Source organism: Pseudomonas sp. So3.2b (genome assembly GCF_019464415.1).
GTDB lineage: Bacteria > Pseudomonadota > Gammaproteobacteria > Pseudomonadales > Pseudomonadaceae > Aquipseudomonas > Aquipseudomonas shahriarae.
Genome location: NZ_CP080494.1, coordinates 2,253,590 through 2,311,260, shown reverse-complemented (window position 1 = coordinate 2,311,260; position 57,671 = coordinate 2,253,590). Strand labels below are relative to the sequence as shown.

General features: G+C 58.0%; 55 protein-coding genes and 1 pseudogene (2 of these 56 running past the window's edge). 15 read left to right on the top strand and 41 right to left on the bottom strand.

Annotated elements, in window-relative coordinates; genetic code table 11:
* The 3 genes in view from K1X80_RS10565 to K1X80_RS10555 are tightly spaced (at most 9 nt apart) and all read right to left on the bottom strand, a layout consistent with a single transcriptional unit that may run on beyond the window.
* A protein-coding gene (locus K1X80_RS10565; RefSeq protein WP_038447487.1) for a 5'-nucleotidase crosses the window boundary here: on the bottom strand, positions 1-365 show its 5' end (the start). The gene continues 553 nt to the left of window position 1, outside the view; only the first 365 of its 918 coding nucleotides appear in the window; it begins with the start codon at positions 363-365; its stop codon lies off the left edge, out of view.
* A gap of 9 nt (positions 366-374) precedes the next feature.
* Positions 375-1,337 (bottom strand): putative 2-dehydropantoate 2-reductase, encoded by a 963-nt coding sequence (locus K1X80_RS10560; protein ID WP_120732385.1) that lies wholly within the window; start codon positions 1,335-1,337, stop codon positions 375-377.
* Positions 1,334-1,669 (bottom strand): co-chaperone YbbN, encoded by a 336-nt coding sequence (locus tag K1X80_RS10555; protein WP_115127847.1) that lies wholly within the window; start codon positions 1,667-1,669, stop codon positions 1,334-1,336. The genes K1X80_RS10560 and K1X80_RS10555 overlap by 4 nt, the downstream gene beginning before the upstream one ends.
* A gap of 187 nt (positions 1,670-1,856) precedes the next feature.
* Here K1X80_RS10555 and K1X80_RS10550 point away from each other — a divergent pair, with 187 nt between their 5' ends.
* On the top strand, positions 1,857-2,933 hold the full coding sequence (locus K1X80_RS10550; RefSeq protein ID WP_029297994.1) for a 3-deoxy-7-phosphoheptulonate synthase: 1,077 nt from the start codon (positions 1,857-1,859) through the stop codon (positions 2,931-2,933).
* 56 nt (positions 2,934-2,989) lie between these two features.
* Here the strand turns inward: K1X80_RS10550 and K1X80_RS10545 are convergent, their stop codons facing one another.
* Entirely contained in the window at positions 2,990-3,271 is a 282-nt protein-coding gene (locus tag K1X80_RS10545; protein WP_029297992.1) for a GNAT family N-acetyltransferase, read from the bottom strand.
* 613 nt (positions 3,272-3,884) lie between these two features.
* Between K1X80_RS10545 and oprI the strand changes: the two genes are divergently transcribed.
* Positions 3,885-4,136, top strand: coding sequence for an outer membrane lipoprotei OprI (gene oprI, locus K1X80_RS10540; RefSeq protein WP_003172710.1), 252 nt, complete (start codon positions 3,885-3,887; stop codon positions 4,134-4,136).
* A 133-nt stretch (positions 4,137-4,269) separates the two neighbouring features.
* On the opposite strand, the gene K1X80_RS10535 is transcribed toward oprI, so the two are convergent.
* From K1X80_RS10535 to K1X80_RS10525, 3 genes are read right to left on the bottom strand one after another with little or no spacing between them, the layout of a single operon-like run.
* A complete protein-coding gene (locus tag K1X80_RS10535; RefSeq protein WP_120732382.1) occupies positions 4,270-5,238 on the bottom strand; it encodes a L,D-transpeptidase family protein in 969 nt (322 codons plus the stop codon).
* A 58-nt stretch (positions 5,239-5,296) separates the two neighbouring features.
* The gene (locus K1X80_RS10530) at positions 5,297-5,593 is read right to left on the bottom strand and encodes a hypothetical protein (protein WP_029297976.1); all 297 of its coding nucleotides are present in this window, start codon (positions 5,591-5,593) and stop codon (positions 5,297-5,299) included.
* Between the two features lie 56 nt (positions 5,594-5,649).
* On the bottom strand, positions 5,650-6,255 hold the full coding sequence (locus K1X80_RS10525; RefSeq protein ID WP_115127846.1) for an arylesterase: 606 nt from the start codon (positions 6,253-6,255) through the stop codon (positions 5,650-5,652).
* A gap of 10 nt (positions 6,256-6,265) precedes the next feature.
* Here K1X80_RS10525 and K1X80_RS10520 point away from each other — a divergent pair, with 10 nt between their 5' ends.
* Positions 6,266-6,949, top strand: coding sequence for an ABC transporter ATP-binding protein (locus K1X80_RS10520; protein ID WP_057439231.1), 684 nt, complete (start codon positions 6,266-6,268; stop codon positions 6,947-6,949).
* Positions 6,949-9,459, top strand: coding sequence for an ABC transporter permease (locus K1X80_RS10515; RefSeq protein ID WP_057958927.1), 2,511 nt, complete (start codon positions 6,949-6,951; stop codon positions 9,457-9,459). Before K1X80_RS10520 ends, K1X80_RS10515 begins: the two co-directional genes overlap by 1 nt.
* A 45-nt stretch (positions 9,460-9,504) precedes the next feature.
* On the opposite strand, the gene greB is transcribed toward K1X80_RS10515, so the two are convergent.
* Together greB and K1X80_RS10505 are read right to left on the bottom strand one after the other, a co-directional pair.
* On the bottom strand, positions 9,505-9,978 hold the full coding sequence (gene greB, locus K1X80_RS10510) for a transcription elongation factor GreB (protein WP_057439191.1): 474 nt from the start codon (positions 9,976-9,978) through the stop codon (positions 9,505-9,507).
* A gap of 137 nt (positions 9,979-10,115) precedes the next feature.
* The gene (locus K1X80_RS10505) at positions 10,116-11,279 is read right to left on the bottom strand and encodes a hypothetical protein (protein WP_057958926.1); all 1,164 of its coding nucleotides are present in this window, start codon (positions 11,277-11,279) and stop codon (positions 10,116-10,118) included.
* 311 nt (positions 11,280-11,590) lie between these two features.
* On the opposite strand from K1X80_RS10505, the gene K1X80_RS10500 reads away from it, so the two are divergent.
* The 3 genes from K1X80_RS10500 to K1X80_RS10490 are packed head-to-tail and all read left to right on the top strand — an operon-like array spanning position 11,591 to position 15,047.
* On the top strand, positions 11,591-12,517 hold the full coding sequence (locus K1X80_RS10500) for an ABC transporter ATP-binding protein (protein WP_120734413.1): 927 nt from the start codon (positions 11,591-11,593) through the stop codon (positions 12,515-12,517).
* Complete coding sequence (locus K1X80_RS10495) at positions 12,514-13,239, top strand: ABC transporter permease (protein WP_057958924.1); 726 nt, start codon at positions 12,514-12,516, stop codon at positions 13,237-13,239. Before K1X80_RS10500 ends, K1X80_RS10495 begins: the two co-directional genes overlap by 4 nt.
* A gap of 14 nt (positions 13,240-13,253) precedes the next feature.
* Positions 13,254-15,047, top strand: coding sequence for a Gldg family protein (locus K1X80_RS10490; RefSeq protein WP_220172878.1), 1,794 nt, complete (start codon positions 13,254-13,256; stop codon positions 15,045-15,047).
* 21 nt (positions 15,048-15,068) lie between these two features.
* On the opposite strand, the gene K1X80_RS10485 is transcribed toward K1X80_RS10490, so the two are convergent.
* From K1X80_RS10485 to K1X80_RS10475, 3 genes are all read right to left on the bottom strand, one after another.
* Positions 15,069-15,377 carry a hypothetical protein gene (locus K1X80_RS10485; protein WP_057439194.1) on the bottom strand — a complete coding sequence of 103 codons (309 nt, stop codon included), beginning with the start codon at positions 15,375-15,377 and terminating at the stop codon, positions 15,069-15,071.
* A gap of 247 nt (positions 15,378-15,624) precedes the next feature.
* The gene (locus K1X80_RS10480; protein WP_169989345.1) at positions 15,625-16,059 is read right to left on the bottom strand and encodes a DoxX family protein; all 435 of its coding nucleotides are present in this window, start codon (positions 16,057-16,059) and stop codon (positions 15,625-15,627) included.
* 104 nt (positions 16,060-16,163) lie between these two features.
* Positions 16,164-17,585 carry a transglycosylase SLT domain-containing protein gene (locus tag K1X80_RS10475; protein WP_057958921.1) on the bottom strand — a complete coding sequence of 474 codons (1,422 nt, stop codon included), beginning with the start codon at positions 17,583-17,585 and terminating at the stop codon, positions 16,164-16,166.
* 235 nt (positions 17,586-17,820) lie between these two features.
* Between K1X80_RS10475 and K1X80_RS10470 the strand changes: the two genes are divergently transcribed.
* From K1X80_RS10470 to K1X80_RS10460, 3 genes are all read left to right on the top strand, one after another.
* Positions 17,821-18,627 carry a TatD family hydrolase gene (locus K1X80_RS10470; RefSeq protein ID WP_057958920.1) on the top strand — a complete coding sequence of 269 codons (807 nt, stop codon included), beginning with the start codon at positions 17,821-17,823 and terminating at the stop codon, positions 18,625-18,627.
* 96 nt (positions 18,628-18,723) lie between these two features.
* Positions 18,724-20,205, top strand: coding sequence for a methyl-accepting chemotaxis protein (locus K1X80_RS10465; RefSeq protein WP_057958919.1), 1,482 nt, complete (start codon positions 18,724-18,726; stop codon positions 20,203-20,205).
* A gap of 141 nt (positions 20,206-20,346) precedes the next feature.
* Positions 20,347-20,709 (top strand): Mpo1-like protein, encoded by a 363-nt coding sequence (locus K1X80_RS10460; protein ID WP_057439198.1) that lies wholly within the window; start codon positions 20,347-20,349, stop codon positions 20,707-20,709.
* Positions 20,710-20,716: 7 nt separating this feature from the next.
* On the opposite strand, the gene K1X80_RS10455 is transcribed toward K1X80_RS10460, so the two are convergent.
* The 3 genes from K1X80_RS10455 to K1X80_RS10445 all read right to left on the bottom strand — a co-directional run bounded on the left by K1X80_RS10455 (position 20,717) and on the right by K1X80_RS10445 (position 22,751).
* Entirely contained in the window at positions 20,717-21,514 is a 798-nt protein-coding gene (locus tag K1X80_RS10455) for an acyl-CoA thioesterase II (RefSeq protein WP_169989346.1), read from the bottom strand.
* Between the two features lie 101 nt (positions 21,515-21,615).
* Positions 21,616-22,377, bottom strand: coding sequence for a CHAD domain-containing protein (locus K1X80_RS10450; protein ID WP_057958917.1), 762 nt, complete (start codon positions 22,375-22,377; stop codon positions 21,616-21,618).
* A gap of 95 nt (positions 22,378-22,472) precedes the next feature.
* Positions 22,473-22,751, bottom strand: coding sequence for a hypothetical protein (locus tag K1X80_RS10445; protein WP_057958916.1), 279 nt, complete (start codon positions 22,749-22,751; stop codon positions 22,473-22,475).
* Between the two features lie 216 nt (positions 22,752-22,967).
* On the opposite strand from K1X80_RS10445, the gene K1X80_RS10440 reads away from it, so the two are divergent.
* Positions 22,968-24,005: a patatin-like phospholipase family protein gene (locus tag K1X80_RS10440; RefSeq protein WP_057439200.1), complete on the top strand. Its 1,038-nt coding sequence runs from the start codon at positions 22,968-22,970 to the stop codon at positions 24,003-24,005.
* Positions 24,006-24,856: 851 nt separating this feature from the next.
* Here K1X80_RS10440 and K1X80_RS10435 read toward each other — a convergent pair.
* The 6 genes and pseudogenes from K1X80_RS10435 to kdpF all read right to left on the bottom strand — a co-directional run bounded on the left by K1X80_RS10435 (position 24,857) and on the right by kdpF (position 32,844).
* On the bottom strand, positions 24,857-25,555 hold the full coding sequence (locus K1X80_RS10435) for a response regulator (protein ID WP_057439201.1): 699 nt from the start codon (positions 25,553-25,555) through the stop codon (positions 24,857-24,859).
* Between the two features lie 49 nt (positions 25,556-25,604).
* Positions 25,605-28,255 (bottom strand): annotated as a pseudogene (locus tag K1X80_RS10430) (DUF4118 domain-containing protein).
* A gap of 126 nt (positions 28,256-28,381) precedes the next feature.
* Positions 28,382-28,927, bottom strand: coding sequence for a potassium-transporting ATPase subunit KdpC (gene kdpC / locus K1X80_RS10425; RefSeq protein WP_057439203.1), 546 nt, complete (start codon positions 28,925-28,927; stop codon positions 28,382-28,384).
* A gap of 55 nt (positions 28,928-28,982) precedes the next feature.
* On the bottom strand, positions 28,983-31,046 hold the full coding sequence (kdpB, locus tag K1X80_RS10420) for a potassium-transporting ATPase subunit KdpB (protein ID WP_120732371.1): 2,064 nt from the start codon (positions 31,044-31,046) through the stop codon (positions 28,983-28,985).
* A gap of 5 nt (positions 31,047-31,051) precedes the next feature.
* The gene (kdpA, locus tag K1X80_RS10415; RefSeq protein ID WP_057958911.1) at positions 31,052-32,746 is read right to left on the bottom strand and encodes a potassium-transporting ATPase subunit KdpA; all 1,695 of its coding nucleotides are present in this window, start codon (positions 32,744-32,746) and stop codon (positions 31,052-31,054) included.
* Positions 32,747-32,754: 8 nt separating this feature from the next.
* Positions 32,755-32,844, bottom strand: coding sequence for a K(+)-transporting ATPase subunit F (gene kdpF, locus K1X80_RS10410; protein WP_032863112.1), 90 nt, complete (start codon positions 32,842-32,844; stop codon positions 32,755-32,757).
* Between the two features lie 400 nt (positions 32,845-33,244).
* Between kdpF and eat the strand changes: the two genes are divergently transcribed.
* The 3 genes from eat (at position 33,245) to K1X80_RS10395 (ending at position 35,613) form a co-directional block, all read left to right on the top strand.
* Positions 33,245-34,609, top strand: a complete 1,365-nt coding sequence (eat, locus tag K1X80_RS10405) for an ethanolamine permease (RefSeq protein ID WP_057439205.1) — start codon at positions 33,245-33,247, stop codon at positions 34,607-34,609.
* Between the two features lie 111 nt (positions 34,610-34,720).
* The gene (locus tag K1X80_RS10400; protein WP_081044204.1) at positions 34,721-34,888 is read left to right on the top strand and encodes a DUF2897 family protein; all 168 of its coding nucleotides are present in this window, start codon (positions 34,721-34,723) and stop codon (positions 34,886-34,888) included.
* Positions 34,889-35,022: 134 nt separating this feature from the next.
* A complete protein-coding gene (locus K1X80_RS10395; RefSeq protein WP_120732366.1) occupies positions 35,023-35,613 on the top strand; it encodes a TetR/AcrR family transcriptional regulator in 591 nt (196 codons plus the stop codon).
* 17 nt (positions 35,614-35,630) lie between these two features.
* On the opposite strand, the gene K1X80_RS10390 is transcribed toward K1X80_RS10395, so the two are convergent.
* Entirely contained in the window at positions 35,631-35,966 is a 336-nt protein-coding gene (locus K1X80_RS10390) for a helix-hairpin-helix domain-containing protein (protein WP_120732365.1), read from the bottom strand.
* A gap of 311 nt (positions 35,967-36,277) precedes the next feature.
* On the opposite strand from K1X80_RS10390, the gene K1X80_RS10385 reads away from it, so the two are divergent.
* On the top strand, positions 36,278-36,796 hold the full coding sequence (locus tag K1X80_RS10385; protein ID WP_120732364.1) for a GNAT family N-acetyltransferase: 519 nt from the start codon (positions 36,278-36,280) through the stop codon (positions 36,794-36,796).
* A 51-nt stretch (positions 36,797-36,847) separates the two neighbouring features.
* Here the strand turns inward: K1X80_RS10385 and K1X80_RS10380 are convergent, their stop codons facing one another.
* The 19 genes from K1X80_RS10380 to hisC all read right to left on the bottom strand — a co-directional run.
* Entirely contained in the window at positions 36,848-38,842 is a 1,995-nt protein-coding gene (locus K1X80_RS10380) for a nucleoside-diphosphate sugar epimerase/dehydratase (RefSeq protein ID WP_220172877.1), read from the bottom strand.
* A gap of 223 nt (positions 38,843-39,065) precedes the next feature.
* Positions 39,066-40,076 (bottom strand): glycosyltransferase family 4 protein, encoded by a 1,011-nt coding sequence (locus K1X80_RS10375; RefSeq protein ID WP_169989352.1) that lies wholly within the window; start codon positions 40,074-40,076, stop codon positions 39,066-39,068.
* The gene (locus K1X80_RS10370; RefSeq protein WP_169989353.1) at positions 40,073-41,041 is read right to left on the bottom strand and encodes an SDR family oxidoreductase; all 969 of its coding nucleotides are present in this window, start codon (positions 41,039-41,041) and stop codon (positions 40,073-40,075) included. Before K1X80_RS10370 ends, K1X80_RS10375 begins: the two co-directional genes overlap by 4 nt.
* On the bottom strand, positions 41,038-41,949 hold the full coding sequence (locus K1X80_RS10365; RefSeq protein WP_220172876.1) for a glycosyltransferase: 912 nt from the start codon (positions 41,947-41,949) through the stop codon (positions 41,038-41,040). The genes K1X80_RS10370 and K1X80_RS10365 overlap by 4 nt, the downstream gene beginning before the upstream one ends.
* A 65-nt stretch (positions 41,950-42,014) precedes the next feature.
* Positions 42,015-42,920 (bottom strand): glycosyltransferase family 2 protein, encoded by a 906-nt coding sequence (locus K1X80_RS10360; RefSeq protein ID WP_169989355.1) that lies wholly within the window; start codon positions 42,918-42,920, stop codon positions 42,015-42,017.
* A gap of 1 nt (position 42,921) precedes the next feature.
* A complete protein-coding gene (locus K1X80_RS10355; RefSeq protein ID WP_169989356.1) occupies positions 42,922-44,025 on the bottom strand; it encodes a hypothetical protein in 1,104 nt (367 codons plus the stop codon).
* A gap of 84 nt (positions 44,026-44,109) precedes the next feature.
* Entirely contained in the window at positions 44,110-45,537 is a 1,428-nt protein-coding gene (locus K1X80_RS10350; protein WP_169989357.1) for a group 1 glycosyl transferase, read from the bottom strand.
* A complete protein-coding gene (locus tag K1X80_RS10345; RefSeq protein ID WP_220172875.1) occupies positions 45,534-46,811 on the bottom strand; it encodes an O-antigen translocase in 1,278 nt (425 codons plus the stop codon). Before K1X80_RS10345 ends, K1X80_RS10350 begins: the two co-directional genes overlap by 4 nt.
* A complete protein-coding gene (locus K1X80_RS10340) occupies positions 46,808-47,935 on the bottom strand; it encodes a DegT/DnrJ/EryC1/StrS aminotransferase family protein (RefSeq protein WP_169989359.1) in 1,128 nt (375 codons plus the stop codon). The genes K1X80_RS10345 and K1X80_RS10340 overlap by 4 nt, the downstream gene beginning before the upstream one ends.
* A gap of 104 nt (positions 47,936-48,039) precedes the next feature.
* On the bottom strand, positions 48,040-48,444 hold the full coding sequence (locus K1X80_RS10335) for an FdtA/QdtA family cupin domain-containing protein (RefSeq protein ID WP_169989360.1): 405 nt from the start codon (positions 48,442-48,444) through the stop codon (positions 48,040-48,042).
* Positions 48,441-49,007 (bottom strand): dTDP-4-dehydrorhamnose 3,5-epimerase, encoded by a 567-nt coding sequence (gene rfbC, locus K1X80_RS10330; RefSeq protein ID WP_169989361.1) that lies wholly within the window; start codon positions 49,005-49,007, stop codon positions 48,441-48,443. The genes K1X80_RS10335 and rfbC overlap by 4 nt, the downstream gene beginning before the upstream one ends.
* Positions 49,004-49,897: a glucose-1-phosphate thymidylyltransferase RfbA gene (rfbA, locus tag K1X80_RS10325; RefSeq protein WP_120732343.1), complete on the bottom strand. Its 894-nt coding sequence runs from the start codon at positions 49,895-49,897 to the stop codon at positions 49,004-49,006. The genes rfbC and rfbA overlap by 4 nt, the downstream gene beginning before the upstream one ends.
* 507 nt (positions 49,898-50,404) lie before the next feature.
* A complete protein-coding gene (locus K1X80_RS28525; protein WP_198792383.1) occupies positions 50,405-50,575 on the bottom strand; it encodes a hypothetical protein in 171 nt (56 codons plus the stop codon).
* 680 nt (positions 50,576-51,255) lie between these two features.
* Entirely contained in the window at positions 51,256-51,489 is a 234-nt protein-coding gene (locus K1X80_RS10315) for a lipopolysaccharide assembly protein LapA domain-containing protein (RefSeq protein WP_120732339.1), read from the bottom strand.
* Between the two features lie 25 nt (positions 51,490-51,514).
* Positions 51,515-51,811, bottom strand: a complete 297-nt coding sequence (ihfB, locus tag K1X80_RS10310; RefSeq protein ID WP_032888918.1) for an integration host factor subunit beta — start codon at positions 51,809-51,811, stop codon at positions 51,515-51,517.
* Between the two features lie 329 nt (positions 51,812-52,140).
* Positions 52,141-53,835: a 30S ribosomal protein S1 gene (rpsA, locus tag K1X80_RS10305; protein WP_029298694.1), complete on the bottom strand. Its 1,695-nt coding sequence runs from the start codon at positions 53,833-53,835 to the stop codon at positions 52,141-52,143.
* Positions 53,836-53,956: 121 nt separating this feature from the next.
* Positions 53,957-54,646 (bottom strand): (d)CMP kinase, encoded by a 690-nt coding sequence (gene cmk / locus K1X80_RS10300; protein ID WP_057439220.1) that lies wholly within the window; start codon positions 54,644-54,646, stop codon positions 53,957-53,959.
* Entirely contained in the window at positions 54,643-56,853 is a 2,211-nt protein-coding gene (locus K1X80_RS10295; RefSeq protein WP_258571565.1) for a bifunctional prephenate dehydrogenase/3-phosphoshikimate 1-carboxyvinyltransferase, read from the bottom strand. The genes cmk and K1X80_RS10295 overlap by 4 nt, the downstream gene beginning before the upstream one ends.
* A 28-nt stretch (positions 56,854-56,881) precedes the next feature.
* Positions 56,882-57,671, bottom strand: partial view of a histidinol-phosphate transaminase gene (gene hisC / locus K1X80_RS10290; RefSeq protein WP_220172873.1) — the 3' portion only. The gene runs 323 nt beyond the window's last position; the window shows 790 of its 1,113 coding nt (coding positions 324-1,113); its start codon lies off the right edge, out of view — the gene reads right to left on this strand; its stop codon occupies positions 56,882-56,884.

The following is a 57,671-nucleotide window of genomic DNA, read 5'->3' as shown; positions in this document are numbered from 1 at the left end:
AACAGGTGGCTGCCAAACGCCGCCAGATAAGGGTGGGGGTTACGCCCACCGACAAAGGCGGCGCGGGAAATATCCAGGCCGTAGTGCTGGATCGAATTGAACACACGCAACCCGGTGTCGGCGCTGTTGCGCGACACCAGCACCACCTCGACCCGCGCACGGCCGAGGCTGGCATTCAGGGTCAGGAGTTTCTTGACCAAGGGGAAGGCATCCCCCGGCTCGAGGATTTCTTCCTCGTGGTCGATCTGATATTTGCGGTAGGCCTCGACGCCCTGGGCCAGATAAACCTTATGGCTTTCACCCAGGTCGAACAGGGCGCGCGAGGAAATCGCCAGCACCAGTTTGTCGCTCATCCCTTTGGCCATGTGTGTCCCTCAGTCGTTGCGTCGATCAATAAAACTCAAGGCCTGGTACAACGCCTGCATCCGCGGCAACTCACAGCCCGCGGCCCTGGCAGCAGCCAGCGGGCGAGCGTAGATCGCGGCCAGTTCCAGGGGGCGCCGGTGCAGATGATCGTGATACATGCTGGGCCAGTAATCCGTCAAACGCTCGGTCATGCTGAACATCTGCTCGGGGTAGCCGGGCGCGATCTCATGGCCGCACGCCTGGGCGCCCTGCACCACTTCGGCCATCAGGCCCTGGATCAATTCCCGGCTGGATTCGTCGGCCATCAACTGCGAGGTATTGGCACCGAGCAGCACCGACAGGCCGTTGTACGGCACATTCCACACCAACTTATGCCAGCGTGCCTGATCCAGGTCGGGCATGGCCTGGGCGTCGATCCCGGCGTGGCGGAACAGCCCGGCGCCCTCTTCGACAATCGCCTGGCGGCGTGCAGCATCAGCGATGGCAGTGCCGCTGTGATAGCCAAGACTGACCCGGCCCATGGCCTGGTGCTCGACGATCCCCGGCCCGGAACGGTGCACGCAGATATAACAAAGCCCGCCAAGCAGATGCAGGGACTCGGGCAGATGCTCGCGCAGGCCGTCCTCGACGGCGAGGCCGTTTTGCAGCAATACAACCTTGGCATCGGGCGCCGCGACCTCGGCAATGGTGGGCGCCAGCTCAACGTTACCGGTGGTCTTGGTGCCCACCAGCAGCCAGTCGCAAGGCGGCATGTCGGCCGCGCTGGCATAGGCCTGGACCGGGTGCAGGCGCAAGGCGCCATGCACCGCACTGTTGAGCTGCAAGCCACGCTCACTGACCGCCGCAAATTCACTGCGCAGCAGGAAATGCACATCGAAACCGGCGCGCGCCAGCATCAACCCGTAAAAACCACCAATGGCACCGGTACCGATAATCCCAATGCGTGGCCCTGGCTCAACTGCACTCGTCATGGCAACTCCTCTGGTTCTCGTTTGAGCGCTTCTTCTATAGCCTCACGTAGGTCGCCGGCATTCAGACCCGTCTGCAATGCGCCGTGGAACTGACCCTCGCACACCACAAACAGCGCCGGCAAATGAAAGATCCCGTAGCGCTGCACCGCGCCGCCATTGTGCCCGGCGTCGATCCAGCAGATGCGCGCAACCGGCAGTTCCCAGCCGGGCAACTGCTGGCGCGCCCAGCGGCAACTGGAACAGCCGACACTGGTAAATACCAGCAGCGAAGCACCCGGCAACGCCAGCAACTGCTGGTCGATATCCAAATCCGTCAATTCAAACGCTTTCACTCGATCTGCACCACACCCTTTAACCAGGCAACACACTATCAGGCCGCACGACACCGCGCGCAATTGCCCATTGTCGAGCCGGCTTGTACGCGCTAAGGTTCGGCTCCCCGCTGCATTTAAATCATGCTGTGCTCCGCCGCACGGGGTTCGCTGGCGGCCGGCACCCGTGACCCTGACGAGTAACACGATGGCTGATTTACCGATCAACGACCTAAACGTCGAATCCAACGAGACCCTGATCACGCCCGATCAGCTCAAGCGCGAAATCCCTCTGAGCGACGCTGCATTGCAGACCGTCACCAAGGGCCGCGAAGTCATTCGTGACATCCTCGACGGCACTGACCACCGCCTGTTCGTGGTGATCGGGCCCTGCTCGATCCACGACCTCAAGGCCGCCCACGAGTACGCCGAACGCCTCAAAGTGCTGGCTGCGGAAGTATCCGACACCCTGTACCTGGTGATGCGCGTGTACTTCGAGAAGCCGCGCACTACCGTGGGCTGGAAAGGTCTGATCAACGATCCGTACCTGGACGACTCGTTCAAGATCCAGGATGGTTTGCATATTGGCCGCAAGCTGCTGCTGGACCTGGCTGAAATGGGCCTGCCAACGGCCACCGAAGCCCTGGACCCGATTTCCCCGCAATACCTGCAGGACCTGATCAGTTGGTCGGCGATCGGCGCGCGCACTACCGAATCGCAAACCCACCGCGAAATGGCCTCTGGCCTGTCCTCGGCCGTGGGTTTCAAGAACGGCACCGATGGCGGCCTGACCGTGGCGATCAACGCCCTGCAGTCGGTTTCCAGCCCACACCGCTTCCTGGGGATCAACCAGGAAGGTGGCGTGTCCATCGTCACCACCAAGGGCAACGCCTATGGTCACGTGGTCCTGCGTGGCGGCAATGGCAAGCCCAACTATGATTCAGTCAGCGTGGCCCTGTGCGAACAGGCACTGACCAAGGCGAAGATCAAGCCGAACATCATGGTCGATTGCAGTCACGCCAACTCCAACAAGGATCCGGCCCTGCAACCGCTGGTGATGGAGAACGTGGCCAACCAGATCCTGGAAGGCAACCAGTCGATTATCGGCCTGATGGTCGAAAGCCACCTGAACTGGGGTTGCCAGGCGATTCCAAAGGATCTGGCCGACCTGCAATACGGTGTGTCGATCACTGACGCCTGCATCGACTGGTCCGCCACCGAGACCACCCTGCGCAGCATGCACGCCAAGCTCAAGGACGTATTGCCCAAGCGCAAACGTACCTGACGCACACAAAAACGCCGGGCTAAGCCCGGCGTTTTTTTATGCCTGCCTGTTTGCTTTCACAGCTTCGCGGCATGGCGCTGGTGGCGCTCCATGTAGCGCTCGACGTAGGAGCAGGACGGAATCACCGTGTAGCCCATGCTCTCGGCGTATTGCAGCGCTTCTTCGGTCAGCGCAGCGGCAATGCCGCGCCCACGCAGGGCATTGGGCACAAACGTGCGGTAAATATCCAGGGTCTGCTTCCCCAGGTCCATGTAGGTCAGATAGGCACGATGACCGTCCACATTGGTCTCGAACTGATGACCAGCCTGGTCATGGTGGATGGACAACGCCTCGCTCATCACTACTCCTCGCGGGTCTTGGTTTCTGACCCCTACCTTACCGATGTTTTTCCGGCGAAGGAACATCTACGCCACCCCGTGCCGGTTTCGACAACGAGAAAAGCCCTACAGCACTCACGCCCCGCACGCAGGAATAGTAGGCACCAATCCTGTCATTGCTCAAGGGACACTCGTCATCCATTTGGCTCGCGAACATAGAAAGGGCTGATCGAACATCCTGTGGTCGATAGCCTGAACATTGCCGGCAGTTGAAGCGTGAGACGAACCCGCGCTTTTAAAGTCACCTCTACATGCGCGAAAGATGCCCGGCAACCCCGGGACAATCTGAACAATAGTATGGGGCAGATATATAAATTGACATCGGCTTACAACGTTTAACACTTGCCAGGCGGCGCTTTCAGCCCGGGCCCAGTCTTTGACCAAGCGTCAAAAACTGGATGTTTTTTATACAGACCCTCTAAAGATTAGCCAAAACAGATTCAGCACAAGAATTTTTTTTGCTTCTTGCGCTACGTCAGTTTACTTACTACAAGTAATGGGTAGTATGTACGCCGGCTATTAGCTCACTCTGAGAAATTAGCCATTAATTAGAAAGTCCTTGAAGGGGAACACGATGAACAACGTTCTGAAATTCTCTGCTCTGGCTCTGGCCGCAGTTCTGGCTACCGGTTGCAGCAGCGTCTCCAAAGAAACCGAAGCCCGTCTGACTGCAACTGAAGACGCAGCAGCTCGCTCCCAGGCTCGTGCAGACGAAGCCTACCGTAAAGCTGATGAAGCTCTGGCTGCTGCTCAAAAAGCACAACAGACTGCTGACGAAGCTAACGAGCGCGCTCTGCGCATGCTTGAAAAAGCTAGCCGCAAGTAATAATCCTTCGGGGTTGTTATCTAGCCGATCCATTTTGGATCGGCTTTTTATTGCCTGGGATTCGGCTACGGATCCCAGGCAATAAAAAACCCGCCAGGGGCAATCCGTGGCGGGCTTCGATGGGAGACAGGCGTTACTGCTGCAGATCGACCGGCATGCTGCTGACCATCGGCGCCGCGCCCGGTTCGCCAATTTGCGCCGGCAAACCATCTTCGGCCGCCACCACATCACGCACTTGATCCCAATCGACCCGCAGGTTATTGGCCAGGTCTTCGCGCTTGAGCATCGCATTGATGACTGCCGTGTGCTTGTCGACCACCGACGGCGTGCCATCGTCGTTCAACGGCGCATGCGCCTCCAGATAGACCTTGCCGCCGCTGATGCCGAATTTGTAGGCTTCATTAATGATACGCACCGGCGTGCCCACCGGAACCATCTTGGCCATCTCCAGCACGTTGTTGTTGAACATGCGGAAGCAACCATGGCTGGTACGGGTACCGATACCAAACTTCTTGTTGGAGCCATGAATCAGGTAGCCCGGCGTGCCCAGGGTAAACTTGAATGGCCCCAGGGGGTTGTCCGGACCTGCCGGCACCACGTTGGGCAGCGGGTCACCGTCCGCTGCGTGTTCGGCCTTGATCGACGCAGGAGGAGTCCAGGTCGGGTTGGGTGTCTTGGCAATGATGCTGGTGTGGGCAATCGGCGAACCCCAACCCTCGCGACCGATCCCCAGCGGGAAGGTGTACACCACGTCCTGGCCCTTGGGGTAGTAGTACAGACGGTACTCGGCGAGGTTGATCACGATGCCTTCGCGAGGCCCCGGCGGCAGGATGAAACGGGTCGGCAGCACAATCTCCGCGCCGGTGCCCGGTAGCCAGGCATCCACGCCGGGGTTGGCCGCGACCATCTCCGAATAGCCCAGGTCGTAAGTCACGCCCAGGTCGGCAAAGGTGTCTTCGTACTTGGCCTTGATCACCTGGACCTCGCCGACAATGTCTTCACCCGGCGGTGGCAGGGGCAGTTGCAGAGCCGCAACAGGACCAGCTGCACATAAGGCAGCGAGAGACAGGCAACGGGTGACGACAGGCAGACGCGACAACATCCGGAAAATCCTTCGCAGATCGACGGGGGTAAATGGCGATTGTAGCGTGTAGCTGCCCTTAAAGCTCGAAGCGCAGTTCGGGCCAGATAGGCGGTGTGCCACGCTTTTGCGATTCGAGAATCGCCCGGCACAAGGGGCACAGGCGCTGGTCCTGGAAGATCGAGCGATCCACCGATGACCAGCGTGGCTGGGCCGGCAGCAATGTGCCGCAGAGCGTACGGTCGATCGTGCCGCCCAGCTCCAGCTGGCGCGTGACCAGGTGCACCTTCACTTCCTGGCAGGCGAACAGATCCAGCTGCTCGTCAGGCTCGATCAGTTGGTAGGCAAATAGGGACCAGGCAGGACGCGACGACATCGGGGGCTCCAAATCGGGGGCGCCACCTTAGCCGAAAGACCGCTGCTAGAAAAGCGTCATAACAGCGGTTTTAGCGTCGGCCAGACATTTTCCAGCAACTTCGCCTGGGCGCCGACTGCCGGGTGCAGTTGATCCGCCTGCATCATCTCCGGATGCCCCCCCACCCCTTCAAGAAAAAACGGTACCAGGGGAACGTTTTTTTCCTTGGCCAGCACGCCATAGACTTCGGCAAATGCCGTGGTGTAGCGCGGGCCATAATTGGGTGGCAACTGCATCCCCAGCAGCAACACCTTGGCGCCACCGGCCTTGGACTGGTCGATCATCGACGCAAGATTTTGTTGCAATTGTGCCGGGGGCTGTCCACGCAAGCCGTCGTTGCCGCCCAACTCGATCACCACCACGTCCGGCTTATGCTCTGCAAGCGCCGCCGGCAGCCGCGCCAAGCCTCCGGCACTGGTGTCGCCGCTGATGGAGGCGTTGACCACTTTATCGTCGAAACCCTCCTGCTTGAGCCGTTGCTCCAGCAGTGCCACCCACCCTTTGCTGGTATCCAGGCCGAAACCGGCACTGATACTATCGCCAACGATCAGGACAGTACCCGCCGCTGCGTTCTGGGCCATGCACATCAGGGCCAGGCCAGCACTCAAAAACCATATTCGCATCGGATTCTCCATGGGCGCATGCATTCTCACCGCGCAGAACCTTAGCAAAGTGGTTCCCAGCGCGGAAGGTGAACTGACCATCCTGCACGAACTGAGCCTGGAACTGAACAAGGGCGATAGCCTGGCTATCGTCGGCAGCTCCGGCTCGGGAAAATCCACGCTCCTTGGCCTGCTGGCCGGGCTCGACCTGCCCAGCAGCGGTGAAGTCACCCTCGCCGGCCAGGCCCTGAGTGTCCTGGACGAAGATCAACGGGCGCGCATCCGCGCCGAACACGTCGGCTTTGTGTTCCAGTCATTCCAATTGCTCGACAGCCTCAATGCCCTGGAAAACGTCATGCTGCCCCTGGAGCTGGACGGTCGCAAAGACGCCCGCGAACGCGCCCGGCACTTGCTCGAACGGGTCGGCCTGGGCCAGCGCCTGACTCACTCGCCCCGCCAGCTCTCCGGTGGCGAGCAACAACGAGTGGCCATTGCCCGTGCGTTCGCCGCCGAGCCGGACGTACTGTTTGCCGATGAACCCACCGGCAACCTCGACAGCCACACCGGCGAGCGCATCAGCGACCTGCTGTTCGAGCTCAACAAAGAGAACGGCACCACCCTGGTACTGGTGACCCACGACGAGCGGCTGGCCCATCGCTGCCGACGCCTGATCCGCCTTGAAGCCGGCCAGATGGTCGAGCCCCTGGAGCCTTGATGGCACGTTTGCCGCTGTTGCGCCTGTTCAGCCTTGCCCTGCGCCAATTGCTGCGCGATGCCCGCGCCGGTGAGTTGCGCGTCCTATTCTTCGCCCTGCTGGTGGCCGTAGCCGCCAGCACGGCCATCGGCTACTTCGGCGCACGACTCAACGGCGCGATGCTGTTGCGCGCCACCGAGTTCCTTGGCGCCGACCTGGTGCTGGAGGGCAGTTCCCCGGCCCGGCCCGAGCAGATAACCAGTGGCACGCAACTGGGCTTGGCACATGCCAGGGTGGTGGAGTTTTCCAGCGTCATCGCCACCGACAACGGTATTCAGTTATCGAGCATCAAGGCGGTCAACGAGCAGTACCCGCTGCGCGGCCAGTTGAAAAGCGCGGCCGAACCGTTCGCCGAAGACACCCCGGGCGGCGGGCCGAAATCCGGCGAAGCCTGGGTCGAGGCCCGCCTGCTGACCGCACTGGATCTGAAAGTCGGCGACAGTATCGACGTCGGCCTGAAGACCCTGCGCCTGGCCCGCGTACTCACCTATGAGCCGGATCGGGCCGGCAATCTCTACAGCCTCACCCCGCGGGTGATGATCAACCTGGCCGACCTTGAGGCCACCGGCGTGGTGCAGCCGGGAAGCCGGGTCAGCTACCGCGAGTTGTGGCGTGCGCCGCCAGCCAGTGTCGCGCTGCAAACCTACCGCGACCAGATCACCCCGGGACTGGCCGCCAACCAGCGCCTGCAGGATGCGCGGGACGGCAACCAGCAGATCGGTGGTGCCCTGGGCAAGGCCGAGCGCTACCTGAACATGGCCAGTCTGGTCGCCGTGTTGCTCTCCGGCGTCGCCGTAGCCCTGTCGGCCAACCGCTTTGCCAGCCGCCGCTTCGACGCCAGTGCGCTGCTGCGCTGCCTGGGTCTGTCGCGACGGGAAACCATGCTGCTGTTCAGCCTGCAACTGACCGTCCTGGGCTTGCTGGCCAGCCTCGCCGGTGCAGCTCTGGGCTGGTTCGCCCAACTGGGCCTGTTTTACCTGTTGAACGACCTGTTGCCGGCAGACGTGCCACCCGGCGGATTGCTACCGGCCGTCGCCGGCATCGGTACCGGCCTGGTGGCCCTGGCCGGCTTTGCCCTGCCCCCTCTGGCGGCCCTGGGCCGAGTGCCGCCGTTGCGGGTGCTGCGACGCGACTTACTGCCAATCCCCTCCAGCACCTGGATGGTGTATGGCGCGGCGCTGTTTGCCCTGGGCCTGATCATGTGGCGCCTGAGCCTGGACCTGGTGCTGACCTTCGCCCTGCTGGGCGGCGGGGTGATCGCCGCGCTGCTCCTCGGTGGCCTGCTGCTGTTGCTCTTGCAAAGCCTGCGCCGCCTACTGGCGCGTGCTGCCCTGCCCTGGCGCCTGGGGTTGGGCCAACTGTTGCGCCACCCGCTGGCGGCGGCGGGCCAGTCCCTGGCGTTCGGCCTGATCCTGCTGTCGATGGGTTTGATCGCCCTGCTGCGTGGCGAGTTGCTGGACACCTGGCAGAACCAACTGCCCAAGGATGCCCCCAACTATTTCGCGCTTAACATCCTGCCGGCCGACAAGGACGCCTTCGGTGCCCGCCTGCTTGAACTGCAGGCACAGGCCGCGCCCTTGTATCCGGTGGTGCCGGGACGCCTGATCAGCATCAACGGCGAACCGGTGCAGGAAATTGTCAGCAAGGACTCCAGTGGCGATCGGGCGATACAGCGAGACCTGAGCCTGACCTGGGCGGCCAACCTGCCCCCTGGCAATACCCTGACATCGGGCACCTGGTGGGCGGATCAGCCGAGCGATGAAATACCGGGGGTCTCGGTCGAAACCAAGGTCGCCGAAAGCCTCAAGCTCAAGCTCAACGACCACCTGATCTTTACCGTTGGCGGGGAAAACCGTGAAGCCCGGGTCACCAGCCTGCGGGAGATCAACTGGGACAATTTCCAACCCAACTTCTTCATGATCTTCCAGCCTGGCACCCTGAAGGACCTGCCGGCCACGTACCTGACCAGCTTCTATCTGGCCGCCGGCCATGACCAGCAGATCGTCGACCTGTCCCGGGCCTTCCCGGCCGTGACCATCCTGCAGGTCGAGGCGCTGCTGGCCCAACTGCGCAGCATCCTGGCCCAGGTCACGCTGGCCGTGGAATACGTGCTGCTGTTTGTCCTCGCGGCTGGCATGGCGGTGCTGTTCTCCGGCCTGCAGGCCACCCTGGACGAACGCATCCGCCAGGGCGCCTTGTTGCGCGCCCTGGGCGCGGAGCGCAAGTTGCTGGTCAAGGCCCGGCGTATCGAGTTCGGGCTGCTGGGCGCGGTCAGCGGGTTGCTGGCGGCACTGGGTACCGAGCTGGTGACCCTGGTGCTGTATCGCTACGCATTCGACCTGGTCTGGCACCCTCACCCATGGTTGCTGGTGCTGCCAGTGATCGGTGCAGTGCTGATCGGTGGTGCCGGAGTGTTCGGTACACGCCGCGCGTTGAACGCCAGCCCACTGGCGGTACTGCGCGAAGGCTGAAACAAAAATGGCCCGCTTCCTCCTTGGGGAGCGGGCCACTCACAGTTACTTGATGTATTCGATACCTGTGATCCACCAGCACATTTCGCCATTTGGCGTCTGCACAATGGCCTCATCATCCACTTCTTTGCGCAGCAAGGCCCTGGCCATGGGGGAGTCGATGGAGATGTAGTCCATGCGCTCATAAATCTCGTCATAACCCACGATGCGAAAACGCTTGGTCTCGCCCTGCTCGTTCTCGATATCCACCCAGGCGCCGAAAAACACCTTGCCCTCCTGCTCGGGCATGTACTCCACCACCCGCATATCTTCCAGGCGTTTGCGCAGGTAACGCACCCGGCGATCGATTTCACGCAGCAGCTTCTTGTTGTACTGGTAGTCGGCGTTCTCGCTGCGGTCTCCCAGCGAAGCAGCCCACGTCACCTTGCGCGTTGTATCAGGACGTTTCTCTCGCCACAGGTAATCGAGCTCTTTTTTCAGTGCCTCATGACCTTCTTTGGTAATCAGCTTGGTACTCAAAAGCGTCACATCCCCAGGAAATATCCATTGGTTCAAACCCCCTCTGCATCAGCCAAGGATGCATTGGCTGCCTGACGGCAATCGGCCGGGTCTGATGATAAATGAACGCCAGAAAGTAGCCAGGCCTGATTCCCCGGTCAATCGGCACCAAGCAATTTACTGGATTGCTGCTCAACATTTTCCACAGGAAACAGGGTGCCATCCAGGCGATAAAGCAGTGCCTTCAAGTCGCCCCTGAAGCCCGACAACTGCCCCAGCCCGGTCGCCAGTTGCTCAGCCTGTTGCTGGGATGCCCGGTCCTGCGCCTGTAGCCTGAACGACTCATCTTCCATCTGTTGAGCCCAGCCCTCCAGGCGGCGTTGTTCTGCCTGCTGCAACTGCGCATCCCGGGCCAGGTGCTCCTCCCGGCTATTCAACGCTTCGGCTCGCTGCTGCAAAGCAAGCTCCTGCGCGGCCAACTGTTGATTGGCCTGCTCCAATGTGGCCTTTTCCCGTAGTAGCTGGTCCCTTTGCAGTTCAAGCGCCTCCTGCTGCTGGAGCACTGCGCGTTTCTGTTGCGTCAACTCATGCGCCACACGGGCAAGATTGGTCAGCGTGGTGTCTACTTCATGCAGGGACGACTGATCCGCCGCCACGACTGGCGGGACGACCGCGGGCGGTGCAACCGGCTGCGGCTCCGGAGCCTGCGGTGCAGATACCTCCTGTGCCTCCGGTTCCTTCGGCGGTGGAGGCAATGGCTCAGGCAAGACGACCACTGGCTCCTCATGGGGCTCCTGCGTCATATCCTCACGATTTGCCGTACCCGGTGGCGATACCATTTTTGACGAGAAGCGAATAGACGGCACAATCAACTCGGTGCTCTCTATCGCGGGCAGACCAATGACTGAAGTGCCCAGGGTGATCACCTTCATCACCAATGCCTTCTTGATCATCAGCGAGTGGTGATCCTCCGGTCGGGCCGTCGGTAGCTTGCTGCCCTTCAGGTCAATGAAATGATAAGGCACCTGGGGCCCGGCGGCATTGCCCCCAGATGCCGTGGCAAGGGTGATGATTTGCTTGAGGACGCTCATTGCCAGTTGCAGGCTCTCCTTGGACTCGATGCTTCCAAGAAAATACCGCTCGGACTTTTTGCGCAACGCGGCGATGTAGACCCGAGAGCTTCCGGGTTCGACCTCCTCGTCCAGACTGTAGACAAGAAAGTTGGAAGCAATTTGCGGTATCGCAAAACAACAGAGCAATGCACCGTTAACGGGGGAATCATGACCAGAGTGTTCAAGAACAAGAGTACGTAGAAGCATCATGAGTGTCGGACTCCATTACCGTAGTACTTCATATACACGCCATTTTTCAAATCAAAATCAACAATCCTGCAAAAACAACGCAATTGTTTCAGCGAGTGATTGAGGCACATGTAGGACTTACCTTATTCAAGTGCTTTAGCGTTTCCAAGCGCCCCTATTGAACGTACCATTTTTTAACAAAGCCGCACCTGAAACACTTGATCAATACTTTTCATTTTCCACCCTCGGCAATTCTCAACCTGAACACACAGGCTTATTGAGCCCCCTGCATATTCAGCATGCCCCGGCAAACAACCAAGCAGAAAAGCCTAATGATCGAAATAACCAATCTAACAAAAAAAACGGGACGAGCGATTGCCATCGACAATATGACATTCAGTGTCCGCCCTAGGGAATGCCTGGGGTTGTTCGGACACGATGGCGCTGGCAAAAGCACACTACTCAAATTGCTCTCAGGCGCAATCCCCGCAACTTCCGGCAATATAAAAATACATGACATAGATATCGCGACCCATCCGATACAGGCAAAAAAAATAATAGGCTACCAGCCTGAATTCGCCCTCAGCCACAGCAATATGAAGGTAAAAAGCTTTCTGGGTTTCATGGCCGAAGTTCGCGGACTCCGTGGCCTGGAAAAGCGCAAGATGGTTGATCGCGCCATCACCCGCCTGGAACTTTGGCGAGTACTTGACTCACCTGTCGCAGCCCTCCCCCCAGGGCACCGGCGCAAAGTCGCGCTGGCCCAGGCCATCCTGCATGACCCCAAGCTGCTGCTGCTCGATGAACCCACAGAGGGCCTGGACACCCTGCAAAAACAGAAGGTCGGCACCCTCATCCAGTCGTTGACCGAAGACATGACGGTCATTGTCGCCTCGCGCAACCCCGAAGAATTCTCCTGCATCTGCCAACGGGCGCTGGTGCTGGCCGAGGGCCGATTGCTCGCCGACGCCCCTGTCACCGAGCTGCAGCGTAGCTCGCGCCATTACCAGGCAATCACCCTGGCCGCCGATACCCCCCTGGACCTATTGGCGCTGGCCGTGCTTCCGGGGGTGGCTGGCATCGAAGAAGACCGGCACGCCTACGGCAGCGTGACGGTACTCGCGATGCCAGGGCAGGTCATCTATCCCCACATCAATGCCCTGGTCGCCAACCGTCGCTGGAAGATCAATACCTTGAGCCTTGAGCCGGGACGCCTGAGCGACGTCATCCACCACTTGAGCCAGGAGGCACCCAATTGAAACGTCTACCCGTGATATTCAAACGGCAATTCAACAACTACTTGTCGAGCCCGGCCACCTATTTTGGCGTCGCTATGTTTCTGATTACTAACACCACACTCGGTTTTTATATAGGAAACTTCTTAAACGGAAATCCGACAGACCTTCACGCCTTCTTCCAGTTTCACCCCTGGCTTTATCTTTTTTTCATTCCATTTATTTCCACACTGCTCTGGTCGGATGAGCACAACGAAAATGCACGCTCCTTTACAAATACCTTGCCGGTCTCGGCCCTCGAACTGACATTGGGCAAGTTCCTGGCCGCTTGGACCGTTTGCGCACTCACACTAGCCTTGGACTTCCCACTGGTCATCATCATTAACTATCTGGCCATGGCGGACAACTCAACCATCCTCGGCCAATTCATAGGAAGTTGGTTACTGGCAGGCGCTTATCTCTCATTCTCCTGCCTTGTCTGTGTAGTGGCCTATAATCGCCTGATTATTTTCGGCATCACACTCGCGTTATTATTGCTCACCAGCACTTTATCGTCAGTGCTGGACATGCTGACCCATCAGGCCCCTATCTGGGTGATCGACAGCTTGATTTCACTCAACCCGCGGGTACGTTTCAGCGCGATAGACAGCGGCCTCCTGACCCTGCATGACACGTCGTACTTCATAAGCATGATCATCGCTTTCCTCACCGCAACCACCCTAACTTTAAACTTCAGAAAAGGCTGAGAAAGGAAATCCCCATGAGGAACCTTATAAACTTCGGCGTGACGTTGAGCGTCATCGCCCTGCTTTTTCTCGCCTTCAATCTGGTATGGGTACTGAAACTGCCCAACTATCGACTGGACCTTTCAGAGAAAAAAATCCACACCCTGTCACCTTCGACCGACGCCCTGCTCGCGGCACTTGAAACCCCCATGGATTTGTATTTTTTCAATGGCAGCTATCCCCGCAAAAGTGACGCCCTGAACAACCATGGCGAGTACATTGCCCTGCTGCTCAAGGCCTATGAAAGTGCGTCAAAGGGCAACGTTACGCTGCACCTGATTGATCCAGCCCCCTTTTCAGAGGACGAGTACAAGGCTGAGTTACTGGGCCTGGATAGCCAACAAGGACTGTTTGGACTCATCGGCACCCGTGCCAACCATGAGCCGCAGAAAATCGAACGATTCGACCCCGCCCAGGCGAGCTTCCTGGAATATGAGATCAGTCGCCTGATCCACAACGTCGCCCGCGAGGAGCAACCCACCATCGGCCTGATCTACGGATTAGCCATGGACGGCAACCTGAATGGACGCACCCAGGAAGCCACGCCGCCGTGGCAGTTATTCAAGGAAATACGCAGCCAGTTCAATCTGATGACCCTGGGCAGCGACACCTCGCGCATCCCCGCTCACATCAAGACCCTGATGGTGGTCCAGCCCTCTCGGCTGCCGGAACAGACACTTTTTGCCATTGACCAATTTGTCCTGGCAGGGGGAAAGCTGATGATGTTTGTCGACCCCTTGAACGATCAGGACTCAACCGCCGACACCACCGGCCTGCAAACACTGCTCGCCGCCTGGGGCGTGCAGATGCCAGCGAATAAGGTATTGGCGGACAACCTCTATGCAACGCCGGTGGTCGTGACCAGCGGCCAGCCGCCCGTGCGTCATCCCGGGGCGCTCACCCTGCCCCGAGAAGCGATGGCGCAACAGGACGTCAGCACCTGGGGCGTTGACAGCGTGACACTGTTGAATCCAGGCACACTCGTGCCGCTGAAAAAAAGCCGCACCACATTCACCCCGCTGCTCCAGAGTTCCGGGCAGTCCAGTACGTTCGATGGGGTACGCTTCACTCAACCGGACGAATTCGCCTCCATGATTGGCGAGGCCGTCAGTCGTGGCCGGCCGAATGTGATCGCAGCCCGTATCGAAGGGCCCGCCTACTCCGCATTCCCTGACGCCAGCAACGGCCAGAAGGCCACACTGCAAAAGGCGACCAATATCCATGTGGTGGTGATCGCCGATATTGACATGCTCAGCGACCGCGTCTGGCTGGCCGCACGCAATGCCAACGGACAGAAAGCGCAGCGCCCGGGCAATGCCCGGTTTGTCTTGAATACATTGGATAACCTGGCAGCGCCCGACACCCTGAGTGCTATCAGCCCTCGTGCAAGCGACCGGCAACAGCCCGGGTTGCTGGACAGGCTGCGCCACGAGGCTGCGCAATCCTACCGAAAAAAGGCTGCCCTGATGGAACAACGGCTGGCCCAGACGGAAAAGGAATGGCGGTTGCTGAACACGCCGTCCTCCATGCTGGAGACTCAGGCCATCTCTTCAAATACGCTGTTGCAAGCGCTAAACAAAGAACGCCTGCGATTACGTATGGAGCTTCACACCCTGGAAAAAGAAGCCTACAAGAGCGTCCGCCGGTTGGAACTCGCTGTGGTGGTGCTCACGACGATCACCGTGCCACTGATAGTGAGCCTGCTGGGCCTGGGGATCTTTATCTCACGTCTCCGTCGCCAACATCCACCTGCCGCAGCGTTCTACTGAACGTGGTTCTCTCAGCCTCGATTAACGCCGGGTAATCAAACCCTGGCGCGCCACGCGGGTCAGGTGGTGAATAAACTCGTTGGCATCCTCAGCGTTCGGCGCCTGGATTACCGCCAGGTCAAAGCTGTTTGTGGCAAAGCGCGCCAGGGACTCGCCATCTTCGACAAACTGGATCAGGAACGCCGAAGGTCGGCCAGTCCGCCGGGGCCAGCCATCCAGGTAACGCAGCAACGTCGGCTGGTGCTTGCCGCCAAGGAGAATTTTCGGATTGCGTTGAGTCAGGCCCGCAGTGATCGGGGCCAGGCGTACAAGAGGTCGTAGTGCATTCATCGTGTCGTGTCTCTGCCTCAAAAGTCTGCGGGCAGGTGAGAGGCAACACCGAACCAGCGCTTTAGCGGTATTTCGAAACCTGGAGCAGGCTTCTGTCGGGACTGCAGCGAGTCCCTGTGGCGCCCCGCAATTAGCTGTTTAAATCGGCGCATGCAGCATCCTAGAGAAGCCGGTGGGGCAGTGTCAAGAATCCCGTACAACGAAAAAGGCCCGCGCGAGGCGGGCCTTTAACAGGTGAGCTGCGCGATCAGTTGGCGATGGCGCGGTCGGCAGACAGCTTGCCAGCACCTTCAAACAGCACCGCCACTGTGCCGCCCAGCAGCGCCAGGGCGAACTCATAGCCGTTGTTGGCCAGGAACAAACCGTTGCTGATATGCACCGAGAAAATCGCCACCAGCGAGACGATGGTCAACCCCAGCGCCGCCGGGCGTGCCAGCAGGCCAATGATCAGCGCCAGGCCGGCGAAGAACTCAGTACCGCCCGACAACAATGCCATCAGGGTACCCGGGGCCAGGCCGATGCTCTCCATCCACTGCGCCGTGCCCGCCAGGCCGCCGCCGCCAAACCAGCCAAAGAGTTTTTGCGAACCGTGGGCGGCAAAAATGATACCGACAAAAATCCGCAGGACGGTCAGGCCATAGCCGGCACGGGTGGACAGGAGGTTTTTGATCATTGGGCTCATATTGCTAATCCTTTTCGATGAAGGGGGTTGGTTGGCCGCTATATTAATCAGTTTAGATAATGATAAAAGCCGAAAAAAGCGCTAATCAATATCTAATAATTAGATTATTTGCGTGAGACGATCTTGGACGTCACCGGCTCCAGGGAGTCCCGTTCCCGATCAAAGGCCAAGTAGTACTTGTTCACGCTATTAACATAGCTGACGCCGCCCATTCCGACCTGCTCCATGGCGATGCGCTCGACCTGGAAGAACCACTGATTAGGGTTCAAACCCCGGCGGCGCGCCTCGGCACGCATGCCCTGCACCCGCTCCGGCCCCATGTTGTAGGCCGCCAGGACGAACGCCATACGCTCGCGCTCGTTCAGCTTGGGGCTGGCGAAGAACTTGCGGCGAATCAATGCCAGGTAACGCGCCCCCGCCTGCACATTGCTGTCCAGGGTCTGGATATTGTTGACTCCCACCCTTTGGGCCGCCGAAGGGGTGATCTGCATCAAGCCCGTCGGCCCGCTGCCGCTTTTCGCGGCGGGGTTGAGGGACGATTCCTTGAAGGCCAGGGCCGCCAGGTTCAGCCAGTCCATGCCTTGTTCCCGGGCGTGTTTCTGCAGGACCGGGCGCAGTTTCTCCAGGCGCTGGCGATCAGCCCGCGCCAAGGGGTAGCGCACCTGATAGAGACGACGATAGATGCGCTGGAAGGCCACGTCCTGGTCCGACGGAGTCTTGTAGGTTTTCAGGAAGCGGTCGATGCTCGCCCGCAGCATCGAGGCATCCTGGCGCACGAACCAGTACTCTTCGCCCGGCTCGCTGATCGCCACTTGCTTGTCGAAACGCAGCTTGGGCAGGATCTTTGACCAGCGCTCGGCAATCGGCCGCTCGACAATGGTCAGGCGGAAGATCCCCGCCTGGACCATCTCCAGCACATCTTCCACCGCCAGGCTGGGGTCTACCCATTCCACCTTGACCGGCGGCAGCTTGCGCAGTGCCAGCTTCTGATTGATCTGGTTGACCGCCTCCCCCGCTGCGCTGCCCGTGGTCAGGGCCAGGGTGCGCCCAGACAACTGCTCCAGCCGGGTAAACCGCCGCTCGCCCTTGAGGCCCACCAGCCACAGCGGCACGTCGCTGGCAATCGGATCACTGCTGCTGATCTTGTGCGCCCCCGTCGTATCCAGCAGTTCGCCGGGCGCCACCAGGTCACCCTCACCACGGGCCAACGCCCCCAGCAACTGATCCTTGGCTTTGGGAATGATCTTGAGGTTGATTTCCTGGCCGTCGCGGGCGCGGCCGTTGAGGTAGTGTTCGAAGGCGCGCAGGCGGTGGTACTCAACGCCAATCGACTGGCCCTGGACTTCACCGGAACTGTTGCGGCTCTGGTTGACCAGCACCCGCAAGGTGCGGCTGCTGCGGATTTCTGCCAGGTCACGGACTTTGCCCGACTTGGTCACTTCCAGCGGCCCGTCCAGGCGCGCAACCGCCGCCGTGGGCAGCAGCAGCGTCAGGCACACCATAAGCAATGCCGAGGGTCGGATCATCCGCTCTCCGGAAAGAACAAGGCCCCATGCACCGCGAAAAACGCCGCATTGGGGGACAGAAACAGAGCGCCAGAGGCGCAGACTTTGGGCGCAAGGGTGGCACAGCAGCAGGCCTTCGGCCAACCACGGTGTGACTTGCGACGTTCAAAGACAGCGATAACTCGTTGTAGTTCTTGGTTTTTCTTATAAATCTACAGCTCTGATAGACTTTCCGGCCGCAGGCGGAGATAGCACCATGCAACTCATTGATATTGGCGTCAACCTGACCAACTCCAGTTTCGACGACAAACACCAGGCTGTGCTCGACCGCGCCTATGCCGCCGGCGTGGGCCAATTGGTTGTCACCGGCACCAGTGTGCAAGGCAGCGAACAGGCCCTGGAGCTGTGCCAGCGTTGGGACCAAAGCGCCCGACGGCTGTTCTCCACCGCCGGTATCCACCCCCATAGCGCCAGCGATTGGAACGCCGACAGCGCCCGGCAACTGCGTGACCTGCTCAGCCAGGAGCGGGTACGTGCCGTGGGTGAATGCGGGCTGGACTTCAACCGGGACTTCTCGCCCCGCCCCCAGCAGGAAAAGGTCCTCGAAGCCCACCTGGCACTGGCCGTCGAATTGCAACTGCCAGTGTTTCTCCACGAACGGGACGCCAACCAGCGCCTGCTGGAGATCCTGCGCGATTACCGCGATCAACTGCCCGCCGCCGTGGTGCACTGCTTCACCGGCGAACAGCGCGCGCTGTTCAGTTATCTCGATCTGGACCTGCATATCGGCATCACCGGCTGGATCTGTGACGAACGGCGTGGCACGCACCTGCACCCACTGGTCAGGGAAATCCCCCGGGGCCGCTTGATGCTGGAAAGCGATGCGCCCTACCTGCTGCCACGCACCCTGCGCCCCAAACCGAAGAACGGGCGCAATGAGCCGGCCTATCTGCCGGAAGTCTTGCGCGAAGTGGCCCTGCACCGAGAAGAAAGCCTGGAAGACCTGGCCCAGCACAGCACCGCCTGCGCCCGTGCGTTTTTCGGCCTGCCTGTGCCGGATTGACGCGGTGCATTGACCCATATCAACACCCCTTTTCCGGATAGCGGCACAATACTGGCACCTTGCCAATACTGTTTCCGCTATCAGAGAAAACCTTCCATGGGTGCCTGGCTTAGCAATATCTCGCTGAAGTACAAATTCTGGGCCGTGAATGCGGTCGCTTTCATCACCACCCTGCTGCTGGTGCTGTATGCCGTGCAGCTTGAACAACAGGCCCGCAGCCATGCCGCCCAAGCCTCGGCACAAGCCCAGGGCCGCTTGCTCAGCGCCTGGCCGGCCGGGCAGCCGCTGCCCCAGGGCGAGCACTGGCTGGCGTTTGCCCGGGGCCAGGCGCCCGAGTTGGCGGACCAGGACCTGTCAGCCCTGAGCGAAGCCAACGGTTGGGTCGAGTTCAATCATATGCCGCTGTTCGGCGAAAACCCGTTGCAGGGCGCCGAAGTCATCTCCCGCGCCGGTGGCCAACAAGTCGCCGTGCTGGCCTATGCGCCGAGCCTGAGCCAGGTGTTTACCGAGCGCTTTACCAACTACGCGGTGGCGGTGCTGATCCTGATGCTCGCCATGCTCTGTGCCTCGCAACTGTTGATCCGCTTTTTGCTCGCCCAACTCAACACCTTGAAAGACGTGATGCTGCACGTTGAGAAAACCGGCGACCTCTCGGCCCGCGTGCCCCTGGCGTGCAAGGACGAGGTCGGGCAGATGGCCAGTGCCTTCAACGCCATGCAGGCCGGCTACCAGCGGGTGGTCAGTACGGTAGCGCGCACCGCCAAACTGTTGGATGACGGCGCGGCACGCCTGGCCAGCAGCATGAATGAGGTGCAGCACGGCATGCTCGGCCAGCAAAGCGAGACCGATCAGGCGGCGACCGCGATCAATGAAATGACCGCCACCGTGTATCACATCGCCCAGCATGCCGGTGCCACTCGCGATTTGTCCCAGACCGCCGACACCTTGGCCGGCAGCGGTCAGGAAGTGGTAACCCGGGTTCAGCGCTCGATTGCCGGGTTGTCCACCGGTGTGCAGCAAACCGCAGAAATGATCCAGAAGCTGGCCGAGGACAGCCAGAAAATCAATGGCGTGGTCGGCGTGATCCACAGCATTGCCGAACAGACCAACCTGCTGGCCCTCAACGCCGCCATCGAAGCGGCCCGCGCCGGGGAAATGGGGCGCGGCTTTGCGGTGGTGGCCGACGAAGTGCGCAACCTGGCCAAGCGCGTGCAAAGCTCCACCGATGAAATCACCCGCATGGTCTCGGCCCTGCAGGCCGGCACCCGGGATGCGGTGGACTTTATGCAGGAAAGCTCGTTCAAGGCTGACGACTGTGTGCAACAGGCCCAGGAAGCCGGCGCTTCACTGGCCGAAATCACCAGCGCCGTGGCGCAGATGCGCGAGAGCAACACGCAGATTGCGGTGGCTGCCGAGCAGCAGAGCCATGTGGCCGAGGAGATGAACCGCGCGGTGGTGAGTATTCGCGATGTCACGGAAAACACCGTGCAACAGACCGTGGATTCGGCGACCACCAGCAATGAACTGGCAACCCTGGCCGGCGAGTTGAGCAAGGCCATCGGCCAACTCAAACTGTGACGTTTGACCGATCAGCCAGCGCCTGCCGCTGGCGGATCGATCAAAACGCTATAACCCCCATAGCCAACCCCAATTCGCCGCCCCTGCCCGCCCGACCTAAACTCTGTCCATCGAGTTTCAATGGACAGAGGATTTATCATCATGGGCAAACGTCACCCCAATCTCCCTGCCTGGCAATGGCGCGCCTACCCGCAGAACCATCAGCACCCGACCAACCTGGTGCTGCACCTGATTGCCGTGCCGCTGTTCATCGTCGGGTTTCTGCTGATTGTGTCCGGCGTGTTCAGCCTGAGCCTGGCCAGTTTCGCCATCGGTGTGGTCGGCGTACTCGCCGGCCTGGCGCTGCAACGCCACGGTCATAGCCTGGAAGCCCAGGCCAGCGAGCCGTTCAGTGATCGTAAAGATGCAGTGCAGCGCCTGGTGGTCGAGCAGTTCGTGACCTTTCCGCGTTTTGTCCTCAGCGGTGGCTGGTGGCACGCCTGGCGTCAGCGCCACCGCCACTGAGGCCGGGTCAGGCGAAGACCACCACCGTCTGGCGGCTGATAGCGATCAACTGGCCGTCAGGCCCCCACAACATCGCGGCAGCATGACCGTAACCGTCACGGGCATGCTCGATATGGACGTGGTACTGGCACCAGTCCAGGGTCGTCAACTGTGCCAGGGGCTGGATGAATTCGATGGTCCAGGTCAGCGTGCTGCCGGGTGCCGGCTTCTTCAGGTGCGGTAAAAGCGCCGGCGGCCAGGCATCCACCAGCGCGAGGATATGGGCTTCGGTCAAAGGCTCTTCTTTCACATCCCCCCGCAAGCGCACCCAGCCGCCCATTTCCCGGGATTTATTGCCGGTGAACGGCAAGCCACCGACGCTCCAGCGCATCGCCAAGTGGCGCATGAACTCAGGCGTCACGCCTTTGATATAGGGCAGTTCCTGGCACTCGTCCCAATGTTTGAAAGTCGGCGCGGGCAATGCCGGCACGTCGATCTCTGAAGGCCGCGATGCGCCGAAGCTGGCCTGGGCCAGGGTCATCACTTCACCGTCCTGCACCACCCGCCCCAACAACTGGCTGACGGCCTTGCCTTCGCGCAGTACTTCGACTTGATAACGGGCGGATACGTCGGGCGCCACGGGCCCGACAAACGTCACGGCCAACGAACGCAATGGGCGATCAGCCGGCACCTGGGCGCGCAACGCTTCGTATTGCAAGGCGGCAACCAGCCCGCCAAACGTGGCGCGACCCTGGGCCCACTCGGCCGGAATAGACACGTCCAACGGGTTGTTACGGGCAGCGTCGAGCAAATCACTAAAGCGCATGGCGACCTCACATCAAGAAAACCGATGAGCGATCTTAACCAGCGCGCCAGCCCGGTACAGCACTTATTCCGGCCAAATACCCAGACAGATAAGCCGCAGGCTCAGAAACAATCCGCCGCCAGCTTGTCGAGTACCCGATCGGCTTTGCCTTCAGCTTCGGCCATGGTCCGATGCCAGACTGCAACGCAAGGTTGCAAGTCTGCCTGGAGCCTGGCTTGCGCCAACCATTGCCAGCAGTCGTGCCAATCTCCCAGGGCGCCTTGGGCGGACTTGAGACGGGACATGGCCTTGGCCGGTACCTGGCCCAATTGCGGGTAGGCCTCGGCCGCGTAGCGCACGCGCTTGATCAACAAACGCAGGCGATGGCGGTCGTGGTCGGGATCGTGCAACGCCACCTCGAGAGCCTGCCATTGTTTGCCCAGGCGTTTTTCGATACGGGCGCGCAGGCGCTTGAGTAGTTTTTGATGCTGGGAGGCACGGATAAATCGCGGAAAGGCGGCCATGATCTGCAACAGTTGCGCCAATTCCGCGCTCTGGGCCACCTGCCGATAAGTCTGCGGCTGCTGGCGCAGACGCCGGGCCGCCGCTTCGTGATGGCCATGTTGCTGCAGGTAGGCCGCCAGCACTTCGCGGTCGCGCAGCGGCGTGGTCAATTGGCCGACCGCGCTGGCGGCGGCCTCCAATTGCTCGACGCCGGGCAGCCCGCGCAAAGGGCGCAACAGGCTGCGCAGGCGGCGCACGGTGGTGCGCAGGTCGTGCAGCGCCTCGTCATCGGTCACCGCCGCCAGGCGCGCCTGACAACTCAACAATCCGACTTCCAGGCCGATGACCTGGGCGACTAACTGATCCACCAACGCCGACATGCTGTTTCCCCTGTCAAACAACCGCCATACACCCGCACAAAACAGGCGCCTGGGACCACCTTAACCACTCCAACAACGCGTTACGCTGACGCGGATCAACGGCCCGCGCGCGACTCACGAATATAGAAACGGGCTTTTTGCGCTTTGCTGGCACAGCCTTCGAACGCTTCGAATTGCTGCTGGGTCTTGGCGCCAGTCAGCAACGACAGGGCCTTGGAATAGCTGACCGTACCGGCAAAACCTTCGGCCTTGGCCAGGTCCAGCTCGTGCCAGGCGGCATCCAGCTGGCTGCCGCAGCTATCACGATAGGCCGTTTTGCCGGCACAACCGGCCAGAGCCAACACAATCACAGGCAAACACATCCAGGCTTTCATCAATGACACCTCAAGAAAAGAAAACAGTCGTGGGATGTAGACGTTGCCTACATCGAAAAGTGCCTTATCACACAGCCTGAAATGCCCAGTGCTGATAGCCAAAGCATACCCGAGCAAATAGCTCGGCTTACGAAAATTATCGTTCTGCTCCGCTAGGATTGAAGCAGCCCCCTGCTTGGGTGCATTGTGGACAGCTGTTTTACGAAGGATCCAGTCATGAAAAAACGCGTTGCATTGGTCCTGGGCTCAGGCGGAGCAAGGGGTTACGCCCATATCGGGGTGATCGAAGAGATCGAAAAACGCGGCTATGAAATCGCCTGTATCGCCGGCTGCTCCATGGGGGCAGTGGTGGGCGGGATCTATGCCGCGGGCAAACTGCAGGACTACCGGAACTGGATCGAAAGCCTGGACTATCTGGACGTGCTGCGCCTGGTAGATGTGAGCTTTCGCCTGGGGGCGATACGCGGCGAAAAAGTCTTCGGGCAGATCCGCAAGATCGTCGGCGAGATCAATATCGAAGACCTGCGCATTCCCTACACGGCGGTCGCCACCGACCTGACCAACCAGCAGGAAATCTGGTTCCAGGAAGGCTGCCTGCACCAGGCGATGCGCGCCTCGGCAGCGATCCCCAGCCTGTTCACCCCGGTGATGCAAGGCAACCGCATGCTGGTGGATGGCGGCCTGCTCAACCCGCTGCCTATCGTGCCGGTGGTGTCGAGTCATTGCGACCTGATCATTGCGGTCAACCTCAACGCCACCAACCAGAAACACTACACCCTGCCGGTAATCCAGCGCCCGCCGGCGTTCAAGAGCCGCTTCGACAACCTGGTACGTTCACTGGGTTCCCATCTGCCGTTTCGGCGCAAGCAGGCCGAACAATTATTGTTGCTGGAACAGGAAGCGCTGCAGGCGCAGGCCGCCGATATCAACCCCTGGCTCGAAGGCGCCGAGCCGGAAGCCCAGCAACCGGCCGCAGCCCCGGAAACCGCTGGCGCCCCCAAGTCGGCAACCGGTTCGTTCATCATCGACAACGTCGGGCCGGCGTCGCTGCTGGATTTGATCAACCAGAGTTTCGAGGTGATGCAGACGTCGTTGGCCCAGTACAAAATTGCCGGCTACCCGCCGGATGTGCTGATCAACGTGCCCAAGCGCGTGTGCCGGTTCTTCGAGTTCTACAAGGCGCCGGAATTGATCGCGCTGGGGCGGGAGATTGCCAGCGATACGCTGGATCGGTATGAGAGTGAGCAGAGTTGAGATCTTCGCTGGGGCTTGAGGCCCTATCGCGGCATGGGTATCTACACAGCTCTTTCGTGGTTCTTGGGGTTGTGTACATATCCGTTGCTGCGGTCACGGCGGCTATTGGTTCCGCCCTTACGGCGGCTCACTTTTGGAAAAGAGCCCGGAGTGCCGGCCCAGCCAAAAGTAACCAAAAGGGCTCTTACCCCACCACTCGGCACCTCGCCTAGGCTCGGTGTGCCCGTCATCCGACATTGATTTGGGGGGCAGCGTGGTTTAACGGGGCGCCTAAGATCAAAATCACAAGCAAAGCGAGGCGGCCTGACAGCCGACCTGATCGCCGAAGCGTGCGCGTACCCTTGTGGGAGCTGGCTTGCCTGCGATGACGGTGTCTCAGCCAATACATTTATCGACTGATACACCGTCATCGCAGGCAAGCCAGCTCCCACAGGGGGAATGGAGCTTCGCGCCCCGGCTTTGGCATTGCTGTTGCTGTTGCTCTGCTTTTGATCTGGCTTTTGATCTTGATCTTGGGCGCCCCGTTAAACCACGCTGGCCGCAGGCAGGTATTGCGCAGTGGGCACCCCGGCATGGATGCCGGGGTAGCCGCGACACGGCCATGGATGGCCGATCGCGGCGGGCCCACGGAGCAATGCCTGACTGCGGGCATGCCGAGCCTAGGCGAGGCACCGAGTGGTGGGGCATGTAGCGTTTTGCTTACTTTGGCGCTTCTCCAAAGTGAGCCGCCGTAAGGGCGGAACCAATAGCCGCCGTAACCGCAAAAACGGATATGACACAACCCCAAGAACCACGAAAGAGCTGTGTAGATACCTATGCCGCGATGCCGCCGGCCCAGCAACCACAATCCCTCAGCCCTCAGCAGCCCCCAACAACCGATACCCCACCCCCGCCTCGGTCACGATAAAACGCGGCTGGGTCGGGTCATCCGCCAGCTTCTGGCGCAAGTGCCCCACCACAATCCGCAGGTAGTGGCTGTCTTCGGTATGGGTCGGCCCCCAGATATCCTTGAGCAACTGCTGCTGGGTAATCACCCGCCCAGGGTGGCGCGCCAGTTGCGCCAGCACCGCGTACTCCTTGCGGGTCAGGGCCACGTCGACACCCTCCAGCAGCACCCGCCGATAAGCCAGGTCGACCATCAGCGGGCCAAACTGCAGGGCGGCCTGCTGCGCCTCGCCGGTGGGCGCCTGGCGCAACAGCGCACGTACCCGGGCGAGAAACTCCTGGATGCCAAACGGCTTGGTCACGTAATCGTTGGCCCCACCGTCCAACGCCTGAACCTTCTGCCCTTCGCCGGCACGTACCGACAATACCAGCACCGGGGCCGTCGACCATTCGCGCAACTCGCGCAGCACCTGTTGACCGTCCATGTCCGGCAGGCCCAGGTCCAGCACCAGCAGGTCCGGCTTGCTCAAGGCCGCCTGGGCCAGCCCTTCGGCGCCGGTCCCGGCCTCGATTACTTTGTAGCCCTGGGAGGCCAGGCTGATGCGCAAGAACTTGCGGATCTGCGGCTCGTCATCAATGACCAAAATCGTCGCAGTCTGGTTCATGGTGTTCCATCACAATCACTGAAAAAAGTTAAGAGTAGCGCACCGCGTCTCACGCTTCACTGTCCGGGCTCGGCTGGGTCTGCAACGGCAGGAACAGGGTGATGCACGTGCCCCGCCCGTCGATGCCATCGGTCACGCTGATATGCCCGCCGTGGGCGCCGACCATACCCTGGCAGATTGCCAGGCCGAGCCCGGTGCCCTGCCCGCCCCGGTCGCCCCGTGCGGCGGTGTAGAACATATCGAAAATCTTCGCCCGCTCTTCCTCGGGAATACCCGGACCTTCATCACTGACGGAAAAAAACACCGCCTGCTCGGCGACGCCAGCACGCAGTTGCAAGCGGCCATGGGGCGGTGAAAAACGCGCGGCGTTTTCCAGCACATTGACCAACGCCTGCTCGATCAAGGCGGCATGCACATACAGCAATGGCAACTCTGGCGGCACATCGGTACTCACCTGCAACGGCGCCAGCACTGCACGCAAACGGCCGAGGGAGCTGCCGACGATATCGCCGGGCGACACCCAGTCCCGCGCCAGCTTCAAGGCGCCATGGCCGAGGCGGGTCATGTCCAGCAGGTTCTGGATATAGCGGTCCAGGCGCTCGGCTTCGTCGCGGGTGCCTTCCAGCAACTCGCGGCGATCTTCCAGGGGAATGGCTTCGCCCAGGGCCAGCAGGCTGTCGATGCTGCCGCGCATGGAGGTCAGCGGCGTGCGCAAGTCATGGGACACCGAGGCCAGCAAGGCACTGCGCAGTTGCTCGGTCTCGCCATGCAAACGGGCGGCCTCCAGGTTCTGCGCCAACTGGGCGCGGGCCAGGGCCTGGGCCAATGGCTGGCTCAAGGCCGTGAGCAGGCGCCGACGTTGGCCACTGAGCTCCAGGCCAGCTTTGGGGCTGACGCCGAGCAGGCCCAGCGGACCGTTTTCAGCAGACAACGGCCACCACCACCAACGCCCAAACGGCAAGGTACCGGTGCCCATGCCCGCTGGCTGGTCGTGCTGCCAGGCCCAGTCGGCGGCGGCGCGCTCGGCCTCGGTAAAGATGAGTGGCCCGCCGGTCTCGACCTTCCACTCACCGGGCCCGTCGCGATTGACCAGGCACAACTGCAAATCGCTCCAGCCCTGCAGATGATGAGCCGCTGCGCTGATCACCGCCTGGCGATCAGTGGCAGCGGTGAGTTTGCGCGACAGGTCGAGCAGTTCGCTGGTTTCTTCCTGGGTGTCGCGCAGGGCCTGCAATTGCCGACGCTGGCGGGCGGCGAGGTTGCCGGTCAGCGCCGCCATCAGCAGGAAGAACAGCAAGGTCAGCACATCTTCTTCACGCTGGATAGCGAAGGAGAAATTCGGCGGAATAAACAAAAAGTCATAGGTCAGGAACGACAGCGCAGCGCAGGCCAATGCCGGACCCAGGCTGCTGCGCACCGCCACCAGCAGCACTGCGGCGAGGAACACCAGAGAGATGTTGGGCAGCGGCAGGACACTCGACACCGCCCACGCCAACGCACTGGCCAGCACCGTTGCCAGCAGCGCCAGGGCGTAATCGAACCACACTAGGCCACGCACATCGGGCAAACGCGGCGCGGCGGGTGTTCCATCGCTGTCGAGGATATTGATTTCCAGGCCCCGGGCATTGCGCAACAAACGCGCCGCCAGGCCGCCACCGAACAGCCGGCGCCGCCAGCGCGGGCGCGACTGCCCCACCAGCACCAGGCTGGCACGGCGCTCGGCAGCATGCTGAATCAGGGTCTTGGCCACCTCGCCGGCACGCAGCAACACCACTTCGCCCCCAGACGCTCGGCCAGTTGCTGGGCATTTTGCAGCCTCAGCCGAGACTGTTCGTCACGCACCCGGCCGTTGTCCACATGCACCAGGCTCCAGGGCAGATGCCGGCGCTGGGCCACACGGCTGGCGTGACGCACCAGGCGTTCGGCCTCGGCGTCGCCATCCACCCCCACCAGCAAGCGCCCGCGCACCGCGGGCGCGGCCTGGCCCAATTGCCGGTAGCCCTGGGCCAGATCGTCATCGACGTGCGCGGCGGCAGTCTGCATCGCCAACTCGCGCAGGGCCATGAGGTTGGTCTGGGTAAAGAATGCGTCGATGGCCGCGCGCGCCTGCTCCGGCACATAGACCTTGCCGTCGCGCAGGCGCTCCAGCAGCTCGCGGGATGGCAGGTCGATCAGCAGTAACTCATCAGCCTCCTGCAAGACCCAGTCCGGCAGGGTTTCGCGTACCTGCACGCCGGTGATGCCACGTACCTGATCGTTGAGGCTTTCCAGGTGCTGGACGTTGACCGTGGTGAACACGTTAATACCGGCGGAGAGCAGCTCCTGAATGTCCTGCCAGCGCTTTTCGTGGCGGCTGCCGGGGGCGTTGCTGTGGGCCAGTTCGTCCACCAGCACCAGCTTGGGCTTGGTGGCGAGCAAGCCGTCGAGGTCCATTTCTTCGAGCATCACCCCACGGTATTCCGAGCGCAGCAGCGGCTGCTGGGGCAAGCCACTGAGCAAGGCCTCGGTCTCGGCACGGCCATGGGTCTCGACCACCCCGGCCACCACTTTGACGCCCTGGCGCAACTGGGTGTGGGCGGCCTGGAGCATGGCGTAGGTCTTGCCCACGCCCGGTGCGGCACCGAGGAATACCTTGAGCCGGCCACGGCCGTGCTTGGGTAGGTCGGCTAGGAGGGCGTCGGCGCGGCCGGAGTCACTCATGGGGCAGTCTTCTTTCAGTTAGGGATGTTGGGTACATGCAGCCGCCATCGCGGGCAAGCCCGCTCCCACATCCGGAATGCATTCCAAGTGTGGGAGCGGGCTTGCCCGCGATGGCGGCGCAACGGTCTACAACTTTTCCAGCGCCATATTCAGCGCCAGTACATTCACCACCGGCGGCCCCACCAGCGGCTGTTCGATATGCTCGTCCATCAAGCGCTCCAGGGTCGACACCGGCAACTGACGTGCCGCCGCCACCCGCGCCAGTTGATAGGCAATTGCCTGCGGTGGCAAGTGTGGATCAAGACCGCTGCCGGAGGTAGTCAAGAGTGCCAGGGGCACCGGGCCCTGGCCGGGGCCCTGGATTTTCGCGGCGTCGTCAAACACCCGCGTTGCCAGCGCCGGGTTGCTCGGGCCGAGGTTGCTGGCACTGCTGGACACGGTGGCAAACGCACCCGCCGAAGGCCGCGAGTGGAACCAGCGCTCGCCGGTAAATTCCTGGGCAATCAGGCTGGAACCGCGCACCTTGCCTTCGGCGTCACGCACCAGGCTGCCATTGGCCTGGTCGGGAAAGGCCACCTGGGCGACGCCGGTCACTACCAACGGATAGGCCACGCCCGTGATCAGGGTCATCAATACCAACAGGCTCAAGGCCGGACGGATCATGCTGGACATTTCATCTTCCTCAATTGATTCGTGACCTGTAGGAGCCAGCTCCTACAGGGTTGGGTCAGACCAGGTGCAGCGCTGTCAGCAGCATGTCGATCGCCTTGATCCCGGCGAACGGCACCACAAGCCCGCCCACGCCATAGATCAACAGGTTGCGTCGCAGCAGCGCCGCCGCACTCGCCGCCTGCACCCGCACACCGCGCAGGGCCAGGGGGATTAGCACCACGATGATCAGCGCGTTGAACACAATCGCCGAAAGGATCGCGCTCTGCGGGCTGTTCAGGTGCATCACGTTAAGCACCCCCAGTTGCGGGTAGATCGAGGCAAACAGCGCCGGCAGGATGGCGAAGTACTTGGCGACGTCGTTGGCAATCGAAAAGGTGGTCAGCGCACCACGGGTCACCAGCAATTCCTTGCCGACCTGCACCACGTCCAGCAGCTTGGTCGGGTCGCTGTCGAGGTCGACCATGTTCGCCGCTTCGCGCGCCGCCTGGGTGCCGTCATTCATGGCCATGCCCACGTCCGCCTGGGCCAGGGCCGGGGCGTCGTTGGCACCGTCGCCACACATGGCCACCAGGCGCCCGTCGTTCTGCTCGTGGCGGATGCGCGCCAGTTTCTTCTCCGGCGTGGCTTCCGCCAGCACATCATCCACACCCGCTTCGGCGGCAATCGCGGCGGCGGTCAATGGGTTATCGCCGGTCACCATCACCGTGCGGATCCCCAGCTTGCGCAGCTCGGCAAAGCGCTCACGGATACCCGGCTTGACCACGTCCTTGAGGTGGATCGCGCCGAGCAATTTACCGTCGGCACACACCAGCAACGGAGTGCCGCCGCTCTGGGCGATCTTGTCGACTTCCCGGGACAGCGCGGGCAGCAGGTCTTGGCGTTGCTGACCGATAAACGCCAGCAGCGAATCGACAGCGCCTTTACGGTAGACGCGGCCCTGGTAATCCACCCCAGACAAGCGCGTTTCGGCGCTGAACGGCACGCCGGTCAGCTCTTGCACGGAGGGCTCGGTGTAAGGATGCAAGGCGCGCAGGTATTCGACGATGGATTTGCCTTCTGCCGTATCGTCCGCCAGCGAGGCCAGCAGCGCGCCTTCGGCCAATTCCTTGCCATTGACGCCAGGCGCGGCATAGATGCCTGCACAGCGCCGGTTACCGAAGGTGATGGTGCCGGTCTTGTCCAGCAACAGCACATGCACGTCCCCCGCCGCTTCCACGGCGCGCCCGGACTTGGCGATCACGTTGAGGCGCACCAGGCGGTCCATGCCGGCGATGCCGATGGCCGATAACAGGCCACCGATGGTGGTGGGAATCAGCGTGACCAGCAGCGCCACCAGGAACACCAGGGGCAGGCTGCCATTGGCGAAATAGGCGAAGGGTTGCAAGGTCACGACCACCAGCAGGAAGATCATGGTCAAGCCGATCAGCAGGATATCCAGCGCCACTTCGTTGGGGGTTTTCTGGCGTTTGGCGCCTTCCACCAGGGCGATCATGCGGTCGAGTGTCGATTCACCGGGGTTGGCGGTGATACGAATCACCAGCCAGTCCGAGACCAGCCGGGTATTGCCGGTGACGGCCGAGCGGTCGCCGCCGGATTCGCGGATCACCGGTGCGGATTCACCGGTAATCGCCGCTTCATTGACCGCCGCAATACCCTCGATGACTTCGCCGTCGCCAGGGATCATTTCCCCGGCCGCAACCCGCACCACATCACCTTTGCGCAGGCTGGTGGCGGGCACTACCGTAAAGCTGCCGTCTGCCTCCTGGCGTCGTGCACTCAGGCCTTCACTGCCAGCCTTGAGGCTGTCGGCACGGGCCTTGCCACGGCCCTCGGCCAGGGCTTCGGCGAAGTTGGCGAACAGCACGGTGAACCACAGCCACAGGGCGATCTGCACTGCGACAAAAGTCGGCACGCTGCTGTCCGGCACCAGGCACAGCACCGTGGTGAGGATTGCGGTCAGCTCGACCACCAGCATCACCGGCGAACGCTTCAACTGGCGCGGGTCCAGCTTGACGAACGCCTGGATCAGCGCCGGGCGCCACAGGGCCGAGATCGCGGTCTTGGCCGACTCCTGAGTCTTGACCGGAGCAGCATTGTTTACAGGCATATTCATGTTCATACCCCTTAGAAGCCCATGCTCAGGTGTTCAGCGATAGGGCCCAGTGCCAGCGCCGGCAGGAAGGTCAGGCCGCCCACCAGCAAAATGGTCACGGTCAACAACGTCACGAACAACGGGCCGTGGGTCGGGAAACTGTCCTGGCCAATCGGTGCGCTTTTCTTCATCGCCAGGCTGCCGGCGAGGGCCAGGATCGGGAGGATGTAGCCGAAGCGCCCGATCAACATGCCCAAGCCCAGCATCAGGTTATGAAACGGGGTATTGGCGCCCAGGCCACCAAAGGCCGAACCGTTGTTGGCACTGGCCGAGGTGTAGCCATAGAGCAACTGGCTGAAGCCGTGGGGGCCGGGGTTGCTGATGGTTGCAGCAGTGGCCGGCACGCTGGTGGCAATCGCGCCGAGCACCAGTACGCCAACGGGCATCACCAACAGGGTCACCACCAGCAGTTGCACTTCCCGGGCCTGGAGTTTCTTGCCGAGGTATTCCGGAGTGCGGCCAATCATCAAGCCGGCGAGGAACACCGCGATCAGCACGTTGAGCAGCATGCCGTACATACCGGCACCGACGCCGCCGAAGATCACTTCGCCGACCATCATATTGACCAGCGCCACCATCCCGCTCAGGGGGCTGAGGCTGTCCTGCATGCCGTTGACCGAACCGTTGGACGCTGCCGTGGTGGTCACCGACCACAACACGGTGGCGGTGGTGCCGAAACGCACTTCCTTGCCTTCCAGCGGTGCAGTCTGCTCGACGGCCGGGTTGTTCAGGGTCGGATTGGGCTGGTGCTCGGACCACAGCGACACCGAGCCGCCAATCAGGAACAACGCGAGCATGCAGCCGAGAATCGCCCGGCTCTGGCGCAGATCCTTGACGTAATGGCCGAAGGTAAACACCAGAGCCGCCGGGATCAGGATGATCGCCGCCACTTCAAACAGGTTGGCCCAGGCCGTCGGATCTTCGAACGGGTGCGCCGAGTTGACCCCGAAGAAGCCACCGCCGTTGGTCCCCAGTTGCTTGATCGCAATCTGGCTGGCGGCCGGGCCGAGTGGGATCACCTGATCAACGCCTTGCATCGTCAGGGCATCAACATAGTGAGCGAAGGTCTGTGGCACGCCCTGCCAGACCAAAAACAACGCCAGCACCAGGCACAATGGCAGCAAGCCATAGAGGGTGGCGCGGGTCATATCCACCCAGAAATTGCCCAGGGTGCTGGCGGACTTGCGACCAATCCCACGGCAAAGGGCGACAAGCACCGCAAGGCCAGTGGCCGCACTGACAAAGTTCTGCACGGTCAGGCCGGCCATCTGGCTCAGGTAGCTGAGGCTGGCTTCACCGCTGTAGGACTGCCAGTTGGTGTTGGTCATGAAACTGACGGCGGTATTGAACGCCTGCGTCCATTCCTGCCCAGGCAACTGCTGCGGGTTGAGCGGCAGGTAGTCCTGGAACAACAGGATCGCAAACAACAACAAAAAGCCCGCCAGGTTGAAGGCCAGCAGGGCCAGGGCGTACTTCTGCCAACTTTGCTCTTGTTGCGCATCGACCCCGGCCAAGCGATAACACACGCGCTCGACCGGCCCGAACACTGGCGTAAGCCAAGTGCGCTGCCCTTCCATCACCTTGTAGTAGAACCGCCCCAGAAATGGCGCTGGAACCAGCACCACGGCGAAGAAGGCGATGATCAGCCAATAGTCATAACTGTGCATAGCCGCTCCTAGCCCCGATCCGCGCGCAACAGCGCGACCAGCAGATAAATGAATAGCGCCACGGCCAATAGCAGTGACACCCCATCCAGAACACTCATGGAAGTTTCTCCGTCAGACGGCGACTGCCGCGTATGGAGGTATTGTCCGCAGGAGGGGCGTAAAGGAACGAGGGCGAGGGGGTGGAGGGGGCGTAAAGATGGCGTAAAGAGTGGGTTGGGCGTGAGGTTTTCGGGGCTGTTGAGGCCGCTATCGCGGGCAAGCCCGGCTCCCACAGTTGACCGGGTGCATCCTTGGGAATACGGCCAAATGCGGCAGCCGGGCTTGCCCGCAATAGCATCAGCCTATCCGCCGCCGCCCTACCCTGGTGCACGGAATTACGGTCGCAAACAACAAACTATCTCCCGGGCGACAGTTCCTGCCCTTTACGACGCCCTTTTCCAAGCTGGCATGGCCGCTGCAATGTCCTGAAACATTCCAAACCGTTCTGGGAGCAGCGCAATGAACACCCAACTCAAGCCCACCTTGGGCACCTTGCATTTGTGGGGCATCGCCGTGGGGCTGGTGATCTCCGGCGAATACTTTGGCTGGAGCTATGGCTGGGGCGTGGCCGGGACGCTGGGCTTTTTGGTGACGTCATTGATGGTCGCTGCCATGTACACCTGTTTCATCTTCAGCTTCACCGAACTGACCACCGCAATTCCCCATGCCGGCGGGCCGTTTGCCTACAGCCGGCGGGCGTTCGGCGAGAAAGGCGGGCTGATCGCCGGGCTGGCCACCTTGATCGAGTTCGTCTTCGCGCCTCCGGCGATTGCCCTGGCCATCGGCGCCTACCTGAATGTGCAATTCCCGGCACTCGACCCGAAACACGCAGCGGTCGGGGCGTACTTTGTGTTCATGGGCTTGAATATTCTCGGGGTGAAACTGGCCGCGACCTTCGAGCTGGTGGTGTGCGTGCTGGCCGTGGCCGAACTGTTGGTCTTTATGGGCGTGGTGGCACCGGCATTCAGCTTCAGCAACTTCGCCCTCAACGGCTGGGCGGGTGCCGACACCTTTGGCGCGCCGGCGATAGCCGGGATTTTTGCCGCGATCCCCTTCGCCATCTGGTTCTTCCTCGCCATCGAAGGCGCCGCCATGGCCGCCGAAGAAGCCAAGGACCCCAAGCGCACGATTCCCAAGGCTTATATCAGCGGCATCCTGACCCTGGTGTTTTTGGCCATGGGTGTAATGTTCTTTGCCGGCGGCGTGGGCGACTGGCGCACCCTGTCGAACATCAACGACCCCTTGCCCCAGGCAATGAAAACCGTGGTGGGTGAAAGCTCCGGCTGGCTGCACATGCTGGTGTGGATCGGCCTGTTTGGCCTGGTGGCCAGCTTCCACGGCATCATCCTCGGCTACTCGCGCCAGTTCTTCGCCCTGGCCCGCGCCGGCTACCTGCCCTCCTCCCTGGCCAAGCTGTCACGCTTCCAGACACCCCACCGGGCCATCCTCGCCGGCGGCGTGGTGGGCATCGCCGCCATCTACAGCGACGGCCTGATCAACCTCGGCGGCATGACCCTGACCGCCGCGATGATCACCATGGCCGTGTTCGGCGCCATCGTCATGTACATCATGAGCATGCTCAGCCTGTTCAAGCTGCGTAAGAGCGAACCGTTGCTGGAACGCACCTTCCGCGCTCCGGGCTACCCGATCGTGCCGGCCATTGCGCTGATCCTGGCGCTGGTCTGCCTGGTGGCCATGGCGTGGTTCAATACCCTGATCGGCCTGATCTTCCTCGGGTTCATGGCCGCAGGTTTCATCTACTTCCAACTGACCGCCCAAGACCGCGCCGATGCGCCAGCGGATGCGATGTTGACCGGGCTCTAAACCAGCGAGGCAGAACGGGCCTACAATGGAACGACTGACGAAAGCCGTCACTCAAAGCTGATAGTGCCGTGGGGAATCTTCCCCACGGCAGTCGGCCTCAAGGAGAGCCCTATGCCCTGGTATGCCTGGTTGATCATGGTGGTCGCCATCGGTTCGATCGTTGGTGGCTTGCTGATGCTGCGTGACAGCGCCAACAAAGTGGAACTGACCGACGAACAACGCAAACGCGTCGCCGAGCGCAATGCTCAGGCCGACGCCAAGGATGCGCAGGATCGCTGAAACAAACGCCCCGTGCTGACCGTTACCGGCAGCACGCCAGGCGAGTCGATCTAGATTAGGGCAAATTTGTAATCGGTCCGCGAAACAGCACCAAACCTTGGTTAATATGGCCCGATGTTTCAGAGGGCCCTCTCATGCGCTACTCGCACAATCACAAAGCTCAAACCCACCAGCGCATCATTAAAGAGGCATCCGTGCGCTTTCGCCGCGACGGCATTGGCGCAACCGGCCTGCAACCCCTGATGAAAGCCTTGAACCTGACCCATGGCGGGTTCTACGCCCACTTCAAATCCAAGGACGAACTGGTGGAAAAGGCCCTGCAAGCCGCCTCCGCCGAACTGGACGCGCATTGCGCGATGCTCTTCAACCAGGAACGACCACTGGAAGCCTTTATCGACAGTTACCTGTCAGAGTGGCATCACACCTCCCCCGACCAAGGCTGCCCGTTGCCCACCATGTCCTCGGAGCTGGGACAGCGCGGGCAACAGAGCCCCACCACCGATACAGTCCTCGACGCCCGGCTCAAGCAAATCGAAACCGCATTGGGCAGCCCCAATGCCGATGAACAAAGCCTGGTGATGATGTCGACACTGGTGGGGGCATTGGTCCTGGCGCGCAGTGTCGAAAACCCGGAACTGGCGACACGCATCCTCGACGTAGTGCGAGAAAACCTGAAAACCGGGATCAATACAGCCCCGGCAGACATAAAAAAGGCCGGTCAATGACCGGCCTCCTGCCTTGATTACTTAACCTCCAGCCTGTCGCGATTCTTCTCCAGCAGCGACTTGCCAATCCCCTTCACTTCCAGCAACTCATCCACCACCGTGAACGATCCATTGGACTCGCGATAAGCAATGATCGCCTTGGCCTTGGCGGCGCCAATGCCGAACAGATCACGGCGCAGGGTTTCAGCGTCTGCTGCGTTGAGGTTGACCTTGGGGGTGGGTTGTTCGCTTGCACTCAACTGGGCCGCGAGCGGCTGCGGCGTCTCGGGCCTGGCCGATGGGGCAGCGATCGACGCGGCGGACAAGCTGGTGAGGAAGGCAAAAAGCAGGGAGGAAAAAACGGATCTACGCATTAGAGACGCTCCATGACATCAATGGGAAAAGCAGCTTTCCGAAGCTGCTTTTCAAACTTAGGCGATGTGAGGAGGGTGTCAAAAATGGAGCTATTGCAAGATGTAGCGATACCCGATTTAGCGCTCAAAAATCGACAAATGATTTCGATAATCTCCAGATTTGACTATAGATAGCACTTTTCGACTAAGACATAGGAACGTATCATGTCTATCCGGCCCTAAGCATCGTCAGCCCGAAGCAAAAATTCGAACCAGCGCCTGCAAAAAAAACATGTACCATATATTAACGCGACCAGTTAAACGGAAAAAACATGAACTTAGAATCAAAAACTGTAAGGCTGCGACTCATCGAAGAGAGCGATGCCGAATTTGTTCTGAAGCTGCGCCTCGATAACAATTACAACCAGTTCCTCTCTTCTGTAAACCCAAGTATTGAGGCTCAAAGAGAGTGGATCAACAAGTACAAGGGCGATGAGCAGAAAGGCATTCAATATTACTTCATTATTGAACGCCTTGATGGCGTACCTTGCGGCACAGTCAGACTTTATGACTTCAAAGGAAATTCATTTTGTTGGGGAAGTTGGATTCTCAACGAAGACAAGACCAGATATGCAGCCCTGGAAAGTGCGTTCCTGGTTTATCAGTTTGCCTTTGAAAATCTCGAATTTGAAAAATCACACTTTGATGTTAGAAAAGGAAATGATCGAGTCATTTCCTTTCATGAGAAAATGGGAGCAATCAAGACAGGTGAAACCGAACTCGATTTTCTCTTTGAAATCACCAAAGACGCAGTCAATAAAACCAGACTCCGTCTATCGAGCAAAATATAAAGCCAACTTGCCAGGCATTATGCCTGGCAACATTTACGCACACTATGCGCACTAAGGCTCCAGGCGACGCTGCTGGTAGATCCAGTCCACGATCTCGCCATCCGGAGCATATCCACTGACTGTATCGCGTAGCAGTTGACGGACCCTGCTGTAGTCGTCCGCGTCGACCGCCGCGAGTAGCTCTGTCAACTTCCCTTTAAGTATCTCCCAATCCAGATGATCCTCGTTGGCACTCATGATCATCGGATGCTGGGTGGCCACTACGTTGTCGCCAATCAGCAGTTCTTCGTAGAGTTTTTCACCGGGACGCAACCCGGTGAACTCAATGGCAATATCACCATGAGGGTTTCTATCCGAGCGAACACTCAAGCCAGACAGATGAATCATCTTCTCTGCCAGCTCGACGATTCTCACCGGCTCGCCCATATCGAGCACGAACACATCCCCGCCCTGCCCCATTGAGCCTGCCTGGATCACCAACTGGGCCGCTTCAGGGATAGTCATGAAGTAACGCGTGATCTTCGGGTGAGTGACCGTGAGCGGTCCACCAGATTTGATCTGCTTGTGAAACAACGGAATAACCGAGCCGGACGAACCCAGTACATTGCCAAAGCGGACCATCGTGAAACGGGTCTTGTTGACGCGGGAAATATTAGCCTTGTCGTCAAACAATACCGGTGCCAATTCACGGCTCAACGCCTGCAACGTCAATTCGGCCAAACGCTTGGTACTGCCCATCACATTGGTCGGGCGCACAGCCTTGTCCGTGGAAATCAGAACAAAGTTGGAGACCCCCGCCTGCAGCGCCGCCTGGGCGGTGTTCAATGTACCAATGACATTGTTCAGAACGCCCTCTGCAATGTTGTGCTCAACCATCGGTACATGCTTGTAAGCTGCCGCATGATAGACCGTATCAACACGCCAGGTTTTCATGATGTCGAGCAATTTTGCCTGGTTACGCACTGAACCGAGGATCGGTAGCACGCGAACAGGCAGCGACTCACGGGAGATACGCTGCTCAAGCTCGGACAGGATGCTGTAAAGATTGAATTCACTGTGTTCGAACAGCAACAAAGTAGTAGGACTCAGTGCCAGGATCTGCCGGCATAGCTCTGAACCAATGGAACCTCCCGCCCCCGTCACCAGAACGCTCTGCCCCTTTATGCAATGCTCCAGCAACTCGCCCTGGGCTGGCACGGCATCACGCCCGAGCAAGTCGGCAATGTCTACTTCCTGAATGTCATCGACCTTTACCCGGCCACTGGCAAGATCCATGAAACCCGGGACGCTGCGTACGTGCAGGGGAAACCCTTCCAACAGGCCAAGAATTTCACGACGCCGCGCACGATTGGACGACGGAATGGCCAGCAGGATTTCCTGGGCCCCCGTCGTGTCGATCATCTGTTGAATGTGCTTAGGCTTGAACACCTGGAGGCCGGAAATGACGCGATCCGAAATGCTGCTGTCGTCATCAATAAACGCCACCGGGCGCATGACACGCCCCATCCGAAGCGCAGCAACCAGTTGATTACCGGCAGCACCTGCGCCGTAGATCGCAACCTTGGTCAAGCCATCATCACGGCTGGTAAACGGTACATGCTGGGCTGCTGCAAACCAATCACCCAGAAAATACTGGCGCATGGCCAAGCGCAAACCGCCAATCATGATCAGACTGAGCCACCAGTAGTTGAACACGATAGAGCGTGGTACGACGTTTTCGTGGTTACTGTACCAATAGACGACAACCCCAAGAATCAGTGCCGACAGGCTGACCGCCTTGATAATCGCGATAAGCGCATCGTTACCGAAGTACCGCATCACGGCGCGATACATGCCAAAACGAATAAACAGCGGGATCGAGACGATTGGCGCGCTGATGAACAGCCATGAATGCAACACGACGGGGTTGACCAACTCGTCGATCCCCAGACGAACCACAAATGCCATCCAGAGGGCGAGCCAGACCAGCACGATGTCGGCAATGACCTGGAGGATGCGTTTGCGTCTGCGAGGAAGGCTCAGCAAATATGCCCGTAATTTATCCATGTTGTTCCCGACTACCCCTTACTGCATACAATTGAAAAAACGCCCGGCTGGAGACTTCCGACAGTTATTCTGATCAGGCGTAAAAAGCATGTTGCCACGGTTTAGCTCCTTGATACTAAGAATGTAAAGCCCGCAGAAAAAAAACTGCCGGTAATTTACATATATCAGTGCCGAATCCAAGCCCACCTAGCAGCAAGGAAAATTGACGCTTTGGCCAGCGGCGCTACTCTCTCTGCCCTGCACTATATTTGACAGCCAGGAATACTAGGGGAAGATACGCAATAACTGTCCCCACCCCTGCGTCCAGCCCAAAAAGCGCCACCGCCAATGCCAACGGCAACAGCCAAACTACATTGATAACGGCAACCGCAAGTGTGACGGGCAGATGGCGGCCATATTGGCGGCTGGCAAATTGGTAGGCATGGCTGCGATGGGCCTCATAGACTTTATCGCCCCGGGCAAGCCGTCGGATGAGAGTAAAGGTCGCATCCACGATAAAGACACCCAGCATGATCAGCCAAGCGAAGAAAAACTCACTGCCGGCCCAGGCGGCCTGAACAGAAAGACCTCCCAGAATGATCCCCAGAAACCCACTACCTGCGTCGCCCATGAAAATACGGGCCGGCGGGAAATTCCAATACAGGAAGCCAGCCACAGAAGCACTCAACAACAAGGGTGCCCACATCATCGACGGCTGCCCGCTCAAAAAGTAAATCAGCGTCAGCGCGAGACAGGCACAGATAGCCTGCAGACTGGCAAGACCGTCAATACCGTCCATGAAGTTGTAGAGATTCAGCATCCAGACCAGGTAAAACACGGCCAGGACATGGCCTACCCAACCAAGATCGAACGTAACGCCAAAAGCTGAAATTGCCGGTAGTCCCTGCATCCAGGACAACATCCAGATCGCGGCGGCAAAATGCCCCAACAAGCGCCAACGAGCGGCGATATGACCATGATCGTCCATAAAGCCGATGATTGCGATCAACAACCCTGCACCTAGCAGAGCAGCACTCTCAGCAACCGTTATCAACTGGGCACCCGCCAGCCACACGAGTGCAAAGGCAAACGTCAGTACAATCGCCACTCCCCCACCGCGAGGGGTGGGGACCGTGTGCGAACTGCGAGCATTGGGAATATCAATGATGCTGCGACGCAACGCGTATTGACGCAAGAGCGCCGTCAGCGCCAGGGAAACCAAGGCGACAATGGGAAAGATGTACCAGTACTTCATTCAGTTCGCTCGCTGACATAGTGTTGCGCAGTAACAGCAAGACCTTGCTCGAGTGTAAGTGGCGGCTGCCAACCCAACACCTGGCGCGCCTTGGTGACATCGACTTGCAGCGAGCCGCAAAGACGTTGGGACAGCGCTTCTTTGCCTAACAAAGTCGCCCCCCAGACAAGTACCCACTGTGGAACCGGTATCAACCTGGCTGGGGCGCCCAGGGCTTTTGCAAGTTTACGTAGCAGCTCACTAGTCGACACGTCATCCCCGTCGCTCGCCAAGAAGGTCTCATTGGACGCAGCCGGGTGAGTCGTACAGGTCAAGATCAGGCTCACGAGATTGTCCAGCGCAACGAGGCTTCTTTGGTTGCGTATGGCACCAAATGGCAGAGGAACGCGCTTCACGAGCCATTTCATCATGCTTTCAAAGTTGGCTTTGACTCCCGGTCCATACACAAGTACCGGTCGGATTATCACCACTTCAAGCCCGGTCTCAAGCGCAAGAGCTTTCAACGCCTCCTCCGCCTCCATCTTGGAAACACCATAAGGATCAACGGGCGCCGACGGGTCTGTTTCGCGAAAAGGTCGGCCCGGGGCGGTTTGCTCGCCGTTGACTTTCACCGAACTGACGAACACAAAGCGCCTGGCTCCTGCGGACGCTGCGCTACGGGCCAACGCAAGGGTATGCCCGACATTGACCCGCCGAAACGCCGCAAGAGGATCCGTTTCGGTGTCGTTCATGACGTGAACGCGTGAAGCGAGATGAACAACAACATCTACGCCCTGCAAAGCTGGGTGCTCTGGTGACACAGCCGAGAAATCGGCAAGCACGACGTACTCGACATCAGAAGCAGAAGCATCCGGCAGACGACGGACAAGGGCACGCACCTGATAATCAGCGCTCCCCTGCAATTGTTGAATCAGATGACGGCCGACAAAACCGCTGCTGCCGGTGACCAATAACTGGGTTTTCATTTCTTTTGCCTCAAAACCGCCAACACCAGACACAAACCAGCGAATACCAACTTATCCCGTGGGCGTCTGCGGCACTTCGCGGCACTGGTCGCCAAGCGCAGCAGGTCCAGGCGCCCCAGCCCGATCCAGCGCCGGACAAAAGGTTCGTTAGCCATACCGACCATGCCGGCGATCAGTGCTGCTTGATTCAGCCACCAACCATCTAACACTTGGGAAAGGCGTTTCTTGAACGCCTTTGAGCCGCTATTCACCCCGACCTGGTTACCACCGTGCTGGCGATAGCGCATATAAGGCCGGCTATCGATCACCCACTTGAATCCGTGTGAACGGCTATAGGCATAACAATACCAATCATGCAGCGTCACCCCCTGTACTTGTACAAAACGACTGTTGATATGCTGTTGAAGCTCAACAAATAGACGCTGGGAAAAGACGTAAGTGCACCCAGGGCCGGCTGCCTCGAACAAATGATCGTACGCAACCTGAGGCTGCGATTTGACAATGGTCGACTCACGACCATCAGGCCAGAATGCCGTTACATTGCCGGAGTAGCCGTCAGCCCCTGTATCGTTCATGTGCTGCGTGGCGCTGACAAGTTTATCTGGCAGCCAGATATCGTCCTGGTCGGCGAATGAAAAATAATCAAAGTCTTCAGTGGGTGCTTCATTGACCAGGCGGAAAAAGTTTCGTGCCGCACCACCAAATTTTTCACCGTGGGCCAGGGATTTGACCCTTGAGTCTCTCTGGCACAGTTGATCGACCCATTCTTCGGTACCGTCGTTGGAGCTGTCCACACTGATCAGAATCGAGACGGATACGCCCACTTGCCCCAAGATCGAGTCAACTTGTTCGGCCATCCAACGCATACCGTTGTAGGCAGCGAGCAGAACCAGAATACGTGGCTGCATCAGAATCCACCCTTAGTACTTGATCCAAAAACAATCCTTGAAAAATTACGTCCTGAAAATAGCATTCAACGCACCCCGCCCAACTTTTTCTGCCAGCCATGGCTTACGCCGCGAATCATCATTCTCAGCGATTTGAGCTTATTGTCGTCAATCAGCAGATTAACGAAAAAACGCAGTACCAATGCAGACAGCAGACGTTTTTTCCAACAGGTCGGCGTATGGCGCATACGGCAAACAGCGACGGTATTACGAAAGAAAAAATAACGGCGCACGGGGGAGTATCTAAAAAAACTCAAGCCAAAAATCTTGACGGGAGGAGCATCAGACAATGCATGGCCCATTTCCACATTCAGGCAACCATACAACGTATAGCCCTGATCACGGACCCGAAAGCACCACTCCGTATCCGTAAAGTCGACGAACATACCTTCGTCATAGCGAATACCTTCGATCCACGCCCGAGTGCTGATGAACATCCCCGAGGTAATGAGCGCATCCGCTTTTACCAAGCCGTGCTCATCATCAGAGCTGAAAACCGGCTTGATTGCGCCGTTGATTGAACTGTAAAAAGGGAAATTGATTTTCTTTCCATCACGACGGTCAAAAAACGCCGGGCTAACAGCAATACAACTGGCATCCTTTGCCTTGGCGCTCATCATCGCCTGATACAACCGCGCAATCAGATCGGGTTCAGCATGACTGTCCTGGTCGAACGTCACGACGTATTGCATACCCGCTTCAATCGCCATGGCAAAGCCGGTATTGAGCGCGGTGCCCAACCCCTGGTTGCCATTGAGCGAGACATAGTTGACCCGCGCACGCACTTCAGGCTCCTGCGCCAGAAATGATTCGCTCCCGCCGTTATCGACCAACACCAGAAACTCAACCTGAGCTGCCAGGGAAGTCAGCAGCTCATCAAGTATCTTAATATCGGGATTATAACCGACGACTATTGCTGCAACAGTATTCAACTTACCTCCTGACCTCGGCATGCAACGCCGAAGGTTCTTGATTTTTTATCACGACAGACCAGTACCACAATATCACTAAGAACCCGAAGGAATTGAAAAGAACGGGATTACTTAAAGACATTATAAGATACATAAAAATTATCAAGCGGCTGGACGATCCTTGCACACTTGGTACATACCTGCGAGTAGGAAAAAGCAGAATACTAAACAAGAGGATCGATAAAGGAAGGCCAACATACCGGATTGAATCCATCCAGGTAATTTCAGTTTGCGACACCAACCTTTGATAGCCTTCAGTATAAAAAAATGAGCCAAGGCCATTACCGAACACCAGCATTTTCCAATCCACAACATTCAGAAACGACAAAAAGTGGCCAATCTTTATACTGTTAGACGCTTCATCGGAGCTGAATACGCTAGTTTCCGCGACCAAGTACCCCACAACCAAAGAAACCGCAGGAACCAAAACGCTTAACACCAACAGGCGCACAGCCCAACTTTGATTATAAAAGTACAAGACAAACATCGAAATCATACCCATCACCATCAACCCTCTAGAGGCCGACGAGACAATAGCGACCATTATCACAATCATAAAAAATAACGAATGAAGTCTTTTAGACTTCAAAAAATCAATAAAAAACAAAGATAAAGGAAGCAACATAAACGGAGAGGAGCGATGATGAAGCATAAACATCTCCAACCCGCCAAAATTACGCAGACCGTAATATCCAAGTTCATTAGCATTATAAAAATCGAGCAGTGCCACCGCCAGAAATGATCCTGGCTCGACCATCAATACAAAAGAAAACATACACATGATAAGCGCGAAGATAGCACCTACAGATTTGACAATTTCACCCATATCCACCCTGAACTCAGCGATGGTATAGATCAGAAAGAGTGAGACAGCGCCCAACAGCATTTGCCGGGAAAAATCAGCGTCTGTGTCACCGATCAGCCCTAGAAGGAAACCATATAAAAAAATCGAAACCACAATAATCGGCGCAATCGTTCTCAGTGGCCGAGCCAACAAAACATAAACCGCCATCAAAAAAAGCGGTATGAAAAACAATTTATTCAGTACAAAGATCGGCACCAGCACGGTCGACAGACAATAAAAGAATAATAGCCAACGTATAATCCGACTAGTCATTGAAAACCCACGCTCGATCAACGAAAACAATATTCATCGAAACTTCCTCGCCAAGATCATCTTCGCCAACAGCTTAAATTTTTTCCCCATAGATAGCGCAGCGAACAAGCGGCACGCCAAATTCCGCTCGAATCTGGACAGTAGTAAAAAGGTATCCAAGGCAATATCCACGTTTAAAGAGCCTTTTGGCTCCTCAAAAAAAGCTGTATCTCCTGCCCAATTACCGTTTGAATCCAGTGGGTTCGCGCAAACCTGCCCGTCGTACAGACAGTTCAGATAGCGCTCCTTTACCGAGTCATACGCATTAACCTTCTCAATAGCAAAAAAAGTTTCCTTGTCGTATCTGTAGTCTGCTATAGATTCCATAACAGCGTCGATATCGGCTCGCTTGAGCTTGTCCGCCGGGGAATAGCCCTGGACCGGGGAGATTAGCCCGACACACCGCTGCCCTTTGACGAATTGCTCTGCGAAAGCAGTCCCGCCTGGCAGTGGGTGGCTATCAACGTAAAAGTCCGCCTTAGTGACCAACTTACTGTACTCCTGAAAATCAAGGTGTGCCCTGATACTCAGCCTGGAGCCATATCGAAGTTTTAATGGCCACCACCAGAACGCTTTTTTAACGTCACTGCCAATAACCATGAATGTGGAGGCGGGGTAATCATCAAGAATACGTGCTACTAACTTGAAAATACTAAAGCCTTTGCGGGGCTTGTACTTGATATCTGAGCCTGCAGAAATGAAAAGCAACGCAGCCTGCGTGGTTGGTTTGAAATCACCAGCCATCTGCGCACGTGGCATGTTCAGCGGGATACCCAGGAAGCTCTTACGCCCCTGAATACACTTCGTTAAATCAAAACGGCGGCCGTGGCCGCTGAGCTCAAAGTAATAGTCCGCGACCGAACTCCCATAGGAGAAAACGTGGTCGGCATGATTGACAAAAAACACTTCAAGCCCGGAAAGACGTTTTGCTACTCCACACGCGATGACTACCAGGATATCGTCAGGATGGATATGCAGGACGGCCTTTTTATAGCCCGACAATAGACCAACCATCTCCGCCAGCGCATCGACAGGACACGAAGCACTAACGACTCTGGTTTTATCAAAAAATCTACAAACCTGGGCCTTGGCATCTAGTGCTGCTTGGCGTGAGATCAACAGATCGGCAGGTTCGGCATGCATGGAGGCAAGCTTTTCCATCAACCTCGTATGCCCACCGGTCATGAAGGGCTCGCTCACAACATGCAAAACCTCCCCACACTCATTTAGCGCCGCCACAGAACCTGTATCCGCCATCGAAAGACAGCGCTCAATGAGGTCCGCTTCGATAAGCGGCGCATCGTGAATCCCTACATCCGCAAACCAGAGAAGGTTGCCGTAGGCACACGCCAGTGCGAGCGCCTGATTCAGGTCAGCCGTCTCGCGAATAGCAACTTCAAAATCCTTAAATATCTTTTTCAAGCTTTATGTTCCAGCTTATTATGAAAATAGTTATCCAACCTTAAATAGACAAAAATATACATAACTAAACTATACAACGCATAATTTACCGCATAGGCCCAGGTAGCCGACTCAACCCCCCACCATTGCGTGAATACTATGGTCAACAAATACAACGAAATACTAAATATTATTTCAGTTATGATAAAAACCTTAACCATGGCTCGACTGAGCATGACATATGCCATTATCCAACTAAATATTTTCAAGGAGTCGCCCACGACTTGCCCGGCGAAAAAATTCCGAACAGGGTAGAAGTCAGAGGTGAACAGCACTGCCACTACAAAATCCCGAAGAACATATATTGTCCCAGCGGCTAACAAAGCAACCGGAAAAATCAGCTTATAGCCCTGTATAATCTCCGCTCTTACCTCATTCGCCGTTTTCAACTCAGAAAGCTTAGGAAGATAGTAAACACTTAATGTTGTCGTTACCAGTAATAGGTAAGCAGCGCTCAAGCGCCACATAGCCTCCCAATAGCCAGCCATTTCCCAGCCATATTCTGTCCCGATATGACTACGGACCAGCATCTGCGCTAACGGTGCGCATGCTGCAGAAACAACCGCCATCAAGAAGAAGGCAAATAATTTCTTCGCGATCTGTTTGTCCGGGCACCCAAATAGGTATGAGATCTTAAACCATTGAGTTCTCAGGCAAAGCAGCAATGTCACAATAAAACTGATAGATTGGTAAATAACCAGCGCTACCAACGCGCCATACAAACCGAAGTTGGTTGCCAGATAAAAAGTCACACCAAATGATAGAAAACTGCCCGCGATATTAGCAACGATATATAGTACAATTTCCTTTCGCCCGTTCAATATCGCAAGCAGCAATATATTCAGCGAAAAAAAAATAACAACACAGGAAAACCAAAGAAAGACACCACTCAAGTCGGTATTATTTAAAAACAACGATGCAAGCTCTTTACTGTAAACCGCAATAAGCAATGCAACAGCAACACTACCCACCACTGCAACAAACCCTGCTGTTTTCCATAGTTTAATCTGCTGCTCAGGCTCTTCATGATATTCAGCTGTATACTTGACAACGCCATTGGTAATAGCGCCACCAGTAAATATCGTTATAACCTGCAACGCATTCTGAAATTGCCCTATCGCGGCATATCCAGCCGGCCCTACATAAATCGCCAAGACTTTATTAAGACCCAACAAGGTAATCATTTTAATGGCAACAGCAATACCATTTAACAAGCTGGTCTTAACAAGATTCATACAGTGTCCGGTCGAAAGCTATTACAGGCATCGATAACAACACGAGCCTCTTCGAAGGACAATGTCGGTCCTATTGGCAAGCTGAGAATTTGCTCATGTATCTGTACCGAGATAGGAAGTTTTTGCTCCTTCAGATCAGCATATGCCTGTTGGAAGTGAGGCGGAATTGGGTAATGGATGAGTGTTTGTATACCTTGTGCGCTGAGGTGGGCTTGAAGAGCATCCCTATGGGCACACAGCACAGTGTATACATGCCATACATGGCTGTCGTTACTCGAGGCGTTGAATGCCGCCCCCACAGGCAATGTAATAGCTGGGTTACTGATCAACTGGCCATACAGCCCAGCGATTTCACGACGATGTGCTGTTTGTTTATCCAAGTATTTCAATTTCACCGATAAGCATGCAGCCTGCATTTCATCCAGCCGGCTGTTGATACCGCGATAAATATTCTTATATTTTTCGTGCGACCCGTAGTTGCCCAACGCTCGAACTGTCTTGGCCAGGAATTCGTCATTAGTCGTGACTGCCCCAGCGTCACCCAGCGCGCCTAGATTTTTCCCGGGATAGAAGCTAAACCCGGATGCATGCCCCCAACTACCGGCCTTCTTCCCATCGAGAGTTGCCCCATGGGATTGCGCCGAATCTTCAAGAACTAGTAAGTCATGGGCGCGAGCAAGCTCCATGATTTTCGGCATATCAGCCAGCCGACCGTAAAGGTGCACAGGCAAAATCATCCGAGTTTTTGATGTAATCGCTGCCTTTGCGTTCACTGGGCATATATTGAACGTCTTCGGATCAGGCTCAACCAATACGGGGGTCAATCCATTCTCTGAAATGGCGAGGATACTAGCAATATAAGTATTGGAGGGAACAAGAACCTCATCGCCCTCCGCAAGGAGACCCAACTCCTTCCAGGCACGAATGACTAATACCAACGCATCCAGCCCGTTAGCAACACCAATGCAGTGTTCAACACCACAGTATTGAGCAAACTCCTGTTCGAATGTCTGTAGCTCTTTCCCACCGATATACCAGCCAGAATCAACAACGCGCGCACAGGCTGTCACCAACTCATCACGGCAGAGATCATTTACAGACTTCAAATCAAGAAATTTTATCATTTATAAAACACTCTTTACTTTAACGCGCCAGAAATCGGATTGACTGTAACCATCACATTAATTAACTGGCCGTTTCACCAGAAAATCGGAACACTATCTATATTTTAGAAATCATTAATCAAATTTTTGAATACCGAGTATTCCCTTAGATAATCACTCTCATCATAAATATCACTCGCCAATACCAGCAGTACGCAATCCGGGCTGAAATCATGCATCTCGTGCCAAATCATGCGATCGATAATGATGGCCTTATCAGGCGCGTCCAGCCACACTTCCTCTTTGCTCACCCCATCATCAAGCTTCATCAAACAGCGTCCAGAAACACAGACGGCCACCTGCAGCAGTTCCTTATGGGCATGAAATCCACGCGGAACTCCTTGTTTAGTTCCAGTGAGGTAATAAACACGTTTAATTTCAAACGGAATATCATTTTCATACTCCAGCGCAACCAGTTGGCCCCGCTCATCACCTTTGGAGGTGATATCCAGAAACTTGATCAAACTCATGCTTGCTTCTCCGAGAGGCTATCGGATGTCGGAGCCTTGTCATCTTTATCACTAACGTTAAAGCCGCCGGTAGCAGGCCAATTTATCCCAAGCCTTGCATCACTCCAGTGCAGCGCCCCTTCAGAGTCTTTATCGTAATAATCTGTCGTTTTATACAAAAAATGCGTGCCATCTTCCAAAGCAACAAAACCGTGGGCGAAACCCTCAGGAATCCATAGCATCAAGTTGTTTTGGGTGTTTAGCTCCACGCCGACCCATTGCAGGTAAGTGCTGGACCCAGGCCGAATATCCACTGCCACATCAAAAGCGGCACCGCGTACCACACGCACCAGCTTGCCTTGGGCATGCGGTGCGCGCTGGAAGTGCAGCCCCCTTAGAACGCCCTTTGCCGAGCAGGAATGATTGTCCTGGACAAATGCTCGCGGAATAGGCAACTCAAGCTCTTTAAGTGCTGTATGAAACCGCTCTTCGTTAAAGCTTTCCATAAACCAGCCGCGATCATCGCCAAAAACTTTTGGCTCAATGATTACAACGTCAGGAATAGCAGTCTGAATCAGTTTCATGCCTTTGAGGCCTCTTCCAGAAGTTTCTGCAAGTACTGGCCATAGCCTGTCTTTTTCAGTTTTTCCGCCTGAGCACCCAGTTGCTCTGGGGTGATCCAGCCTTTATGGAATGCAATTTCTTCAAGGCAGGCGACTTTCAACCCCTGGCGGTGCTCAATGGTATGAACGAAATGACTCGCCTCCAGGAGCGACTCATGAGTACCCGTGTCCAGCCAGGCAAAACCACGGCCCAGCATTTCCACGGTTAATGACTTGTCATCCAGATAGGCGCGGTTGACGTCAGTGATTTCAAGCTCGCCACGGGGAGATGGCTTGATGCTTTTAGCAATTTCCACGACTCGGTTGTCGTAGAAGTACAAGCCTGTTACTGCATAGTTGGACTTCGGCTTGGCAGGTTTTTCTTCGATACTCAGCGCCCGGCCGTTGGCGTCAAACTCAACAACACCAAAACGCTCAGGATCTGATACATGATAGCCAAAGACTGTCGCACCAGACGCCTGGGACATGGCAGATCGCAAGTTATCGGAAAAGTGCTGGCCGTAGAAAATATTGTCGCCAAGGATCAGGCAGCAAGGATCCTCACCAATAAACTCCTCGCCAATCAGGAAGGCCTGGGCCAATCCGTCAGGGCTGGGTTGCTCGGCATAGCTGAGCTGGATGCCGTACTGGCTACCGTCTCCCAGGAGCTTTTTAAAGCAAGGCAGATCTTCCGGGGTAGAGATGATCAAAATTTCGCGCATGCCAGCCAGCATCAACACGGACAGCGGATAGAAAATCATCGGCTTGTCGAAAATAGGCAACATTTGCTTGGATACACCCAGTGTCAGCGGGTGCAAACGCGTCCCGGAGCCGCCAGCGAGGATGATGCCTTTACGCTTGATGTCCGTCATATTTGTAAGACTTCCTTAAATATCTGCATTACACCAAGCCACACATGTTTGAGCAGGTGAAAAATAGAGCGTAGCTTCTCGGTATTGAGCTGCAATTTCAATGTCTGTGGCCGGCAATTCGAAGTCACCAATATAAAAATTTAATCTCTTCGGGGGGAGAACTCTCACCTGCAACTGCTTCCTGCACGCCGCAGACAACCCCCTGCGCCAAGAATGACCGAATGAGCCAGGCTGATCGAATCGCGTAATTATGATCCATCCACTGCCGGTGGCTGCCGTTTTTTTATGAATCAGATGCCAGCAGCAACGGCTGACCCTGGACACCAGCCGAGATGTGAGGGCGAAAACTGCTTATCCCGCTGGGCTATAGACAACAAGTTGCAGGCTAGTTTCCTTATAAAATAAAATCCTGCATTGCCTGGGGAAGACATTGCGGATCGCCGGCTTGTTCAAACCTGCATCGCTACCCACCTGGGTTGGCGAGCCGGGCTCCTTCGCACGAGCCGGCTACACCCCCGTCTGGAACAGGTCCGCGTTTTCACGACGATCGGAACGCTCCGTGGCAATCGCGTAATAGGTGAAACCATTCAGAATGGCGACGCCATCAACGCCTCTCGAATAAATCATCACAAGCTTGATATAAGCACTGAGGAAGTCGACCTTCTTGGGATCGGGCAAAATGAGCTCAATAGGGTCACGATTAAACTCCTCGAAACTCTGCCTCAAGGTCCGGCCAGGCTGCTCAAAGGCCTCGAACAGCTTCTGGTTTGAGCGGAAAACCCCAAGTGAGTATCGGAGGATTTCAATGAAGCCCCCACTCTGACGAGAGCGTCACCAGAAGGAAGCGTATAAATCTCGGAGCGATTCAAAACATTCAGTCCGTTAATTGCAGCCGGGCGCAACATACTACTGACTTCGTATTGAGGAGGCGCAGCAAGACCATGACTCACTCTTTCCGCTTCCAGATAGCCTGAGAACGTGCAACAAGGTCAATCTCTCCGGACCAAAAAATCGGGGGCGCGCGGAAGCTCCTACGCACAACAAAACCCTACCCTCAAAGAGAAACTGCGGGCTCGTTATGCAGACGACCTTGTGGTTTTTTATATTTATGAGGGGCGACCAAATAGCCCAGCTTCGCTGCCAGGCAGATGCCACACAAAATGACCGCAATCTCGTCGTAGATTGCAAAACTAGACATGCCTGCAGGCAATTCCTATTTCGCGACTCAATTGCACGATAAATGATTATAGGGAGCCCTAAAGCCATTACTTCCCGACGGCACAGCAGCGCTCAACGCATCGCAGCCCGTAGCACCAGCGCGCTACAGGCGACAGACGGTCTCCACCACGAGATCAACCCTACAACGCTGGGGTCTGACGTTTTCTGGGTCGAATCAGCAAGCCGAGGACCGGCCCCACCAACATCCCAACAATCAACGCCAACGTCACAAACACCGACACCGGCAGCTCCGGCGTAGACCACCCCAAGAACGCCAGGGCGACGTCTTGCTGGTTTTCCAGTACGAATGCCAGGATCGCCAAGGCGACGATCAGCACTATCAGTACCAGGGCGACGCGCTTAACACCGCGCATAAACTTCTCCTATCCCCAAAAAAGCTCAGACGCCGTCTTCTTCATCTTCGTTCACTCGATCACGCAATTCCTTGCCCGGCTTGAAATGGGGCACGAATTTGCCGTCAAGGCTGACCGACTGGCCGGTTTTTGGGTTGCGGCCCACGCGTGGTGCGCGGTAGTGCAGCGAAAAGCTGCCAAAGCCGCGGATCTCTATTCGGTCACCCGTGGCCAGGCACTGGGACATTTGTTCAAGCATGGTCTTGATGGCCAACTCCACATCCTTGGATGAGAGCAGCCCTTGATGGGTGACAATTCGTTCGATCAACTCCGACTTCGTCATATTTTTCCCTTCTTTTTCAAGCAGCTAGGAAAAGCGCTCCGAAGGTTTTAGCATGACCAGATGAATTTGAACAGCCTGTGGCTTGACTTATCTTGCGCAAACTATGGCAACCCTCACAGAATCCGCGATAACAGCAGATAGCCCCCAGGAAGCCACAGCAGACGTCTTACTGACAAACCGCTGTCAGTGCCGGAATCAGAAACCCTCAACCCGTACGCAGCCTCAGGCCGCCCCCATTGCGCAGACCAATCGCACCCAAGGGCAAAACCCAAATTCCAGACACAAAAAAGGGCGACCGAAGTCGCCCTTTTTCTATGGTCTGACAGAACTTAGTTCTGTTTTTCCATTTGTGCACGCAACAGGTCGCCCAGAGTGGTCGGACCCGAAGCAATGTCAGAGGTAGCTGGCTTGTCGCGCAGGCTCTGGATTGCTTCTTTCTCTTCGATCTCGTCTTTCGACTTGATGGAGAGTTGGATTACGCGGCTCTTGCGGTCAACGCTGATGATCTTGGCTTCTACTTCCTGGCCTTCTTTCAGAACGTTACGCGCGTCTTCAACGCGATCACGGCTGATTTCGGAGGCTTTCAGAGTCGCTTCGATATCGTCACCCAAAGTGATGATGGCGCCTTTAGCGTCAACTTCCTTCACGATGCCTTTAACGATTGCACCCTTGTCGTTCTCTTGAACGTACTCGGAGAACGGATCGCTTTCCAGTTGCTTGATACCCAGGGAGATGCGCTCGCGCTCTGGGTCAACCGACAGGATAACGGTGTCCAGCTCGTCGCCCTTCTTGAAACGACGAACAGCTTCTTCGCCAACTTCGTTCCAGGAGATGTCGGACAGGTGAACCAGGCCGTCGATGCCGCCGTCCAGACCAATGAAGATACCGAAATCGGTGATCGACTTGATGGTGCCGGAGATTTTATCGCCCTTGTTGAACTGGCCAGAGAAATCTTCCCATGGGTTAGATTTGCACTGCTTGATGCCCAGGGAGATACGACGACGCTCTTCGTCGATGTCCAGAACCATAACTTCCACTTCGTCGCCGACTTGTACGACTTTCGAAGGGTGGATGTTCTTGTTGGTCCAGTCCATTTCGGAAACGTGTACCAGGCCTTCCACGCCTTCTTCCAGCTCTGCGAAGCAGCCGTAGTCGGTCAGGTTGGTAACACGCGCGGTGACGCGAGTGCTTTCTGGGTAACGGGCTTTGATAGCAACCCATGGATCTTCACCCAGTTGCTTCAGGCCCAGGGAAACACGGTTGCGCTCGCGATCGTATTTCAGAACCTTGACATCGATCTCGTCGCCAACGTTGACGATTTCGGAAGGATGCTTGATGCGCTTCCAAGCCATGTCGGTAATGTGCAGCAGGCCATCGACGCCACCCAGATCGACGAATGCGCCGTAATCGGTGAGGTTCTTGACGATACCTTTGACTTGTTGGCCTTCCTGCAGGGATTCCAGCAGAGCTTCACGCTCGGCGGAGTTCTCTGCTTCCAGGACGCTGCGACGGGAAACGACAACGTTGTTGCGCTTCTGGTCGAGCTTGATGACCTTGAATTCGAGCTCTTTGCCTTCCAGGTGCGTGGTGTCGCGCACTGGACGAACGTCGACCAAAGAACCTGGCAGGAACGCACGGATGCCGTTAACGTCGACTGTGAAGCCGCCTTTAACCTTACCGTTGATAACGCCCTTGACCACTTCTTCAGCTGCGAAGGCTGCTTCCAGAACAATCCAGCATTCAGCGCGCTTGGCTTTTTCACGGGAGAGCTTGGTTTCACCGAAGCCGTCTTCAACCGAGTCCAGAGCAACGTGAACTTCGTCACCGACATTGATAGTAAGGTCGCCAGCGTCGTTGTAGAACTGCTCAAGCGGGATGAGTGCTTCAGACTTCAGACCAGCGTGAACGGTTACCCAGCGAGCTTGGTAATCGATATCAACGATAACACCGGTGATGATGGAGCCAGCCTGAAGATTCAGGGTTTTTAGGCTTTCTTCAAAGAGTTCCGCAAAGCTTTCGCTCATTTTAATTCCTGTTGATAAGGGCGAAGAATACGCCCATCTGCCACACCCCAGACGGTGTGGGTTACGTTCATATAAGAGAAGAAGCGCAGGTCTAGGACTGGTCCCCTGCACTTCCTCTAAGTCATCCGGCGATATCGCGCAGGGCGATTTCACTCAAGATGCGTTCCAGCACCTGCTCGATGGACAATTCCGTGGAATCCAGCTGTATGGCGTCAGCCGCCGGTTTGAGCGGGGCTACCGCACGCTGGGTGTCGCGCTCATCGCGCGCACGAATCTCATCTAGCAGACTCGACAGACTAACACCATCCACCTTGCCCTTCAACTGCAAGTAACGGCGGCGCGCCCGCTCCTCGGCGCTGGCCGTCAGGAAAATCTTCAGCGGCGCCTCGGGAAACACCACGGTGCCCATGTCGCGACCATCGGCCACCAGGCCCGGCGGCTCCTGGAAAGCCCGCTGGCGCTGGAGCAATGCATCACGCACGGCAGGCAACGCAGCAACCTGGGACGCCCAGGAGCCGACCTGCTCGTTGCGCAGATCATCCGTCACATCATCCCCTTCCAGGATAATGCGCAGCGCATGACCTTCGGTCGCACCGACGAACTGCACATCCAGGTGCGCCGCCAGCAGCACCAACGAGGCTTCGTTGGTCAGGTCGACGCCGTGATTGCGCGCCGCGAAAGCCAGCAGGCGATACAACGCCCCGGAATCCAGCAGGCACCAACCCAGGCGCTTGGCCAACAGGCCCGCGACAGTGCCTTTGCCAGAGCCGCTTGGCCCGTCGATGGTAATCACCGGTGCTTTGATATTCACAATTGAGCCTCTTGGGCAACACGCATGCCGACTTGGGCAGACAGTGTAAGAAAATTCGGAAAAGATGTAGCTACGTTGGCACAGTCATGGATACGAATCGGCGCAGTGGCGCGCAGGGATGCCACGCTGAATGCCATGGCAATCCGATGATCGCCGTGGGCATGCACCTCACCACCGGTCATGCCGCCGCCATCAATGATAATCCCATCAGGGGTCGGCACACACTTCACCCCCAGCGCCAGCAGACCGTCGGCCATCACCTGGATGCGATCGGACTCCTTGACCCGCAACTCTTCGGCGCCACGCAATACCGTGCGCCCTTCGGCGCAGGCAGCGGCGACAAACAACACCGGAAACTCGTCGATAGCCAGGGGCACCAGGGCCAGGGGAATCTCGATACCCTTGAGCCGTGCGGCGCGCACACGCAGGTCTGCAACCGGCTCGCCGCCCACTTCACGGGGGTTTTCCAGGGTAATGTCTGCCCCCATCAGGCGCAGGATATCGATCACCCCGGTGCGGGTCGGATTGATCCCCACATGCTCCAACAACAACTCGGAACCCTCGGCAATCGAAGCCGCCACAAGGAAAAACGCCGAAGAGGAAATATCGCCCGGCACCTCAATGCGGGTTGCCACCAACCCATGACCTGACTCAACCGCTACCGTCGCCCCCCTAACCTCCACCGGGCAACCAAAACCGCGCAACATGCGCTCAGTATGATCGCGGGTGGGCGCAGGCTCGGTCACCGCCGTCCGGCCTTCGGCGTATAGCCCCGCCAGCAACAGGCTGGATTTGACCTGGGCACTGGCCATCGGCAGCGTGTAATTCATACCCTTGAGCACCTGCCCGCCACGAATAGTCAGCGGCGGCTGCCCCTGGGGCCCGGTCTCGATCACCGCACCCATTTCTCGCAACGGCTTGGCCACACGATTCATCGGGCGCCTGGACAGCGAGGCATCACCGGTCAGGACGCTGTCAAAACGCTGCGCCGCCAATAAACCGGACAACAGACGCATGGACGTACCCGAGTTACCGAGATAAATCGGACCCGGCGCAGGCTTCAAGCCGTGCAGGCCAACGCCATGGATAGTCACCCGCCCATGGTGCGGGCCCTCGATCACCACGCCCATGTCGCGGAACGCCTGCAGGGTCGCCAGGGCATCTTCACCCTCGAGAAACCCTTCGACCTCGGTAATACCCTCCGCCAGCGACCCGAGCATGATCGAGCGATGGGAAATGGATTTATCCCCCGGCACCCGGATCTTGCCGCTCAACTGCCCGCCCGGATTGGCGACAAACACCACATCATCCGCATTGGCGGCAGCATCCATATACGCCCGGCGCGCGAGAATCTTGCTGAAGTGCTCCCGCGCCACTCGCGCCCGGGTAAAGACGCCCAGCAACTGGTGCCCATCTCCCGCATCGACCGCGTCGCGCAAGGCGTCGAGGTCACTGCGAAAGGTGTCCAGGGTGCGCAACACGGCCTCGCGGTTGGCGAGAAAGATGTCGTGCCACATCACCGGATCGCTCCCGGCAATTCGCGTGAAATCGCGAAAACCGCCGGCGGCGTAACGGAAAATCTCCAGGTTCTCGTTGCGCTTGGCCAGAGAATCCACCAGGCCAAAAGCCAGCAGATGCGGCAGATGGCTGGTCGCCGCCAGCACTTCATCATGGCGCTCGACCTGCATATGCTCGACATCCGCGCCCAGTTCGCGCCACAGCCGATCCACCACGGCCAGGGCCGCCGGGTCGGTTTCTGCCAGCGGCGTGAGGATCACCTTGTGCCGCCGGAACAGCTGGGAGTTGGACGCTTCCACCCCACTCTGCTCGGAACCGGCAATCGGATGCCCCGGCACGAACCGCGCCGGCATGCCGCCAAACGCCAGGCGCGCCGCGCGCACTACATTGCCCTTGGCGCTGCCGACATCCGTGAGGATCGCCTGCCCCAGATCCATGCCGGCCAACAACGCCAACAGTTTTTCCATGGCCAGGATCGGCACCGCCAACTGAATGACATCAGCGCCCTGGCAGGCAACGGCCAAGTCCGCCTCACAGCGGTCCACCACCCCCAGCTCTACCGCCAACTGGCGCGATTGCGGGTCCAGGTCCACACCGACCACTTCGCCACACAGGCCGCTTTCGCGCAGGCCCTTGGCAAAGGAGCCGCCAATCAATCCCAGACCGACCACCACCAGGCGACCGATCACAGGCACAGCAGGTTGCATTGCAATCACATCAACCACGGGCCAGGACCTTGGCCAACGCCTCAAGGAAGCGACTGTTTTCAGCCGGCAAACCGATGGTGATGCGCAAGTGGTTCGGCATGCCGTAATTGGCCACCGGACGCACGATCACGCCTTCGCGCAGCAGGCCCTGGAATACCGGAGCGGCCTCTTGGGCGAGATCCACGCAGACAAAGTTGCCCTTGGACGCAATCCAGCTCAGACCCAGTTCGCGGAAGCCTTGCTGCAGCTGCTGCATGCCGCTTTCGTTGATCCGTCGCCCCTCTTCCAGGTACTCGGCATCCTTGAGCGCCGCACAAGCCGCCGCCAATGCCAGGCTGTTGACGTTGAACGGCTGGCGCACGCGATTCAGCACATCCGCGACGACAGCTGTGGATAACCCGTAGCCGACCCGCAGCGACGCCAGGCCATAGGCCTTGGAGAAGGTGCGCGATACCAGCAGGTTCGGGTAGGCCGCAAGGAAGTCCAGGCCGTCGGGCAGGTCGCCGCCCTCGGTATACTCGATGTAAGCCTCGTCCAACACCACCAGCACATGCTCAGGCACATCCTGCAGGAACTCGTTCAGCGCGTCGGCACCGAACCAGGTACCGGTCGGATTGTTCGGGTTGGCGATAAACACCACGCGGGTCTGGGCATCAATGGCCGCCAGCATGGCCGGCAGGTCATGCCCCCAGTCCTTGGCCGCAATCACCCGCGCCTCGGCACCGACCGCCTGGGTGACAATCGGATACACCGCAAACGCGTGCTCACTGAATACCGCGTTCAGGCCAGGGGCCAGATAG

Bases quoted from the DNA above. Each gene is read 5' to 3' on its own strand.
- K1X80_RS10560 (WP_120732385.1), bottom strand. From the start codon at position 1,337: ATGACGAGTGCAGTTGAGCCAGGGCCACGCATTGGGATTATCGGTACC.
- K1X80_RS10550 (WP_029297994.1), top strand. From the start codon at position 1,857: ATGGCTGATTTACCGATCAACGACCTAAACGTCGAATCCAACGAGACC.
- K1X80_RS10545 (WP_029297992.1), bottom strand. From the start codon at position 3,271: ATGAGCGAGGCGTTGTCCATCCACCATGACCAGGCTGGTCATCAGTTC.
- oprI (WP_003172710.1), top strand. From the start codon at position 3,885: ATGAACAACGTTCTGAAATTCTCTGCTCTGGCTCTGGCCGCAGTTCTG.
- K1X80_RS10535 (WP_120732382.1), bottom strand. From the start codon at position 5,238: ATGTTGTCGCGTCTGCCTGTCGTCACCCGTTGCCTGTCTCTCGCTGCC.
- K1X80_RS10530 (WP_029297976.1), bottom strand. From the start codon at position 5,593: ATGTCGTCGCGTCCTGCCTGGTCCCTATTTGCCTACCAACTGATCGAG.
- K1X80_RS10525 (WP_115127846.1), bottom strand. From the start codon at position 6,255: ATGCGAATATGGTTTTTGAGTGCTGGCCTGGCCCTGATGTGCATGGCC.
- K1X80_RS10520 (WP_057439231.1), top strand. From the start codon at position 6,266: ATGGGCGCATGCATTCTCACCGCGCAGAACCTTAGCAAAGTGGTTCCC.
- K1X80_RS10515 (WP_057958927.1), top strand. From the start codon at position 6,949: ATGGCACGTTTGCCGCTGTTGCGCCTGTTCAGCCTTGCCCTGCGCCAA.
- K1X80_RS10505 (WP_057958926.1), bottom strand. From the start codon at position 11,279: ATGATGCTTCTACGTACTCTTGTTCTTGAACACTCTGGTCATGATTCC.
- K1X80_RS10500 (WP_120734413.1), top strand. From the start codon at position 11,591: ATGATCGAAATAACCAATCTAACAAAAAAAACGGGACGAGCGATTGCC.
- K1X80_RS10490 (WP_220172878.1), top strand. From the start codon at position 13,254: ATGAGGAACCTTATAAACTTCGGCGTGACGTTGAGCGTCATCGCCCTG.
- K1X80_RS10485 (WP_057439194.1), bottom strand. From the start codon at position 15,377: ATGAATGCACTACGACCTCTTGTACGCCTGGCCCCGATCACTGCGGGC.
- K1X80_RS10480 (WP_169989345.1), bottom strand. From the start codon at position 16,059: ATGAGCCCAATGATCAAAAACCTCCTGTCCACCCGTGCCGGCTATGGC.
- K1X80_RS10475 (WP_057958921.1), bottom strand. From the start codon at position 17,585: ATGATCCGACCCTCGGCATTGCTTATGGTGTGCCTGACGCTGCTGCTG.
- K1X80_RS10470 (WP_057958920.1), top strand. From the start codon at position 17,821: ATGCAACTCATTGATATTGGCGTCAACCTGACCAACTCCAGTTTCGAC.
- K1X80_RS10465 (WP_057958919.1), top strand. From the start codon at position 18,724: ATGGGTGCCTGGCTTAGCAATATCTCGCTGAAGTACAAATTCTGGGCC.
- K1X80_RS10460 (WP_057439198.1), top strand. From the start codon at position 20,347: ATGGGCAAACGTCACCCCAATCTCCCTGCCTGGCAATGGCGCGCCTAC.
- K1X80_RS10455 (WP_169989346.1), bottom strand. From the start codon at position 21,514: ATGCGCTTTAGTGATTTGCTCGACGCTGCCCGTAACAACCCGTTGGAC.
- K1X80_RS10450 (WP_057958917.1), bottom strand. From the start codon at position 22,377: ATGTCGGCGTTGGTGGATCAGTTAGTCGCCCAGGTCATCGGCCTGGAA.
- K1X80_RS10445 (WP_057958916.1), bottom strand. From the start codon at position 22,751: ATGAAAGCCTGGATGTGTTTGCCTGTGATTGTGTTGGCTCTGGCCGGT.
- K1X80_RS10440 (WP_057439200.1), top strand. From the start codon at position 22,968: ATGAAAAAACGCGTTGCATTGGTCCTGGGCTCAGGCGGAGCAAGGGGT.
- K1X80_RS10435 (WP_057439201.1), bottom strand. From the start codon at position 25,555: ATGAACCAGACTGCGACGATTTTGGTCATTGATGACGAGCCGCAGATC.
- kdpC (WP_057439203.1), bottom strand. From the start codon at position 28,927: ATGTCCAGCATGATCCGTCCGGCCTTGAGCCTGTTGGTATTGATGACC.
- kdpB (WP_120732371.1), bottom strand. From the start codon at position 31,046: ATGAACATGAATATGCCTGTAAACAATGCTGCTCCGGTCAAGACTCAG.
- kdpA (WP_057958911.1), bottom strand. From the start codon at position 32,746: ATGCACAGTTATGACTATTGGCTGATCATCGCCTTCTTCGCCGTGGTG.
- kdpF (WP_032863112.1), bottom strand. From the start codon at position 32,844: ATGAGTGTTCTGGATGGGGTGTCACTGCTATTGGCCGTGGCGCTATTC.
- eat (WP_057439205.1), top strand. From the start codon at position 33,245: ATGAACACCCAACTCAAGCCCACCTTGGGCACCTTGCATTTGTGGGGC.
- K1X80_RS10400 (WP_081044204.1), top strand. From the start codon at position 34,721: ATGCCCTGGTATGCCTGGTTGATCATGGTGGTCGCCATCGGTTCGATC.
- K1X80_RS10395 (WP_120732366.1), top strand. From the start codon at position 35,023: ATGCGCTACTCGCACAATCACAAAGCTCAAACCCACCAGCGCATCATT.
- K1X80_RS10390 (WP_120732365.1), bottom strand. From the start codon at position 35,966: ATGCGTAGATCCGTTTTTTCCTCCCTGCTTTTTGCCTTCCTCACCAGC.
- K1X80_RS10385 (WP_120732364.1), top strand. From the start codon at position 36,278: ATGAACTTAGAATCAAAAACTGTAAGGCTGCGACTCATCGAAGAGAGC.
- K1X80_RS10380 (WP_220172877.1), bottom strand. From the start codon at position 38,842: ATGGATAAATTACGGGCATATTTGCTGAGCCTTCCTCGCAGACGCAAA.
- K1X80_RS10375 (WP_169989352.1), bottom strand. From the start codon at position 40,076: ATGAAGTACTGGTACATCTTTCCCATTGTCGCCTTGGTTTCCCTGGCG.
- K1X80_RS10370 (WP_169989353.1), bottom strand. From the start codon at position 41,041: ATGAAAACCCAGTTATTGGTCACCGGCAGCAGCGGTTTTGTCGGCCGT.
- K1X80_RS10365 (WP_220172876.1), bottom strand. From the start codon at position 41,949: ATGCAGCCACGTATTCTGGTTCTGCTCGCTGCCTACAACGGTATGCGT.
- K1X80_RS10345 (WP_220172875.1), bottom strand. From the start codon at position 46,811: ATGAATCTTGTTAAGACCAGCTTGTTAAATGGTATTGCTGTTGCCATT.
- K1X80_RS10340 (WP_169989359.1), bottom strand. From the start codon at position 47,935: ATGATAAAATTTCTTGATTTGAAGTCTGTAAATGATCTCTGCCGTGAT.
- K1X80_RS10335 (WP_169989360.1), bottom strand. From the start codon at position 48,444: ATGAGTTTGATCAAGTTTCTGGATATCACCTCCAAAGGTGATGAGCGG.
- rfbC (WP_169989361.1), bottom strand. From the start codon at position 49,007: ATGAAACTGATTCAGACTGCTATTCCTGACGTTGTAATCATTGAGCCA.
- rfbA (WP_120732343.1), bottom strand. From the start codon at position 49,897: ATGACGGACATCAAGCGTAAAGGCATCATCCTCGCTGGCGGCTCCGGG.
- K1X80_RS10315 (WP_120732339.1), bottom strand. From the start codon at position 51,489: ATGCGCGGTGTTAAGCGCGTCGCCCTGGTACTGATAGTGCTGATCGTC.
- ihfB (WP_032888918.1), bottom strand. From the start codon at position 51,811: ATGACGAAGTCGGAGTTGATCGAACGAATTGTCACCCATCAAGGGCTG.
- rpsA (WP_029298694.1), bottom strand. From the start codon at position 53,835: ATGAGCGAAAGCTTTGCGGAACTCTTTGAAGAAAGCCTAAAAACCCTG.